The following is a 40,974-nucleotide window of genomic DNA, read 5'->3' on the forward strand; positions in this document are numbered from 1 at the left end:
TTTACCGTTGCATTTAGACCGACACCGTCTTTAATCGTAATAAGACCGGCAAGTTCAAATAGCAAAAGTGCACGGCCGCTGTTTGTTGGATCACTAGGCAATCCGATTTTAGCGCCGTTTTTTAGTTCGCTGATAGCCTTTACTTTAGATGAGTAAACACCCATAGGGAAGGTAACTGTGTCTGCTACTTTTACAAGATCCAAATTACGGTCTTTTACCATATGATCAAAGAAAGGTTCAGTTTGAAAACTGTTTATATCAATTTCTTTTTCAGCTAAAGCTACGTTTGGCATTACATAATCAGTGAATACTTTTAGTTCAATAGTCAATCCGTCTTTTTCGGCCAGTTCTTTAACTTTTTCAACAATCTGTTCGTGAGGACCTGCCGTTACGCCAACAACTAATTTACCATCGCTTAGTAAATCTGATCCTTCTGACTTATCCTTGCCGCCACAAGCCGCAAGAGCCCCTACTACTAAAACCAATAAACTAACTAACAACCACTTTTTCATATCAATTCTCCTATCCATCTCTGTTTTTTGTTGGTGCTTATGAATAATGTAGCTTTTCAATTTTCTGCATTGCAGTTAGCAAGCCTTCTTCAGTAATACTTCTATTCATAAAGTGAATAGACTCTTGAGGCAACAAAGCCTTTTTACTAATTCTTTTTAGCAGAACATGATCTTCGGGGTCAATTGCCAAGTTTGTTAAACTAATTGGCAATCCCCATTCAAGATAATAGCCCATTAGTTTTAGTAGTTCTTCTTCTTTTTCTTCTAAAGCCAATTGGACAAGTATTCCGTATGCAACGAGCTCCCCGTGTAGAAAGCTTTTTGCTTCCTTCGCTTCGGTAAGTCCGTTATGTATGGAGTGGGCGCCTGCTACTCGTCCCGCTTTCCCACCAAATCCTCCAACCATTCCGCCGGTCATGATGATGGCTTCAATAACGCTGACTAATTCATCGGAAACATTGCCTGTAGAAGCAGATTCTAGGGCGGCCTTACTATCTTTTAGTAGGACATCCCTACATATGGCTGCCGAGAATTGTGAAATTTTAAGCCAAACGGGAAATTCCTCATTTTTATAAAATGACTCGATTAACGCATCTGCCTCGTAAAACTTTGCCAAAGTATCTCCAATACCAGCTTTTAAATAGTGAATAGGCGATTTGGCAATGATCGAAGGTTCAATGAGCACAAGTGTATTAGCTAGAGGGAATTCTGTATAATGTGTAAAAGTTCCCTTGTCATCGTAAAACACACTAAGCGGGGTCCATGCTGCACAAGTGGAAGCAATGCTTGGGATTAAGATTGACTTAATTCCAGCTTTTACAGCTGAAGCCTTAGCGATATCTAAAGCTGTTCCACCTCCGATACCAATTACGGCATCTGCTGCGTTTAAAGATAATTGACTAGCAATACCTTCAACTGTATGTAAAGTACAATGTCCTTCGATAAATGTGAAATTAGCACTTGCTCTCTTTACAATCTCATCTGGCAAGTAAGGAAGTACAGCACTCCAAGCTTTTTTCCCTGCTACAATATGGAACTTTTGAATGCCTAGCTCCGATAAAAGAATTTCTAGATCCATTAGTACCTTTTCACCGATTCTGTAATGGCCAGGTGCTCCTTTAACGACTGACTGTGTAATATCACTCTCTCCCTTCTATATTGTTTACGTATCAACCAAATGAGAATAAAAAAAACCTCTCATCAAAGAGAGGATTGAATACACTTACGCTGCAAGTGTTTCTCTCATTTTTCAAAGTACTAAAGTACCTTGCTGGATTTGGCACCTTTCGTGTTTAGAAATTAAACGCGAATGGTTGCCGGGCATCGTAGGGCCAGTCCCTCTGCCGCTCTTAATAAGAGGCTTTTTATTAAATTAAGAATACTAGTAATAGTATATTCATTTGAAAGGATTGTCAATCACATTCTATTAAAAATTGTCGAAAGATGCTGAAATCGGCGTGTCGTATGAATAAAACAACAAGTAGCCTTCCCTTATAAACAATGCATGGCCTTATAGGCTTCATACCAGGGGACTGAATAGCCTTTTCCTTTGGCCAAGAAAATAGAAGTGGACGAGTATTCGGGGTCCGCTTCTTTGTTATAACCAATTTCCTCAATGACTTGCTCCTGGTTGTGACAGCGGTCATAGCCCCCAAATAACAAGCTAAGCGTCCCTTTGCCGTGAGTGAACGAAGCAAAGGCGGCGCTGTAATTCATAAAGGTAGCGACTGGAACGCGCCCTTTTACAATTACTTTTTCACCAATCGTTTCTGGTGCCTCAAAGCTACCATGTGCTTGTTGGATGTCCGACAGCACTCGTCCCATATGATCCAAATCGACTTTTATTTTGAAATCGTAATAGGGTTCAAGCAACGTATTGGAGGCTTGTTCTAGACCTTGTCGCAGAGCCCGGAAAGTGGCCTCTCTAAAGTCACCGCCAGACGTGTACTCGTTATGGCTTCGTCCGGTCAGTAACGTTACTTTGACATCTGTGAGGGCTGAGCCGGTTAATAAACCATGATGCTCTCGTTCGAATAAATGGCTGCGTACTACGTTTTGATGACCGATAAGTAAATCGTTTGCATGGCAAACGTTGTTAAACTGTATGCCACTACTTCTTTCAGCTGGTTCGATTAAAAGATGGACTTCCGCGTAATGCCTTAAAGGCTCAAAATGACCATAACCCGTTACGGTCGTTTCAATGGTTTCCTTATACAGTATTTTAGGTTCGCCGAAAGAGACTTGAATCGAAAACCGCTCGTTAACAATTTGTTGGAGTACTTCAAGCTGGATGACGCCCATAACATGGACATGAATTTCTTGAAAGTGTTCATCCCAGAAGACGCGCAAAGAAGGATCTTCCGCATCGAGCAGGTTAAAGCATCGAAGCACTTCTTTGACATGGATGGAAGCGTTGAAAATCACTTTCGACTTAAGGGTAGGAATCATGTCAAAGGCAGCTTTTTCTTTTAGTGCTCCAACACCGTCACCAATGGATGCTTGTGTTAATCCAGTAACGGCGAACAGTTCGCCGGCCTGAACATGGTCAATTGCTTTGAACTTATTACTGTTATAGATGCGAATCTGTGTCACTTTCTCCGTGTAATCACCATAGTTTACTTCGTCTCTGACACTTAGCGTACCGTTTAATGATTTAAGGAAAGTGACCCTGTTACCACTGTCATCATGGCGGATTTTATAGACCTGTGCGGAGAAATCACTGTCATCCTCGTAAGAAGTTGCTGTCAATACATCGAGTTTCTCGAAAAATGCCATGACACCGATATCCTTAAGTGCAGAACCACTGGATAGGGCGAAGACTTTATTGTCGCTAATCATTTCCTTTAATGTTGCAAGCCATAAGTCCTTGTCGTAACCTGATTCCATATAGGTTTCTAGCAGTTCTTCATCTCGTTCTGCGATAAATTCAATGAGTTCCTCATGCATGATACCTTCATTGAAAGAGGATGTAAGGTCACAGATGTCTTCCGATAGATTGGTGCGAATTTCATGGAGTACGCTTTCAATGTCTGTTCCTTCACGATCTGTTTTATTGATAAAAAAGAACGTAGGCATTTGATGTTTACGCAGCAGTTGCCAGACGGTTTCCGTGTGACCTTCCACGCCGTCGCTTGCGCTAATTATAATAATGGCATAGTCCATCACTTGAATGGCGCGTTCCATCTCAGGAGAAAAGTCGACGTGCCCAGGTGTGTCGATAATGTAGTAGGTGGATCCGTTATAAGAAATGGATGCCTGGTCTGCAAAAACCGTAATTCCTCTTTCTTTCTCGATTGTATGGCTATCGAGGAAGGCGTCTTTATGGTCCACGCGGCCTCTTTGTTTAATACTTTTTGTGTGATAAAGCAGTTGTTCAGAAAAAGTTGTTTTTCCTGCATCTACGTGCGCAAGTATGCCAATTGTTTTATACATGTCGTCGCTCCAGTCCATTTCTTGCTACTATCTTTAGTATAGCAAATCTGAATTGGGCGAATGACACTAAATTGATGGTATACTGTATAGACAAACTTAGTGTGAAGGAGGAATCAGATTATGAAATATTCAAGAACAAAAATGGAGAAGCTTGTGAAGAACGATCCGGAGCTGTCAAAACGTCTGAAACAGATAATGGGAGAACTTGACCTGGAGAAAAGTTTCGCGTTAAAAGCGTTGTATCATGCGGATGTAAAAGATGGTGGAAACCATCAAAGAAATTATCAGGAACTGTAAATACATTAAAAGCGTGGGAAGTCTATCATGACTGCCACGCTTTTTTTGATGTTTACTTTAGATTAATCTTCTGGTGAACCGATTACTTCGTGTTTGATTTCATCGAATGCTTTTTGGAGATTACGTGAATAAAGGCTTTTTTCCTCTTCATTTATAGTCGTTGTTTGTCCGATTTGTTCTTCATAATAGGACTGGGTTGAAGACAGTGATTGTGATTCGCTTATGATGAGGTTTGTCATTAAGACGTGTTTGAATGCGTCCAGATAATATTCTTTTGTTCCAAGTTTCATTGGCTAAAATCCCTTTCTTTTATGGAAATAAAAAAACATCTTCCTAGTAAAACGTCAGGAAGATGCTAGTATGCGTAAATTTGTATGGTCGCTTGTTGCCGTAACGAATGGTTCGTAAACAGAAGAACACTATTAAGTGCATAGTGAAAGAAGAGGTATTGAGTCCTCTTATGGTTCTTTCTGATTACGTTCTTTCGTACGGCGGCTTTTACAAGTAATTGCTCGATCATAGCCGCACTTAACACCTCCTATCCGCGTAGGGTATTGGTGTGTACTGAAATAGGCAGGTCTCCTGGCTCATGATCTTCACGTTCTTTTCCCTTCCCATTCGTAACGAACAGTGGATTTGAAAAGAGCACTCCCATTTACAGTTGCGGGACAGCGTCGGTTTTCCACCGAACTTCCCTTTTAAGCTTTTATACGAACGTAAAAAAGCACCTAATTTCTACACGTTATTCAGTTGTTCTTTTACTATAGCATAGATATAGGTGCCGTGAATGAGTTTGTAAATCTTGCGGGAATCAATTAAAACGCTAAGAAATGAAGGGTTCCAAGATTAGAAGCATAAAAAGTATAGACGAATAAATGGTATAGATAGTGAGAAGAGGAGGGAATTGGGCACCTGATGCTTGCGTAAAAAAGGGGAACTAGGAGACTTTGGCGAAAAGAACTTTAGAAAGACATTTGGGTGGAGGTCGTTCACCTAAGTGTTCACATAAAACGAGGTGCATATATGAAAGACCATGCGATTACAACTATTGTAGAGTGTATGGCGTCCAATGTTGATATGGGCATCATTCAGCAAATTCAAACGGAGCATCGTCTTAAGCTTGTTGAGTTTTGGGGAATCAAAGAAGGAGGTAATGTTTTAGAAATCGGTTGTGGTCAAGGCGATACGACGGCTGTGTTAGCATATATCGTCGGAGAAAAAGGATTTGTTCACGGGATAGATATTGCGTCTCCAGATTACGGTGCCCCGATAACAGTTGGTGATTCCGCCCGTTATTTAAAGCAGTCGAAGTTAGGAAAACAGCTTAAAATGGAGTTTAATGTTGACGTTTTAGCAGCGGAAATAGATTTTCCGGAAAATAGTTTTGACTATATTGTTTTCTCACATTGTTCCTGGTACTTAAAATCATTTGAGGAACTCGAGGGGATAGTAAAGAAGGTTAGAAAATGGGGCAAGACATTATGTTTTGCTGAGTGGGATTCAAGAATTCAAATGATTGAACAATACCCACATTTTCTGGCTGTGCTTATTCAATCGCAGTATGAGTGTTTCAAAGAAAGTAGTCTTTCGAATGTGCGTACACTGTTTACGCCAGCGGATGTTAAACGTGCCGTAGAAAACGTGGGCTGGACAATTACAAATGAACAATCTATTCATTCGACCCAACTACAAGATGCAAAATGGGAAATTGCTATGACGTTAGCCGATTACAAAGAGGAGATTATTAATCTTGTTGATTTGCCTGGAAAACTTAAATCACTTATCCAATCTGAAGTAATTTTGTTAGAAGAAGCACAAAAGAATCATGCGATTAAACCGTTGTCAACATACGTATTTATCGCAGAATAATGAGGTTGTGCGATTTTGATTTTTCCTTATTTTTCAACATACCTTAATTATACACTGTAAATAGGGAGTGAAGGGGGAATGGGTTGTGAAGAAGTACAGTAAAGAGGAGAACAGCTGGATTTTCTATGATTGGGCGAACTCTGCGTATTCGATTATTATTACGACAGCGGTGTTCCCGCTTTACTACAAGGCAGTTGCGACAGATGCAGGCGTGAGTATGTCAAATTCGACTGCCTATCTGGGGTATACGGTTGCGATTGCTACATTCATACTGGCGATGATTGGACCTCTTTTAGGAACGATTGCCGATTATGAAGGATTAAAGAAGAAGTTCTTTCAATTCTTTTTCCTTATGGGGACAGTCGCGACGCTTTCATTGGCATTCGTGCCAAACGGGAACTGGTTATGGTTATTAATCATTTACACCATAACCGCCGTCGGTTTTCATGGGGCGAATATATTTTACGATGCATTCTTAGTGGATGTTACGCCGGAAGAGCGGATGAACAAGATATCTGCACGGGGCTTTGGACTTGGGTATATCGGGAGCACGATTCCGTTCATCATCAGCATTGCTATCATTTTGTTGGCTGATAGAGGAGTTATTCCGCTCGCAACGTCTACTGCTAGTAGGATAGCCTTCGTAATTACAGCAATTTGGTGGTTCATGTTCACAATTCCGATGGTCAAAAATGTTCACCAGATCCATGGCATTAAGCGTGAACCAAATATGCTAGCAAGCAGTTTTAGACGTCTTGGCGGTACATTTAAAGAAATCCGTAAATACAGGACAGTGTTTTTATTTTTATTGGCTTATTTCTTTTATATAGACGGAGTTGGGACAATTATTTCAATGTCCACGGCTTACGGATCGGATTTAGGAATTAGTGCAACAAACCTTCTTATTATTTTGTTTGTCACACAGGTTGTGGCGGCACCTTTCGCGATTCTTTATGGTAAATTGGCGCAGAAGTTTACGGGGAAAAAGATGTTATACGTAGGAATTTGCGTCTATATCATTGTTTGTATTTATGCGTTTTTCATGAAAACAACGATGGACTTCTGGGTATTGGCGATGCTTGTTGCGACGTCGCAAGGCGGTATTCAAGCGCTAAGTCGTTCGTATTTTGCGAGGCTTGTACCAAAAGAAAAGTCGAATGAGTTTTTCGGCTTCTATAATATTTTCGGTAAATTTGCCTCGGTCATGGGACCTTTACTAGTAGGGGTGACTGCACAACTGACAGGAAGCTCCGCGTACGGGGTATTCAGCCTGGTTATTCTGTTCATTATCGGGATCATTATTCTCTCGCGGGTGCCTGAACCTGATGTGAAAACAACGACGACATGATAAAACCGAAAAGCGTTGCACACATTCTACAATGTGTGCAACGCTTTTCGGTTTATCCCAAATTAACGGGCAGTAGAACCCCCACTGATTGAAGATTAACTTTATCTCTCAATCAGCTTTTTCGATTTTATCTACTTGCAGAATCCTGAAACCGCCTTTTTCAAGTTTTTCGGTTAGTTTCTCGATTTCTGCATCCGTCTTGCCGCTTTCAAGTGTAATGACTACTCTTCGAGCGAGAACGGAACCATTATCGAGCGTGAACATACCTTCGATGTTTTCACCGCGTAACGTTTTCGTCAGTTTTTCAATCATACCTTTAGCTTCAGTTGAAGAAATTGTAAGATTGATTCCCCCCGTTTTTAATCCGAAGGCATCTTCCAACACACTTTCAACTTTATTATGCGTTAATATCCCAACGAGTTTCCCGCTTTCTACAACGCTTAAAAAAGGTAGTGACTTGATTTCGATGAGTGCACTTAAAAAAGATGAACGTTCTGTTATAAATGTATCTTGATGCTTCAGCAAATGGTCGATTTTAGAATTCTCATCCCCATTGTCTTCGTACAGATATTCGATCAAGTGAACTTTATAAATCATACCTTTGTAGAAGTCTTCATTGTCAACAACGGGAATACATCTATATCCACTCATTTTGATTTGATCCAGCACTTCTCTCACGGTTTGATTGGTATTCACTGTAGCAACTCCAAGTCGCTCTAAAAGCAGGTCTCTAATATGCATGCTTTTTCCCCCTCGTTATTTAGGTTACTATTATCACAATTTTTAGTTTATGATAGTATTTAGTATAATCAAGATATAAGTAGTTGTACAATCAATTATACAATAAGTCTCGTAAATCTCGATGTACATTGGCTCCAAAGGCGGTTATCAGTTTTTTTTGTATAAAGTCAGTATCTAGTATAATAGAAGGTACAACATAGGAATAAATTGTGAAATGAGCAAAAGGGGTCAAAAAATGGAGAACTTAAGTCTCGGTGCACTATTGGATGTTATTGGTGAAGTATTTTCGGATGAAATTTCTATAGCTGTGTCAAATACAGAAGAGTACCTTTATTATCGTCCCAGCAAGCGGGTTGATTTAAAAATTAGACCGGGCGATTCCGTGAAGGAAGGGACTATTGCGCAGAAGGCAATTTCCCAGAAACAAAAAATGTCGGAGTTCATCAACCGTGATGTGTTCGGTGTCGCTTATCATGGGATGGCTGTTCCATTTTATGATGGTGATGTATTGGAGGGCTGTGTAACTGCAATTTATCCAGCATATACAGACGGAAAATCTGTCGTTACCGTTAAGACGCATGATGGATGGATTCCTGTCCCGTTCACGGGCGTAAAATATGTCGAAGTGAAAGATCGAAAAACGTATGTAGTGGCAGAAGGGTTTTCTGGGACTCATAAAAACACGTTACAGGAATTTGAATATTTGTTGCCGCGCGAGTCGTTTGTAAGATGCCATCGTTCTTATATTGTCAATGTTCATCACGTCAAGGGGATTTATCCTGATACGCACTCGACTTTTGTTTTGGAAATGGACAATGGAACTAGAATTCCAGTCAGCCAATCGTATTCAAGTTACTTTCGTAAACTCTTAGGTTTTTAATTATGCTGCCTCAACCGAGTATATGCGTGCTTTACCCATTAATTCCTTGTCCAGCACCTAATTTCTCATTCATGTAAGTGCTTAAGTTAAAATTAACTAAAAGTTATGAATTGGGGCGTTTAGGATGGAAATTCATATGGGTCGGATTAAAAGTGTTCAATTGAGAGACGTCGTTGTCTCGCCAGAAGAGGCAGCGTCTTGGATTGAAGACGGTATGACACTAGGGTTAAGTGGATTTACACGTGCGGGTGACGCGAAGGCCGTTCCGCTAGCATTGGTGAAACGCGCGGAAACGGAAACGTTCAAAGTGAATGTATTTACGGGCGCATCGTTAGGGTCTGATATCGATCGCCTGTTTGCTGAAGCTAATATAGTAAATAAAAGATTACCATTCCAAGCCGATCCGACAATGCGGAAAAAGATTAATGACGGTGAACTTTTATTTGTGGATCACCATTTGTCGCATACAGCAGAACTTATTCGTGCGGAAGTCGTCGAGCCAATTGACTTCGCGATTTTGGAAGCGGTTTCAATCACGGAGGACGGAATGATGATTCCAACGACCTCTGTCGGCAACTCATTGACGTTCGCACAGCATGCAAAAGCAATCATTATTGAAATTAATATGGCGCAGTCTATGCAATTGGCAGGGCTGCATGATTTATACGATCCAGGCAAACAGGGTGAAAGGTCGCCAATCCAGTTAATGAAAGTAGATGACCGGATTGGCACGATTGGCATTCCTATTGACATGACAAAGGTGAAAGGAATCGTTTTCACGAATCAACTGGATTCTCCATCTACGATTGTAGCGCCGGATCAAGAAACGGAAATTATGGCAGAGCATTTATTAACGTTCCTTCGTACTGAGATTCAAGCGGGTCGGTTAACTAAAAATTTAGCACCGCTACAGTCAGGGATTGGATCGGTAGCGAATGCAGTTCTTCACGGAATGATCAATTCAGAGTTTAAGGATTTAGAAATATATTCAGAAGTACTACAGGACTCTGTGTTCGATTTGATCGATGCTGGAAAGGTTCGTTTTGCTTCATGTGCTTCAATTACATTATCTGAAGAGAAGATGGATCACGTCTTTAATAACTTTGAAAAGTATCGAGATAAGCTTATCATGCGTCCGCAGGAGATTTCGAATCATCCGGAAATTATCCGTCGTCTCGGCCTGATATCCATCAATACAGCGCTTGAACTCGATATCTACGGCAACGTCAATTCAACGCATGTTTCTGGTACGAAAATGATGAATGGCATCGGTGGCTCAGGCGACTTTGCCCGTAATGCACGTCTTGCTATTTTCGTTACGAAATCAGTGGCAAAAGGCGGCAATATTTCAAGCATCGTCCCGTTCGTTTCGCATGTTGACCATACAGAGCATGACGTTGATATCATTGTGACAGAGCAAGGCTATGCAGATTTACGCGGACTTGCTCCAAGGGAACGTGTTGAACTCATTATTGAACGTTGCGCGCACCCGATGTACCGCGAGCAACTTCGTGCATATTTCGAAGAGGCGCTTGAAAGAGGCGGGCAAACGCCACATGTCTTGGAAAAAGCATTCTCTTGGCATACGAATTTAGCGAAGAACGGAACGATGCGTGAGCATGTTGAAGAGTTGATTTATTAATGATTAGCAGGAAGGGTTGTCTCACAGGAGCAGCCCTTTTTTTAATGGGAAGAAGTGATGGGTGGTTATAAATTAAGGAGACCAACCACAAATGAGGAGCGACTAAATAGAAAAGTGTTACAGTAAAGATAGATGAAAGAATGGAGTTGGTTTCAATGAAAATTGCACTGTTTGGAGCAACAGGCCGTGTAGGCGAGGAAGTCCTGAAACTAGCACTAGCAGAAGGGTATGAGGTGACGGCGCTCGTCCGCTCACCAGAGAAGTTGGCACCACATGGCAGGTTAACTGTTATCCAAGGGGATGTCCGTGATGCTGATACGGTTACGCTTGCCATTGCTGGGATGGATGTTGTGTTCAGTGCACTCGGTACAGACAAGACGACAACATTGACTGAAGCGGTTCCACATATGATAAAAGCAATGAAAGATGCATGGATTAATCGAATAGTCACGATTGGGACAGCTGGGATCTTGCAAAGTAAGATTGATCCTCAAAAATTACGTTATGAAGCAGGAGATACAAATCGCCGGCTGACTTTTGCGGCAGAGGAGCACCATAAAGCGTATGACATGCTTCGTCAATCAGGGCTTGATTGGACAATTGTATGTCCTACTTATTTGCCGGATGGTGTTGCAGTGGGTAACTATAGAACCGAGCGCAACTTGTTACCAGAGGACGGCAAACAAATAGCCGTTGGTGACACAGCTTCTTTTGCTTATGGTGAACTACTGCAAGGTGACAACATAGGATTTCGCGTAGGAATTTCATATTAGTACACAGAGTAGTATTGTCGTTGGCAGCGCTGTTTTTGGGTGGGAAAAATAATTGAAAATATGAAATAAGTTTTAGCGTTGGCAGATTCATTGGTCCATCTAGCTGTAAATTTACAAGAACAAATTAAATTCCATAAAGCTCACCAATTTGCTGGGAAAAGCATCACTCTTTTTTAAGTGATGCTTTTTATTTTGGATAGAAAGTTACTTAGCTGTTTGTAGGAACTTATTGAACTGTAAAATATAAGGCGAAATAATGGGTAAGCCCTTTACTATCGAAAACGCTGAATTAAAATGAGCAGTCTTTTTTGTCGTCCTTGAACTATTGGCCACAATAGTCACAATGTTTCATGTGGAACAATTCTTTGTTAACTCCATAGTAATGGGCGGATCTCTCTTCCGATTGAACTTTTTACTTTATAATTAAGTTCCTAAAAATGGATGTAACGAAATGGGAGATCATCCGTCAACTTAGTTAGCAGCCAAAGTAACGGCTAGTTGAAAAGTTGAGGAGGAATTTTTTATGAAAAAAGTGCTTGGAATTTTCATATGTGCAATGGTTATTTTTACAATGGTGGGCTGTTCAGGATCGAATGACGGTAAAAAGGATGAAGTGGCTACGACTGAAGTTTCCGTTAAAGATATAATGGACAGTATTAAGGGACAAATTGTACAAGATATAAAAGATGCTGGATTCGACGAGGGACAGTCCGATGAGACAATTCTTCAAAGTTATATGGAGACGAATTTAGTAAATGCTAAAACCGACGATCCTATGACGCAAATATTTATGGAGAGAACAGATCTTGACAAAGATTTACTAGCAGAAGGTTTGATGTTCGGCGCTATGTTTAATACCAATTCGGATGAAATAATTGTCTTGAAAGCGAAGAATGAGAAGGACACAGAATCATTGAAAGCTTTCTTACAAAAAGAATTAGATGCACAAATACAAACATGGGAAAGGTATCTTCCTGATCAATATGAAAAAGTGAAAAACAATGTGTTAAAAACGAAGGGGAATTATGTTCTATATGCTACGTATGAAAATGTAGATGCAGTAGAAAAGATTTTTGATGAAAAAATAAAGTGATTTGAAAGGCGCTGAATAAGCGCCTTTCTACATAGCAAAAACGAAGGAGTGATCGCGTGGTATTTAGTAGCTTATTATTTCTGTTTTTCTTTTTACCAACTACGTTACTTCTTTATTTTTGCGGTTCAAGAAAGATGAAAAATAGCATACTCCTTATCGTTAGTCTCATTTTTTATGCGTGGGGAGAACCTATTTATATATTTCTAATGATTTTTTCGGCTATTACAGATTATTTTCATGGGTTATTTATTCAAAAACACAGGTTAACTGCTCCGATTAAAGCGAAAGTCGGATTACTTTCATCTATTATTATTAATTTAAGTTTGTTGTCTTTTTTCAAGTATGCAGATTTCCTTATTGAAAACATCAATAATTTATTCAACATGAATATAAATGCATTGGATCTCCCGTTACCGATTGGGTTATCATTTTACACATTTCAAACAATGTCGTATGCAATTGATGTGTATCGTGGACATGTGAAAGCACAACGAAATCCGCTGACGCTTGCGCTATATGTTTGTTTATTTCCACAGCTCATTGCGGGACCCATTGTACGATACGAAATTATTGAACATGAACTAAAAAACAGGCGTGTCACGCTCAACCAATTCTCAGAAGGTGTGAAAATATTTCTTATCGGTCTTGGTAAGAAGGTGTTGCTTGCCAATAACATCGGGTTTTTATGGAGTGAAATACAGCAACAAAGTCCTGCCGAATTATCTGTTCTGTCGGCCTGGATGGGGATTGCGGCGTTCGGGTTACAACTCTATTTCGATTTTAGCGGATATTCCGACATGTCAATTGGACTTGGGAAAATGTTTGGCTTTAATTTTCCGCAAAACTTCAATTATCCGTTTGTTTCCCGCAATGTTTCGGAGTTTTGGCGAAGATGGCATATGACGCTAGGTGCTTGGTTCCGAGACTATGTGTATATACCACTAGGCGGGAGTAGAAAGGGTAAATACAGGCTCTATCTCAACTTATTCATCGTTTGGGGCCTGACGGGATTATGGCATGGTGCTGCTTGGAACTTCGTGGCTTGGGGACTTTACTTCGGTGTACTGATTGCGATTGAAAAAGCAGGGTTACTAGTGTTTCTTGAAAAAATGCATCCGATTTTTCAACATATCTATGCGTTTGTAATTGTCATGATTAGTTGGGTACTATTCGTTTTTGAAGACCTTTCTATGAGCTTGACCTACTTGAAAATCATGTTTGGATTTTCGGGGCAAGTATTGGTGAACGAACGGTTTATGTACGATGCGTATACAAATGCTATCCTCTTTTTGTTAGCATTTCTTGGTTCGGTTCCAATTTGGAAAGTATTGAGGAATAAAATGACACGGAGGCATAAAGTGATTGACGAAATTTTAATTCCTGTATGTTGTTTACTTATTCTTGTCTTGTCGACCGCTTACTTAGCGGATGATTCATATAACCCATTTCTTTATTTTCGCTTCTAGGAGGTCACACATTGTCTATTCATAAAAAGTTTTTTGTAGGTGCATTTTTGTTATTCATTTATGGCATAGGATTGTTAAATGTGTTGGCTAGCGATCGTGCTTTTTCTGAAAGGGAAAACCGTCCTTTAGCTCAAATGCCTGAATGGACACTGTCTAATTTTTATTCTGGAAAGTTAACGGCGCGTTTAGATACTTATATGTCTGATCAGTTTTTGTGGAAAGATGGTTGGGTGAAGCTGAAGGCAATGTCAGAATGGGCTTCATTGAAACAAGAAAATAACGGAGTGTTCTTCGGAAAAGATGGATTCCTTATTGAACCATTTGAAAAACCCGGCGTTCAGTTTGATAAAAACATGGAATATATGAAAAGGTTTGCGGCAAATGCAAACGGTATTCAGTCGTATGTTTTACTTGCCCCAACTTCGATTGCACTTTATGAGGATAAACTGCCCCTTTTCGCTCAAACATCCAGCGAAAGAGATGCGTTTGAAACTGCGAAAGAAGTATTGGCTTCTGAAATGGAAGTAATTGATGTATATGATGCGCTCAAATCGCAAAGTAATGAACACATCTATTTTAAAACAGATCACCATTGGACGATGCGGGGTGCATATCTAGCTTACAAAGAGTCAGCGGAAATATTGGGAATAAAACCGTATAAAGAAGATGACTTTAATATTGAAACGGTAGCGGAAAACTTTTATGGAACACTTCATTCTAAAACGAATACGATTGGTGTTGAACCGGACAAGATTGACGTTTATTTACCTAAGTTTGAGACATCTCATACAGTGACCTATGAAGATGGGCGAAAATCTGAGTCATTATATGAATGGGATTATCTTAATAAGAAGGACAAGTATTCGTTGTTTTTGGATGGTAATCATGCGCTTGTGAAAATTGAAACAGGAGTCAGAAATGGCCGTAAGCTGGCGGTTGTCAAAGATTCCTATGCGCATGCATTTATTCCCTTTTTAACGAACCACTTTGAGGAAATACATGTACTAGATCTAAGGTATTATCATTCCGACTTCCTCATGTATTTGAATGAACAAAACATCTCTGAAGTATTGTTTTTATACAACGTTGCTAATTTTGCAAAGGACCCAAATGTAATTTGGCTTTCACAAAGTAAATGAAAGGAGTTACTTTACTCACTATGAGTGAAGAAACTCCTTTTTGATATACGTGAACTCAATGATCAAAGTTCATTATCTTCATTATCGTAAAAAGAGTACGAATATATTTTGGCTGGCGGCGGTAAGATAGTAGTGATGTTTGCAAATGGATTACAAAAAATACGGTTGCGCCATTTACTATCGCAAGCCTGAAGGACAAGTCTATATAACAGGTGAACACTACCGTAATTGCGAAAAAGAGTAGAAACGATTGTGAAATAAACGGCGGGGAGGAGATAGTGGGTTGAAAAAGAGGCGTCTTAAAAAGTTACTAATTGCGCTTACAGTGATAATAACAATCGTGATCCTGTCGATTGGAATGAAACAAAAAGATAGCAACGAGGTCACGCCGGACGAGGTCATAGTGCCTGTCACTAAAATCGATGAACCTGAAACACGTCTTATTGACTCTAATGCACTGCCTGAAATCGACAAAATCTTGAATGATCCAAGGCTAAAAGGTGCGACGACTGGAATTAGCATTCGGAACGCATCGACCGGTGAAATCGTTTATTCCAACCTTGGCGATACGCGGGTTCACCCTGCATCCGTAATGAAAATGCTCACAGGCGCAGCAGCACTTGAAACACTAGGAGAAGACTATACATTCAAAACAGAAATGTTCATGGATGGGCGGATTGAAAACGGCGTGCTTCATGGCAATCTCTATTTAAGAGGCAGAGGCGATCCGACGCTGACAAAAAATGATTTAAAAGCATTTGCCTCCGAATTAAAAGGGATGGGAGTCAAATTTGTCGCTGGAAATATATACGGCGATGACACTTGGTATGACAACATTAGGCTTTCTCAAGACTTGAATTGGTCTGATGAACTTTACTATACTGGTTCCCAAATATCGGCACTAACCCTGTCTCCGAATGATGACTATGATGCGGGAACGGTGATTGTCGAGGTGACTCCAGCTACTAAATCAGGACAAGCAGGGAAAGTTGAAATGGCGCCAGCAAATACGTTTATGACAATCGTCAACAAGACGCAAACTGTTTCTAATAAAGGTAAGAAAAGTATTGCTGCTGAACGACAGCACGGTTCGAATACCATTATTGTTACTGGGACGATACCAACTGGCGCAAAAAAGACACGCACGTGGGTCTCTGTTTGGGAACCTACGAACTACACGGCAAGTATATTTAAGAAAGCCGTTGAACAACAAGGCGTTGCATTTTCTACAACACCGAAAGTTGGAAGCAAAAAAGTTCCTAAAGGAGCCACTTTAGTAACATCAAAACAATCGATGCCGTTAAAAGAGCTATTCATCCCCTTTATGAAACTAAGCAATAACGGACATGCTGAAGTGCTTGTCAAAGAGATGGGGCGTGCGATTGGCGGCGAAGGCAGCTGGGATAAAGGACTGGCCGTCATGGAAAGTGCGCTTGCAGATATGGAAATGGATACAAAAAATATGTTACTTCGAGACGGATCTGGTATGTCGCATAAAAACCTCGTCACAGCGAATGAAGTGACAAAATTGCTTTACGTAGCACAAACAAAGTCTTGGTATCCTACATTTCTTAATGCGCTTCCCGTAGCAGGGAATGAAGATCGATTAATTGGGGGTACATTGCGCTATCGCATGAAAGGAACTGCGGCAGCGGGTAATGTCCAAGCAAAGACAGGAGCATTGAACGGGGTTACTGCGTTGTCGGGATATGTCACAACGAAAGATGGCGAGTTGCTAATATTTTCTATCATGGTTAACAATTACTTAAGCGACAAAACTGTTGAAGTACTGGACACAATTGCTATCACGTTAGCAAATTATCAAAAATAAAAGCTGTTCCCTACCGTGAAGTCCGGGTAAGGAACAGCTTTTTTCTTTTAACGCTTCGGCTCATAATTCAGCATCTTGAACATTTCCGACAGTTCTTCTTCAGTTAAGTCACGCCATTGTCCGTTAGGCAAATTACCGAGATGGATGTTCATAATGCGCGTCCGCTGCAACTTACGAACGTTGTAACCAAGCGCGGAACACATGCGACGAATTTGGCGGTTCAATCCCTGCGTCAATGTCATGTTGAATGTACGTGGTCCAATTTGTTTTACTTTGCATGGTTTCGTCACCGTATCTAAAATCGGGACGCCGGACTCCATTTGTCTGATAAATTCCTTCGTGATTGGTTGATCGACATTGACGATATATTCTTTTTCGTGGCCATTTTCTTCACGCAAGATTTCATTGACGATATCGCCGTCATTTGTCAGAAGAAGAAGCCCATCTGAATCTTTGTCGAGCCGGCCGATATGGAAAACACGTAGCGGATGGTTTACGAAGTCGACGACATTTCCTTTAATATGGCGTTCTGTCGTGCTTGTAATACCAACGGGTTTGTTGAGCATAAGATAGACGAGTTGCTCTTCTGTCTTCACTAATTTTCCGTCGGCATGGACTTCGTCTCCATCTTTAACTTTACTGCCGAGTTCGGCAAGTTGCCCGTTAATTGTAATGCGTCCATCTTCTATCCATTTATCCGCACCGCGCCGGGAAACAATCCCCGCTTCGCTTAAATATTTATTGATTCTCATGTATGTCATCCTATCTAAGAAAGTTCTTTCTTCTATTGTAGCGCGTCTGTGGAAAATGTTCAAAAACATGGAGTTGACATTAGAACGATGGAGTTGGTATTAGAAGTGCGAAGTTTACATTAAAAACGTCGAGTTGCAATTAAAACCCGGAAATTGCAATCAAGCAAAAGAAGACGCCTCCATTTCAAGTCTGGTATGAATGAAACAGAAAAGATTGACAACTAGCTTACCTTGTAATACGATGGGATTAACATTTTTTAAGAGACGGGCAGAAGATACCGAGAGCGGTGTCGCCCACGACAGACGAGTTGAGAAGAGCATAGCTGAGAAATTGATGAATAAGAATAGTAGCACAGGAGCGCGATTGTAGAGAGTCAGTGGGTGGTGAAAACTGATTCGCGGCCGGTGTGAATGGACTTATGAGAGTCTATTTGAATCGTTTTTCAAGTAGGACGTGAGATCCCACGTTACGGGATGTGTCCTATGGGCACGCTAAGTGGAAGCAGCAATGCTTCAATTAGAGGTGGCAACGCGGTAAATTCCGTCCTCTGCAATCGGGCTCCTATGTCCTTTTGCAGGGGACTTTTTTTATACCCAAAAAAAGGAGAGCTGAGCAGAGATGAGTAAAGAACAGACGAGTTTACGGACGACAATGAAGAAGTTAAATGGGGATTCATTAACGCCAATATTGATTTTTAGAAAAATGCAGGGAAAAAGAAAGTTTTTATTAGAAAGTTCATCGAAGCGCGAGGGATCTGGGCGCTACTCTTTCCTTGGGATGGATCCATTGAAATCGTACAGCGGACGCGATGGAAAGCTTGAAGAACATGTTTATGCTACGGGCAAGAAATATGTACACGAGGGCAATTTGTTTGTGCTGTTAAAACGATTGATGCCACGAATTACGGATGATATCGATTTTCCTTTCACAGGTGGAGCGGTCGGTTACGTTGGCTACGGAGCAGGTTCCGACAGTGTGACGCGTTGCCATGACGACATGGGATTCCCAGATGTTAATTTCAATATTTATGAAACTATTATTGTTTTTGACCATGTGTTGAATGAAGTGACGTTGCTGCATACGGAAATTAATCCGGAACAAAGCGCTACTGATTTGGATGCACTAGCTGAAAGCATGTTATCCGGACCGGAAAAAGAAGAGGCGGCTTTTGCGCTATCAGATTATAGCTGTTCTGTCACACAACAACAATTTGAAGAGTTGGTACGCGTTGCAAAAGGGTATATCGAGCAAGGTGAAGTTGAGCAGGTCGTACTGTCTAGACGCTTAGTAGCGGACTTTAACGGCGATCCGTTTTCATTATACCGAAAGCTAAGAAAGCGTAATCCTTCACCTTATATGTATTATATGGAATTCGATGATCACGTCGTTTTAGGGACGTCTCCAGAAAGTATCGTAAGTGTATCGAATGGCAAAGTAATGACGAACCCAATTGCAGGAACACGCAGACGTGGTGTAGATAAAGCAGAAGATCTGGCACTTGAAAAAGAGTTGCTGGCGGACCCAAAAGAACTTGCGGAACACGATATGCTAGTTGAGCTTGGACGGAATGATCTGCAGAAAGTATGCCTTCCAGGTTCGGTGAATGTCACAAGTTATATGGAAGTCGTCCGTTACCAGCATGTAATGCATATTGTATCGGAAGCAGAGGGAACATTGTCGCCAGTGCTACATTCATTGGACGCGTTAACGGCATGCCTTCCGGCGGGTACGGTAACAGGTACACCGAAAAAACGTGCAATGGAATTGATTGATGAATTGGAGAAAATGGACCGAGGTATTTACGGCGGGGCAATTGGTTATATCGGTTTCAACGGCAATATGGATTTTGCGTTGACAATTCGCACGATGGTTGTGAAAGGCGGTAAAGCGTATGTGCAGGCAGGGGCAGGAATTGTGCAAGCGTCAGATCCAACAGCGGAATTTATGGAAACAGCCAATAAAGCTAAGTCCTTGTTGGAAGTCGTGAACTAAATCGATAATGAATTGATTGTGAGAAAGAGCCTAGCGGAGCAGAGGAGAGATTGAGATGAGAAGTTTTGTCAGAAGAGTAGAGATGGGCGAGCATTTGATGTATGAAGAAATGGTGGAAGCTTCTAAGCTGATGTTTACTGAACAAACGGAATCGCAGGACGTAGCCGATTTCCTTGTGGCATTGTCACGAAAAGGGGAAACGGCACATGAGGTTGGAGCACTTGCTTCGGTTATGAAATCGTTCGCGCTTCGAGTAAATGTACCACGGGAAACATTTATGGATAACTGCGGAACGGGCGGAGACGGCTCAAATACGTTCAACATTAGTACGGCATCCGCATTCGTTTTGGCGGGCGCTGGCGCTTCTATCGCTAAGCATGGCAATCGAAAAATTTCGAGTGCCGCGGGAAGCTCCGATGTATTGGAAGAACTCGGCATTCATACGGATTTCAGCTTAGATGAAACAATTGAACTTCTTAAGCAGGAAGGGATCACCTTCTTATATGCACCAAACGTTCATCCGAAAATGAAGCAAATTGGTGCTATCCGACAGCAAATTGGCAAGCCAACCATCTTCAATCTCGTGGGACCTCTGACAAATCCAATACCTTTGAAAACACAGTTCACAGGCATTAACAGGCCGGACTTCACGATGGAATATGCATCCGTCTTGCGCATGCTTGGCAGAGAACGGGCAATTGTCGTATCGGGAGCGGGGGGAATGGATGAAGCGTCACTTGCGGGACAAAATGCATTTGTGCTTCTTGATAAAGGCGATTTGATCCCGTTTTCACTGACAGCGGATGACGTGGGACTTACCTTTGCACCGATTTCAGCTATACGTGGAGGCGACGCGAAGGAAAATGCAGCAACCATTCGAGCGATTTTCAATGGACGACGCGGTCCTCATTTCGATACGGTCGTTTTCAACGCAGGCATCGGATTATTCGCGAATGGGCAAGCAGGGACGATCCAAGAAGGTGTCAAACAGGCGACAGACAGTATATTATCTGGCAAAGCGTTGCAAAAGCTAGATGCAGTCGTAGCATTCAGTTCGAAAATCGGTGTAAAGGTGGTGGCGAGATGACGATTCTAGACGAGATATTACATGAGAAACGGCGTGAAGTGCTGAGCATGTTGGCAGAGCAGGATGTGTTACAAGAAGTTCGTCCGTCGCGTCCGTCTTTATTCAACAAGTTATATAAAACAGAGCATTTGCAAGTCATTGCAGAAATGAAGCGTGCATCTCCCTCGAAGGGACTTATCGCGGAAGGTGCTGATCCTGTCGCACAAGCGATTTCTTACTACAACGCAGGCGCAGCGTGCATTTCAGTATTGACGGATAGTCATTTTTTCAAGGGCTCTTTCGAAGACTTAGCGGCTGTCGCAGATAATGTTCCGATTCCGTTGCTGTGCAAGGACTTTATCATCCATCCTGTACAGATTGACCGTGCGAAAAGTGCTGGTGCATCTGTCATTCTACTGATTGTTGCCGCTCTTACTGATGACGAACTAAGCAATCTCCATGCCTATGCATTGGCATCTGGAATGGAAGTGCTTGTGGAAGTACATGACGGATTGGAGCTGAAACGTGCGATTGCTATCGATGCAAAACTGATAGGTGTTAATAATCGAGATCTCCGTACATTTAAAGTGGATTTAAAGAGAACCGAAGAGATTGCAATCCTGTTTCCGTTTGATGAAGAACGTGTCCTCATTAGCGAAAGTGGTATCTGGGAATCGGAAGATGCGTTATTCGTTGCAGATGCCGGTGCGAGTGCAGTTCTTGTCGGCGAATCATTGATGCGAAGCGGTGCAGTTTCTGCAGCCATCCATTCACTTCAAGTCTCGTTAGCTAGAGTAGTCCGATGACGAAGGTCAAAATTTGTGGATTAATGGAACCACAACACGTGAAAACAGCAGTCGAAGCTGGAGTAGATGCAATCGGCTTTGTCTTTGCTCCAAGCAGGCGGCAAGTGACAATCGCCGAAGCACAAGAGTTAGCGAAGGATATTCCACCTGGCGTGCTGAAAATCGGAGTATTTGTAGATGCATCACGAGATGAAATTGAGCAAACTTACCGTGAAGTACCGCTAGACTTTGTTCAATTTCATGGCGATGAAAGTTCAGATTTCATCAAAAAAGTCGGACTTCCTTCCATTAAAGTGTTATCAGTTTACAGTGATGAAGATGCAAAGCAATCCGCACACTATGAAACAGACTACTTTTTGTTCGATACACCTGGAACGGACTTTAAAGGTGGTAGCGGAATGACCTTCGATTGGCAACTAATGAAAGACGTTGGTGTACAATCGGACAAAGTCATTCTGGCGGGCGGACTGAACGCGAATAATGTTGCACAAGCAATCAGGACGGTACATCCATATATGGTGGACGTTTCAAGCGGAGTAGAACGTATGGGAAGAAAAGATGGCAATTTGATTCGCGCATTCATTAAGGCAGTCAAAGATGAGGAGAGATAAGCGATGGTAAAAGAATTGGATGCAACTCAAACGATGCGGGCAGGGCGATATGGAAGATTTGGTGGACAGTTTGTTCCTGAAACATTAATGACAGCACTTATCGAACTAGAGGCTGCTTATGATGATGCAATTGCAGATCCTACTTTCACAGACAAAGTAAGTTATTACTTAAAAGATTTTGTCGGACGGGAGACACCGCTGTACTTTGCGGAAAGACTTACAAAAGAAGCGGGCGGTGCGAAGATTTATCTCAAACGAGAAGATTTAAATCATACGGGCGCACATAAAATCAATAATACGGTTGGGCAGGCACTTCTAGCGATGCGTATGGGTAAAAAGAAAATTGTTGCGGAAACCGGAGCGGGTCAGCATGGAGTAGCAACGGCAACGGTATGCGCCTTATTTAATCTTGAATGCGTTATTTACATGGGGAAAGAAGATATTCGTAGGCAAGAATTAAATGTTTTCCGCATGGAGTTACTCGGAGCAAAAGTCGTTTCGGTTGATAAAGGATCAGGCACACTGAAGGATGCCGTCAATGAGGCGCTTCGCTACTGGGTCGCGAATGTGGAAGACACGCATTACATATTAGGTTCAGCCCTCGGTCCGCATCCGTTCCCGAGAATTGTCCGTGATTTCCAACGTGTTATCGGTGTGGAAACGAGACGACAAATTGTGGAGAAAGAAGGGCGTCTGCCAGATGCAATTGTTGCGTGCATCGGAGGAGGGAGCAATGCAATCGGTATGTTCCACCCATTTATTGAAGATGAAGACGTTGCATTGTATGGCGTTGAAGCGGCGGGAAGCGGTATTGAAACAGGACTTCATGCGGCTGCAATTACGGATGGCAAAGAAGGTGTTCTGCACGGGGCGTATATGTATGTGTTACAAGATGATGATGGATTTATCCAGGAAGCGCACTCCATTTCAGCGGGTCTTGATTATCCCGCCGTCGGTCCGGAACATTGCCATTTACATGATATTGGACGTGTAGCGTACACATCTGTTACGGATGCAGGTGCATTGGAAGGATTGCAGTTATTGGCGAGAGTAGAAGGAATCATCCCCGCACTTGAAAGTGCACATGCGGTTCACTATGCAGTCGAACTGGCAGGTACGATGGGTGAGGAAGAAATTCTTGTCATTTGTCTTTCTGGACGTGGCGATAAAGATGTCCAAACGGTACGCGATGCTTTAGGAGGTGGCTTGAATGACTAAGCAAGACTTAACTAACGCGATTACTGATTGTGTAAGACTAGGCGATAAAGCATTTGTGCCCTATATAATGGCGGGCGACGGTGGGCTAGAAACAATAAAGGGAAATATTGTATTTCTCCAACAAGCAGGCGTGACAGCAATCGAACTGGGCATTCCTTTTTCAGATCCAGTTGCAGACGGTCCGGTGATAGAGGAGGCGGGAGAACGGGCACTTGCTAAAGGAGTAACACTTCGTAAGGTATTGAAGGAACTCACTTTATTTAAGGATGAAGTCACCGTTCCGCTTGTAATCATGACTTATTTGAATCCGATTTTAAGCTACGGCATTGATCAATTTGCGAAGGATTGTCAGGACAGCGGAATCAGCGGACTGATTGTGCCTGACTTGCCACACGAAGAAAATGGGCTATTGCGGAGTTCCCTTGAAAAATCCGAGATTGCACTCATTCCATTAGTTTCGCTAACGAGCCCGCCGGAGCGGATTAAGAAAATAACAGCGGCAGCTGAAGGTTTTGTGTACGCAGTAACGGTAAATGGTATTACAGGAGTGCGTGATGGATTTGGCGATGATCTAGCTGCCCATTTGGAGCAGTTGAAAGCGGTGAGTCCAGTCCCTGTATTAGCTGGGTTTGGTATTTCAACACCTGAACAGGTCCAGTCAATTGGTGCGCTTGCAGACGGGGTCATTGTAGGCAGTGCGATTGTTGCTGCTTTTCATAGAAATGATTTAACAGCGATCGAGGCGTTAGTAAAAATATCGAAGAAAGAAATATATAGCTAAAAAACACGTCTGTTGATTAACTAGAAAGTAACTTGATCACACATTGGGTGCTACGTGTATAGTTGCATTTTGATTGCTTTGGAATTGAACGACTTCTATACGATTACCGGGGATGTCTGGATGCGTAGGGATGCGACAAAGTCGCATCCCTACGCATCTTTCTCGGTAATCGTATGGTGGTCCTTCATCCGCCGCACTCCAAATGTATACGTACACGAAGTGCATATAGAGCTTTTTGGGACGAAAGAATTGCATGCTTCTTACCTGGAGAAAAGCCGCCAAAGATGCAATTTTGGCGGCTGAAACTTTCTATAGGTTTTTTTTTACTAATAAAGAAGTGTCACTTTCTAGTAGGCGTAACATGATTAGATGCATATTCTTTGCTAAAAGTAAGCAAGGAACACATTGTACAGCATGCAAGAGTGCCCGAAATTGTATCTTCGGGCACTTACAATCTCTATAGAAAGTCATCTACTCTTTTCTTCCAAAACAACTGCATTTTTCATTTGAATAGTGTAGGAACGCGACAGGCAACTATTCACAACAGGATTACAGAGAAGGGTGTGGCTAGAAGTGACGAAGTCACTTCTAGCCACACTGGGCCCCCTCAGTAAATCTGTCATGAATAGTTAGCTGAAAGCGAGCCGGAAATACTCCAGTGAAAATGGATCTTTCCATGCCCTACTCACAAGTATTTTATGCAAATAAATCCTTAATCAAAAGACGTGTATAAGAAACGCCCCCCATTACGCGAAATAATACGCGAAGAGGGGCGTTTCTTATACAGTTTGGTCGTTATGTCGTATAGTTCAAGGATAGGGTCGTCTAGCTTCTGCTTTTACTCAGCTACTACTTCCGACATCCTTTTTTCGGTTACCCATACAGTCCCAAAATCAATCAATGGTTTCATCGGAACAATTTTACAAAGGGCTTGCCCTAACTTGCCATCGAGGGCAATACCGGGGTTCATTTCCTCGAATGCGGTACCCAATTCGGGGAAAATATCCGAATCGACATCGGCCATATTAAAAGTTGCCCAAATTCGTTCACCGTTTTGCATGATGGCTGCTCCTTGTGGGGAAACTGTACATTCAGGAGCCAGGTATTCGGATAGATGAAGGGCTGTGCACGATTCATAACTGACGCCAATCATAATGATTTTCACATCCGCATTCACCATTTTTCCGAGTGGGGAATTAGGTCCGAATGAATCCTCAAGCGGGTGTTCACTCATCCAGTCATCTGCGTGTAGCCCCCATGCCATAAACGAATGGGCGGGGTGAGGACTTCGAATTGTTTCGGGGTGGCGATGAAAGCATTCAGCAATTTTCCCCATTCCACGCAGATGGGTTAAGTTCGGGTCGTAAGCGGGAATAGATTGACGTATAGGTTCATGCCACTCTTCTGGAACAGGGGGAAGCATCCAGTAAGACGGTTCCGAATTGTCGCCGGACTGTGCGGGCATGATGATTGTGCCGTTTGGCGTCACCGAATCCATAAGCGCTTCGACGACGGCTTGTTCACCACCTGCAATCCACCCCATCGATTTGAGGGATGCATGGACAATGAGATGATCGCCCGATTTAACGCCAAGTGAGCTAAGTTGCTCTTTTAGCGTCTTTTTAGATTGGAATGAATGGGTATTGAGAATTGTTTCAAATTCGGTCATGTGGATCACTCGATTCTATAGATATTTCAAAAAGCATAGCAAGCAGTAAAGGTTTTGCCAAGTTTTATGAAACCTTTCTTGCGGACAAGCGTACATATATAAAAGGAGATGTGTTCAATGGATGCGAATGTGATTAGACAGGAAGTCGAAACGACATATGAAAAAGTGAAATCGTTGGCAGGTTGGACGGTGGATAAAAACGTCGTGCTGACAATTACATCGTATTATGTCACATCTGAAAGAGAATTTGATGCGCAAAGTTTGAGCCGAGTAATGGATGCACTGAAAAGTAAATCAAGTTGGCTTTCGCCTTTACGCGGCAATCTACTTCCGATGATGGCTGCATTTTTAGATCAGCCCGGAGCGGATATTGACAAAGAAGTGAATCGTTTATTCGCGAAGCAACAAGTCCTAAAGGGGATAGGCTTCCGTAATACAATCCATTCGTATTTGGCTGCGCTTCTGCTGACCAATGATACAGAGCTCTATGAAAATGAAGCTCGCCAAGCCAAAAAGCTGTATGATGCGATTAAGAAGCAGCATTTTTTCCTGACGTCTGACGATGATTACGCATATGCGGTATTGCTGGGGAAAAGAGGCGCCGATCCAATTGAGCACGCCAAGTCGATGCGTGCGTATTACGACGCACTGCGGACTGAGGGATTCCGTTCGGGAAATGAACTACAATGGCTGTCACAAGTAATGACTTACATACAAATCAAGTTTGACCCGAATCTCGTAACCAGGGCTGCCGAAGTATTAACTCATTTTAAACGTAATACGAAAGTACGGCCTGTGCATTACCCGATGATTGGATTTCTTACCGTATTTGGAATAGACGATACGGAATTGCAGAATATTGTCGAACTGACGCATTCATTGGAGGAATCCAAACCTTTTAAATGGAATCGTGAAATGGCGTTGTCTATAGCGATTGGGTATATTATGCATAAGTTGACTGAAAGTGCAGAAGCAGCAAGTGTTAGTCTTGCGACGTCCGTGGAATTAATTATACAAGCGCAACAAGCGGTGATGGCTGCAACGATTGCTGCGATGGTTGCGTCTACCTCAGCAAATTCATCCAATAATTGATTGTGATTCGCTTAATTTCCATTCAGTTTAGATAGGCTTTTGCGTCACGGGAACAGTTGGATTCAGAAACGTGATTTTAACTCCGTGTATCTTGTAAAGGAGCCGATAGCGCTTAAAATGACTAGGATGAAAATATCCTGTCAAATACATAAAAAGATTTCATTCCAAATCGGAAATGGAATCTTTTTTGCGTTTTATAAATATAATATAAAAATATTATTCTTGAAAAGTTAAAAGTATTTCGGTTAAGGAAATGCTTTCAAATCAACGTTTGTAACCTAAATGTAACCTAATTGTCACATCGAAAGTGTTTTATGTATTTCATATCTTGTAAAAATAGTGTTGTCATCCATAAATTTGTATAGTATATTGGTGCAAGTGAATCAATATCAGAAAATTTACTATTAATAGTTTGGGAGTTTAAGTATTGTAAGGAGGAAATTTTCTTGGGGAACCCGGTATTGGAAATTAAAAATCTCCGCACATCGTTTCGAATAAAAGACAACTACTATGCCGCAGTCGATGATGTATCATTGACTGTTGAAAAAAATGAACTGCTAGCCATAGTAGGCGAATCGGGTTGCGGGAAGAGTGCATTTGCTTTTTCGATAATGGGTCTGCATAGTCAAGCTAAAGTGGAGGGGGATATTTACTTCAAGGGTCAGAATATAGCAAATATCTCTACGGCTAAGCTAAATGAATTGCGTGGGAATAAAATGGGGATGATTTTTCAAGACTCGCTTTCCGCATTGAATCCATTAATGACTATTGGCGATCAAATTGATGAGATTATTTATATCCATAACAGTAAGTTACCGAAAAAGGAACGGAAAGAGAGAGTCATTGATTTGCTGAATAAGGTTGGAATTGTCGATCCAGCATTTACTCACGATCAATTTCCCCATGAATTATCAGGTGGGATGAGGCAGCGGGTAGTGATTGCGATGGCGATTGCCAATGAACCGGAGCTATTGATTGCTGACGAGCCAACGACTGCTCTGGATGTGACCATTCAATCTCAAATACTTGATTTAATAAAAAAGCTCAAAGAAGAGATTCACGCGGGGATTATTTTGATTACCCATGATTTGGCAGTTGTTGCTGAAATGGCGGATCGCGTTGCTGTCATGTACGCAGGTCAAATTGTTGAGATAGCGGATGTCTATACATTATTCGAAAACCCCTTGCATCCTTATACGAGGTCGTTGCTGAACTCAGTTCCGAATTCAAATGAAGTGCAATCTGAACTTCATGTCATTGAAGGGATTGTACCGTCCTTGCAGAATTTGTTGCGTGAAGGCTGTCGATTCAGTCCAAGAATACCTTGGATTGATGAGTCAGCGCATGAAAAAAACCCAGTATTGCATGAAGTAAGTCCAGGTCACTTCGTACGTTGTACCTGCTACCAACAGTTTAGCTTCCCTGAAAAAAGCAAGGAGGATCAATACCATGGCGTTTCTTGAAGTAGAAGATTTAAAAGTCCATTTTCCAATTCAAGGCGGCGTATTTGGTAGGACTGTTGACCATGTAAGAGCAGTGGATGGTGTCTCGTTTTCGATTGAAAAAGGGAAGACATATGGGCTTGTTGGTGAATCTGGATCCGGAAAAACAACAACTGGACGCGCAATTATTGGTTTAAACAAAATAGCTGCAGGAAAAGTTATTTTTGACGGACAGGACATTACAGATTTGCGCCGCTCGAAAATGGGTGCACGCAGGGATATACAGATGATCTTTCAAGATCCCTATTCCACGTTGAATCCCAAAAAACGAGTGCTTGATATTGTATCTGAGCCACTTCGTAATTACGAAAACCTTTCAAGGAGCGAAGAAAAGAAGCGGGTCGGGGAACTATTAGAGCTCGTCGGTTTAAGCCCAGAAAGTATACATAAATACCCGCACGAATTTTCAGGTGGACAACGACAACGGATTGGGATTGCTAGGGCAATTGCTTTAAAACCGAAGTTGATTATTGCTGATGAACCTGTTTCAGCACTTGATGTTTCCGTTCAAGCACAGGTCTTGAATTTTATGCAGGAGATTCAAAAAGAGTTGGGTCTTACTTATCTCTTTATCAGCCATGATCTTGGAATTATCAAGCATATGTGTGATCGAATTGGGATTATGTATAAAGGGCGTTATGTTGAGGAAGGAACTCCGGAAGATATCTTTAAGAATCCACAGCATATTTATTCAAAACGGTTGGTTGCTGCAATTCCTGATATTGACCCTAGAAAACGTGAACAACAGGTACAATTCCGTCAAGCAGTAAAAGTAGAGTATGAGCAGTCATACAGCGATTATTTCGATGACTTGGGCTTGGCATATAAATTACAGCCTGTATCGGACACACATTTAGTGGCTTTGCCTGGGAAAGGGTGAATGGTATGTGGAAATTCACTGTACGTCGAATTGGAATAATGATTCCGCAAATTGCATTACTAAGTCTTTTAATATTTATCATGGCAAAAATGATGCCTGGTGATGCGTTAAGTGGTTTGATCGATCCGAGTATTGATCCAGCTACGATAGAGGCAATGAGAAAGAAACTAGGCTTGGATAATCCTTGGCATATTCAATACATGGATTGGATTAAAGGGGTGGCTCAGGGCGATTTTGGACAATCCTTCCGCTTTAAGATGCCGGTCACCGAATTAATTTCTCAACGACTAGTTAATACGTTTTGGCTGTCACTAGTTACGTTAATCTTGACTTATTTAATCGCGATTCCCCTAGGCATTACAAGTGGACGGTATAACGATTCATGGGCTGACCGATTAATAACAGGTTACACGTACGTAGGGTTCGCGGCTCCATTATTTATCTTTGCACTTGTAATGCTTTGGATCTTTGGTTTTCATTTTGGTTGGTTCCCTACCAGTGGTAGTGTAACGCCAGGGCTAAGCCCAGGTTCGTTCGAATATGTACTAAGTAAAATAAATCATTTGTTGCTCCCTTCATTATCAATGGCCCTTATCGCAACAGTTTCGACTGTTCAGTATTTACGAAGTGAGATTATTGATACAAAACAGAAGGAATTTGTAGTGACAGCACGGGCGAAGGGTGCATCGGAGTCAAGGGTTTATAACCGCCATATTTTAAGAAATTCATTGTTGCCGATTGCCGCATTTTTTGGTTATGAAATTACGGGGTTAATCGGAGGAACCATTTTTATTGAAAACATCTTTGGGTACCCAGGAATGGGTCAGTTGTTTATAGAATCGATTTCACTACGTGATTTTAGTGTGGTGACATCAGTTGTTCTAATATTTGGGATTGCTTCGATCTTAGGTGCATTGATTTCAGATATTATATTAAGTATTGTTGACCCACGTATTCGTATAAAATAAGAACTCGATAGACTTTGAGGTGGTTAAGGTTGGAAATGAAAAATGTCCATTTACCCGACAATACGCAGGATGCTGACAGAAGTCCATCCGGCTGGATTATTATCTGGCGTGAACTTGTTCGAGATAAACTAGCTTTTATATCATTAGTTTTTCTTACACTCATTATGGTATTTGTATACGGCGTTTCCCTGTTTTTAGATCAGAAAGAAATTGTGACAGTGGACTTGTTTTCTATCCACAAAGCCCCGTCTAAAGAATTTTGGTTAGGTACAGATTATGGTGGACGAGATGTTTTTGGACAACTGATTATCGGGACGCGGAATTCACTTTCAATTGGGATTCTTGTAACAGTAATGACGGGCGTCATTGGAATTACGGTTGGCTTGATTTCAGGCTATTATGGCGGAAAGATTGATAATATAGTCATGCGGATTGTTGACTTTTTCATGATTTTACCATTCCTGATGATTGTCATTGTGTTTGTATCAGTTTCACCTAAATATACCATTTTGACATTCTCCTTAATCATGACGGCTTTTTTATGGATGGGAAAAGCACGATTAATCCGATCGAAAGCGTTGCAAGAAAGAGAACTAGATTATGTGCAAGCTTCAAAAACGCTGGGCTCACCGAATATAAAAATAATGTTTACACAGGTGTTACCGAATTTAAGTTCAATCATTATCGTTTCGATGACATTGAGCTTAGCTGCAAACATTGGTTTGGAATCTGGGCTATCCTTTTTAGGCTTTGGTTTTCCAGAAAGTACGCCAAGCCTCGGGACACTTGTCAGTTATGCAAGAAACCCACAAACTTTGGAGTATCGATGGTGGATCTGGTTACCTGCATCACTACTAATACTAGTGCTGATGTTGAGTATAAATAATGTCGGTCAAGCGTTAAAACGTGCGACAGACGCAAGACAAAGAAGAGGATAAGAAGGGGGAGAGATTTATATGTTAGGAAAGAAAAGTGTAAGTAAAGCTTTATTCGCATTGATGCTTGTTCTAGTACTTGCGTTAGCGGCTTGTAATAAGGCGGAAGAAGCGAAACCAGCAGATACTGGAACTAAGAAAGAAGAGGACAAGAAAGAAGAGGTCAAGAAAGAGGAAGTCGTAGATGACGGCCTTTATTCAATCGATGACTTTAGTAATCTTAAAACCAATGAAGGTGAAGCAATCGAAGGAGGTTCATTCACATATGGACTTGTTTCAGATACTGCTTTTGAAGGAACGTTGAACTTTAACTTCTATTCAGGCGCACCTGATGCTGATGTTCTTGAGTGGTTCGACGAAGGCTTGTTGACATGGGATTCAAGTTTTGTCTATACAAATGACGGTGCTGCAACATATGAAGCATCTGAAGATGGAAGAACATTCACGTTCACGATTCGTGACAATGTAAATTGGCATGATGGCACACCAGTTACAGCTGAAGACTGGTTATTTGCACATGAAGTCCTTGGCCATGCTGACTATGATGGTCCGCGTGCTGGAGACGTTCTTAACATTGTAGGTATGGAAGATTTCCAAGCAGGTAAAACAAAATCAATTTCTGGTATTGAAGTAGTAAGTGATAAAGTATTGAAAATCACTTATCTTGAAGCAACACCATCACTTATCACAGGTGGAATCTGGACATACCCACTTGCTAAGCATATCTTTGGCGATATGCCTGTTAAAGATATCTCATCTTCTCCAGAAGTACGTCAGAAACCAATTGGTTTTGGTCCATTTAAAGTTGACACAATCGTACCTGGTGAGTCAGTAACGTACACTAAAAACGAAGATTACTGGCGCGGGGCACCAAAGCTGGACACAGTTACTTTAAAAGTAATCAATCCAAACGTCGTTGTTCAATCACTTGAAAAAGGTGACGTGGACACAGTAAGTGCTTTCCCAGTAAATCAGTTCCCAGATAACGCTAATATGTCAAACGTTGAATTCTTAGGTGCTGTAGATCGTGCATATTCGTATGTTGGCTTTAAACTTGGAACTTGGGATAGCGAAAAGAAAGTAGTAAAACCAAATCCAAATGCGAAGATGGCAGATGTCAATTTGCGTAAAGCTATGTGGCATGCGGTTGATAATAATACGGTAGGTGAGAAGTTCTATCATGGCCTACGTTGGTCTGCAACAACATTGATTCCACCATCACACCCGGAATATCATGATGCAACAAATCCTGGTACACCTTATGACCCTGAAGTAGCAAAACAGTTGCTTGAAGAAGCTGGATTTAAAGACGTTGATGGTGATGGTATCCGTGAAGACAAAGAAGGAAAACCATTGGTTATCAATTATGCTGCTATGTCCGGCGATGACATCGCTGAACCTTTGGCACAATACTATATTCAAGCATGGGAAGCTGTTGGCTTGAAAGTAGAACTATTAGATGGTCGCTTACAAGAGTTTAATACTTTTTATGAAGGCGTTGGACAAAAAGGAAATGACAATCCTGACATTGATATTTATGCAGCTGCTTGGGGCGTAGGTATCGACGTGGATCCTAGTGGATTATACGCTAAAAACGTATTATACAACTTCGCTCGTTGGGAAAATGCAGACAATGAGCGCCTGTTAGCTGAAGGTATCTCTGAAGAAGCATTCGACGTTGAGAAGCGTAAAGAAATTTACAACGAGTGGCAACAACTGATGACAGATGAAGTTCCTGTATTCCCAACATTGTATCGTTCGGTATTGGTTCCAGTTAACAACCGTGTACAAAACTATGCAATCGGTGATGGAACAGGTGTATATTTAAGTGATATCGCAGTAACACAAGATAAGCCTATGTCTGCGAAAAAGTAAGGTAAGATTTATAGTAAAAGCTTGTAGAGGAAAAGAGTCATTTTTCTTCTGCAAGTTTTTTTTATTGTCAAGAAGTGCTGTAAGGATCCTATAAATAGGCCTGTAAACAAGAAAGCATGTTTGAATAGCGGAATATGATAAGCTTATTAAGAATATTAGAAATAGGCGTATCAGCTTCTTAATGAAAGGAAGTTATTTATATGAAAATAAGGCCACAACGCCTCCAACAAGGGGACACAATTGGTATCATCGCACCTTCGAGCCCGCCGAATCAGGAGAACTTAGAGCGCTCACTTGCATTTCTTGAACAGCTGGGATTGAAATGGAAGTTTGGCAAGCATGTTAAGAACGTCCATGGTTATCTCGCGGGGACGGACGATGAACGACTTCAAGACTTACATGATATGTTCGCAGATCCTACGATTAAAGGAATCATCTGCGCGGGCGGAGGATACGGTTCGGCTCGCTTTACGGATAAAATCGATTTGCAGCTTATGAAAGAGAATCCGAAGGTCTTTTGGGGTTTCAGTGATATCACGTACCTGCATACGGCGATGGGCCTGTATTCCAATCTTGTCACGTTCCATGGTCCGATGCTAGCGTCGTGTGTTGGGAAAGACACGTTCCATGAATTGTCTGCAAAAATGTTCCAACAGTTATTTGAGCCAATGGAACTTCATTACACAGAAGCCATTTCACCTCTTGAAACGATTACAGCTGGTGTTGCGCAAGGTGAACTTGTTGGTGGGAATCTGTCGCTACTTGCTAGTGGAATTGGTACCAAGTTTGAAGTGGATACAAAAGGAAAGCTTCTATTCATAGAAGATGTTGGCGAAGAACCATACAAAGTTGATGGTCTTCTCAATCAATTGCGTATGGCGGGTAAGCTAAAAGAGGCAGCAGGAATTGTCATCGGCGATTTCTCAGATGCGGAACCCAAAAAACGAAAAGAAACACTAACACTTGACGAAGTATTCGCAGATTACATGTCTAATTTAGGGATACCAGTTGTAAAAGGATTTAAAATAGGTCATTGTCAGCCACACTTTGCTATACCACTTGGCGTCGGCGCAAAGCTCGATGCGGATAACAAGACACTAACGATATTACCTGGCGTGGAGTAAAACTAGGTATGAAAGCGATTTACGCAAACTAATCACTTGGAGATATGCCGCTGAATCTAGGCGGCATTTTGTGTTTGAGCGACAATACTTTTGGGTAACATATATGAGAGCGCAGAAAATGATGAAATTGAAGATACAAGTGTTTTTTTGATAGTTAAAAGTAAAAATTATGTTAGAGTTGTGAAAAAGTAATTTCATTTACCTATGCTTGTTTAAGTCGTTAAGTTGTAAAATAATCCATAACGCATTATAATTGTTTAGTCATCGACATTCTTCGACACATTCCGCAAAAGCTCGATCTAGTCGGGCACCAATCCACTGGACAGTAGTCCGAAATGGCATATTCATGCAAACTAAGTCAAAAAAAGTAATGAGAACGCTAATTCAATTAATTTTCTGAATCGTCTAAGGTTTGGTTTTTTTATTAACTAAAAAAAGAGGTGCTTTGAATTGAAATTATCACCGGTTGAACAGGAAAAGTTGCTATTGCACGTTGCAGGAGAACTAGCAATTAAACGTAAAGAACGCGGAGTTAAGTTAAATTATCCGGAATCTATTGCACTAATTTGTCACTATATTATGGAAGGGGCGCGTGATGGCAAGACTGTTGCGCAACTGATGAGCGAAGGAAAAAAAGTGCTTACGGTTGAGGATGTAATGGAAGGCGTCGGCGATATGATCAGTGACGTGCAGATAGAATGTACATTCCCAGATGGAACAAAACTTGTGACGGTCCACCGTCCAATTCAATAATAGGAGGCTTTAACAATGATTCCAGGAGAAATTAGAACAGCTGAAGGCATGATTGAAATAAATGCTGGACGCCCGGTGAAAACAGTACGTGTTGCAAATACTGGTGACCGTCCCATACAAGTCGGATCTCATTTCCACTTTATTGAAGTTAATAAATATCTTGAATTCGACCGTGAACAGGCAGTTGGCATGCATTTGAATATCCCATCTGGCACGGCTGTACGCTTTGAACCAGGCGAAGAGAAGGAAGTCGAATTGGTTGAATTCGGTGGAAAACGTCATGTGTTCGGGCTGAATAATTTGACGGAAGGTTCGACGCACCATAAGGACGAAATTATGGATAAAGCAGCTGAAGCCGGATTTAAAGGAGCTGAGGATAAATGAAAGTAACACATGAACAATATGCGAAAATGTTTGGTCCGACAGTAGGCGATAAAGTACGTCTTGCTGATACCGATCTTTGGATTGAAATTGAAAAAGACTATACATCATATGGTGATGAAGGTGTTTTCGGCGGAGGAAAATCCCTTCGTGTGTCGATGGGCCAAAACGGTAAAAACATTCGTGAAGAAGGTGTTCTCGATACGGTTATCACAAACGTTATGATTATTGACCATACAGGTATTGTAAAAGCAGATATTGGTATTAAAGATGGCCGTATTATAGGAGTCGGAAAAGCAGGAAATCCGCTTACCATGGATGGTGTAGATCAGGATATGATTATCGGTGTAGGAACGGAAGTCTATGCAGGTGAAGGACTCATCGCAACAGCAGGTGCTGTCGACACGCATATTCACTTCATTAGTCCACAGCAAGTTGAAACTGCACTTAACGCTGGTACGACTACATTCATCGGTGGTGGAACAGGTCCGGCCGCGGGTTCAAAAGCGACGAGTTTGACGGCTGGCGAGTGGCATCTTCACCGTATGTTACAAGCGGTTGAAGACTTACCAATCAACGTTGGGTTACTTGGAAAAGGGAGCGCATCTACGACGGAACCAATTATTGAACAAGTCCGTGCTGGTGCAATCGGTATGAAAATACACGAAGACTGGGGTGCTACTCCAGATGCCCTGAATCAGAGTCTTATCGTTGCAGATGAATTCGATATCCAAGTCGCACTTCACTCCGATACGCTCAATGAAGCGGGTTTTGTTGAAAATACAATTGAGGCGATTGATGGTCGTGTCATCCATATTTTCCATACAGAAGGAGCGGGCGGCGGACATGCGCCAGACCAACTGAAATTGGCTGCATATCCAAATATCTTGCCTGCATCGACGAATCCGACAAAACCATTTACAACAAATACAATTGACGAACATTTGGACATGCTTATGGTATGTCACCATTTGAAACACGATGTACCTGAAGACGTGGCGTTCGCAGATTCACGTATCCGTCCTGAAACAATTGCGGCCGAAGATATTATGCAGGATCTAGGAATTCTAAGTATAATGTCATCCGATTCACAAGCGATGGGGCGTGTTGGTGAAGTGACAATGCGTACATTCCAAACGGCAAATAAAATGAAAATGCAACGCGGCGCACTTCCACAAGATGAAGGAAAAGACAACGATAACTTCCGTGTAAAACGTTACATTTCAAAATTAAATATTAACCCGGCGATTGCACACGGAATCAGCCATGAAGTAGGTTCACTCGAAGAAGGGAAACTAGCGGATATTATCCTTTGGGAGCCTGCATTTTTCGGCGTGAAAGCGGAAGTCGTTATTAAAGGTGGAATTGCTGTTTACGCAATGACTGGCGATCCAAACGCGTCTATCCCAACGCCGCAACCGATGATGGGACGCCGTATGTACGGTTTCCACGGTCAAGCACCTCAACACGCGGCAATGACATTCCTTCCTAAAATTGCAGTAGAAGAAGGCCTTCCTGAAAAACTGGGCCTTAAGAAAATGATTGGTACTGTTAAAAATTGTCGTAACATTGGCAAAGCAGATATGAAACATAACAGTGAGACACCAGAAATTGACGTCAATCCCGAAACATATGAGGTGAAAATTGACGGCGTACTTGCTACGTGTGAACCGGTTAGTGTTCTCCCGATGGCACAACGTTATTTCCTATTTTAATTACTAAATATATCTAAGGGGGAAGGTAGAAATGGTTGTAAAAGATACTTTACAACCATTTCAACTTCGACCTACTGGACATGTCGATAAAGGAGAGTGCTAAATGCTTATAACAAAAGTCATTGGTAATATCGGAACGGAAGAAGAAATTGCCGGTAAAAAGACAGAGTGGATTGAACTTGACTGGGAAGAGTTAAGTAAACGCATTCTACGCAAAGAAACAGATCAAGGTACAGATGTCGCGATATCACTTGAACAACAAGATGACGACCATGATCACGACGATCACGGCCATGACCATGACCACGACGAACATGATGATCACGACCATCACCATCACGAACATCAGACGTTACAATATGGCGATCTTCTATTTGAAGACGACGTACGCCGTATCGCTGTTCGCACGAAAATGGAGCCGGTTATGGTAATTAGCCCGAAAAACATGACGGAAATGGGTAAAACAGCTTTCGAACTTGGTAACCGTCACACGCCGGCATTGATTGAGGAAAATGAAGTCATCGTGCGTGCAGACCATACGTTGAATAAATTGCTAGATGAAGTGGGTGTTGCATATGAAACAACTGAAAGACGATTCAAACAACCATTCAAATACCGCGGACACTCTCACTGATCTTGCCCTTTTACGGTTAATTCAAATTCATGATTCGGCGTTTCCGATTGGTTCTTTTACACAGACGTATGGTATGGAAACGTATATTCAGGAAGATGTGATCCGGACGAAAGAGGATTTGGTCGCTTATTGTACATCGTTTCTATTTCAAAACCTGGTGCGTGGGGATGCGATTTTAATTCAAGAAGCGTATGCTGCTGCTCAGGAACAGGATATCGAACGACTTCTCTATTTGGAGCAATTATGCGGAGCAATCAAGCTTGCGAAGGAATCACGTGAGGCGAGTGTGAAACTTGGTAGACAGTTCATTAAAACGGTGTCTCCACTCGGAACGGATGGTTTCCTTACTGACTGGAAAGCACGCATTGATTCGAAAGAGATTAAAGGACATTACGCCATACTCTATGGTATTTACAGTGCGACGACAGGCGTCAGTGCGCATCATGCGGTTATGACGTATTTGTTCGCATCGCTTAACGGACTCGTCCAAAATGCAGTCCGTGCTGTGCCATTCGGCCAAACTACCGGTGTCCAAGCAACGTATGAATTGATTGGACAGGTGACGGAAGCAGCTAAATTAGTAGCTACTTTGACAGAGACTGACATTAGTAATAACGCGCTAGGTATTGAACTTGCTTCTATGAAGCACGAGTATTTGTTCTCAAGATTGTTTATTTCATGATGGATTGAAAGGAGTTTTTTTAATGAAACCAGTACGTATTGGCATCGGTGGACCCGTTGGATCGGGCAAAACATCGCTCGTTGATCAACTAACACGCTCGATGCACAAAGAATATAATGTAGCGGTCATAACGAACGATATTTACACGCGTGAAGACGCTCAGTTTTTAATAAATAGTGGTGTACTTGAAGCGGATCGCATTTTAGGCGTTGAAACGGGAGGGTGCCCACATACGGCAATCCGTGAAGATGCTTCGATGAATTTCGCAGCAATTGATGAACTGAAAAGTCGCTTTACGGACCTTGATATTATTTTCGTAGAAAGCGGTGGTGACAACTTGTCCGCTACATTTAGTCCGGAACTTGTTGACGGTTATATTTATGTCATCGACGTTGCAGAAGGCCAAGATATTCCAAGAAAAGGCGGACCCGCTTTGACGCGTTCCGATCTTTTATTGATCAATAAAACGGATCTTGCTCCATACGTTGGCGTTGATCTTGAATTAATGGATAGCGACGCAAAAAAAATGCGTAACGGACGTCCGTACATTTTCACAGATGTAAGAACACAAAAAAATGTTGACCAAGTTGTTGCTTGGATCAAGCACAATATGCTATTAGAGGGTGCGGAATCCGCTGGTTCAAATGCTTAAACCGTCCCGCACCATCCATCACGGAAAACTAGACTTGGAGTTTGAACCAAGAAGAGGCTACACGCGAATGCCTCATGTTTTCCAGCAACCTCCATTGAAGGCAAGTCGTGAACTGTACGAAGGGAAAGACCCGACAGCGACCGTTTACATAATGGAGTCCTCTGGGGGCATGGTCGCCGGGGATCGGAATGACATTACAGTGAAACTTGCTCCTAATAGCAGTGTAAGGTTGGTTCAGCAGTCCGCTTTGAAAATCTATCCATCACATACAGGAGACACTTGTGTGCAGACCATTAATGTCGAGCTCGGAGAACAGGCACGTCTCGAATGGATGCCGGAAGTAATTATTCCATTTGTAGATGCGAAGTTCAGGGCCGACACGACACTTCGAATCGCCAGCGATGCAACTATATTATGGGGTGAAATCGTTGCTCCCGGCCGTGAAAAGCGCGGCGAGATATTTAATTATCAATCATTTCATACGAATTTCAAGATATTTGTCGAGGACGAATTAATTGCTTTTGACTCTTTGCATTTCTCACCGAAAGAAGCTGCACTTAGCGATATCGGTGTACTGGAAGACGCCATGTATATCGGTTCAATCTGGCTCGTATCACCCAAAGCCGTCGATGTCGACGTGCGCGCAATACAAGAGACATTGCGGGTCGATGCTGGCTTGAAGTCTGGTATGACACGGCTTGAAGGAAATGCAATTCATTGCAGATGGCTTGCGGTTGATCAGTGGACGATGCAGGAAGATATGAAGCGTGTATACGCATTGTTGGCAGCAAACGTTTAAGAGGACACTTCGATAAGGGGGTGTCCTCTTTTGGTTATGGTTTTTTCGGTGAGTGTTGTTAAGTTTGCTTGTGACGTTTCGAAGTTTCGAGAGAGTGTTGTTAAGTTTGCTTGTGACGTTTTGAAGTTTTGCGAGAGTGTTGTTAAGTTTGTTAGCGGCGTTTTGAAGTTTTGAGAGAGTGTTGTTAAGTTTGCTTATGATGTTTCGAAGTTTCGAGAGAGTGTTGTTAAGTTTGCTTGTGACGTTTCGAAGTTTCGAGATAGAGTTGTTAAGTTACGGTTTTCATTCCAAAAAGAAAAATTTACGGTCACTGTGCCTAGGAATGGGTATACTTACTATAGAGTTCTACATTGAAAAGGGGATAACCATATGCCAGAAAAAAAACCAATGGGCCAATCACGCACAATCCAGACGAAACTAGTATTGCCGCCCGATACCAATCATCTGCAGACAATTTTCGGGGGGAAAGTCCTCGCATATATAGATGAAATCGCTGATATTGCAGCTATGAAACATTCAAAGAAAGCGGTTGTTACTGCTTCAATCGATTCGGTCGACTTTGTATCGTCGGCGCGTGTCGGGGATGTGCTTGAACTTGAAGCAATCGTCACGTCAACAGGCCGTACATCGATGGAAGTGTTCGTATCGGTCCATTCGATGAACTTGCTTACAGGTGAAACAAAACTAACAACCGAATCCTTCCTAACGATGGTTGCTATGGACGAGAATAACAAACCAACCCCTGTACCGGGTATTTACCCGGAAACAGAAGTTGAAAAGAGTCTGTTTGAAACAGCTCCTGCACGTCGTGAACATCGGAAATTGCGGAGTGAGATGAAACATTAATTATTGGATGTGGAAAAGTTTAAAAGGTGGGCCCCTGTTTATAGGAGGTTCACCTTTTGTGTTGGGTACAATTAAGTTAAATAGTAGTTTTTTGTAGTGAGGAAGTATTTGAACCCCCATAACGCACTTACAAGTTCACTCCGTTTTGAATGAAGCTAGGACGATCACCTTTTTCAACCTTTCTAAAGTTATTAAATGCTAAAGTCATTACGTTGTT

At 41.9% G+C, this 40,974-nt stretch carries 38 protein-coding genes, 2 riboswitches and 1 other annotated feature (1 of these 41 cut by a window edge); of the genes, 31 read left to right on the forward strand and 7 right to left on the reverse strand.

From position 1 onward, the window contains the following. The 3 genes from H2672_RS12790 to H2672_RS12800 all read right to left on the reverse strand — a co-directional run. Nucleotides 1–512: the 5' portion of a MetQ/NlpA family ABC transporter substrate-binding protein gene (locus tag H2672_RS12790; RefSeq protein ID WP_186671956.1), read on the reverse strand. 307 nt of this gene lie to the left of the window's left edge; only the first 512 of its 819 coding nucleotides appear in the window; its start codon is at nt 510–512; its stop codon lies beyond the left edge, outside the window. A 37-nt stretch (nt 513–549) separates the two neighbouring features. Continuing rightward, nucleotides 550–1,650, reverse strand: a complete 1,101-nt coding sequence (locus H2672_RS12795; protein ID WP_186672047.1) for an iron-containing alcohol dehydrogenase family protein — start codon at nt 1,648–1,650, stop codon at nt 550–552. Nucleotides 1,651–1,751: 101 nt separating this feature from the next. Then, nucleotides 1,752–1,871, reverse strand: a riboswitch (SAM riboswitch). 132 nt (nt 1,872–2,003) lie between these two features. After that, entirely contained in the window at nt 2,004–3,944 is a 1,941-nt protein-coding gene (locus H2672_RS12800) for a GTP-binding protein (RefSeq protein WP_186671958.1), read from the reverse strand. A gap of 120 nt (nt 3,945–4,064) precedes the next feature. Between H2672_RS12800 and H2672_RS12805 the strand changes: the two genes are divergently transcribed. Then, complete coding sequence (locus H2672_RS12805; RefSeq protein ID WP_186671960.1) at nt 4,065–4,241, forward strand: hypothetical protein; 177 nt, start codon at nt 4,065–4,067, stop codon at nt 4,239–4,241. 62 nt (nt 4,242–4,303) lie between these two features. Here the strand turns inward: H2672_RS12805 and H2672_RS12810 are convergent, their stop codons facing one another. Further along, on the reverse strand, nt 4,304–4,531 hold the full coding sequence (locus tag H2672_RS12810) for a hypothetical protein (protein ID WP_186671963.1): 228 nt from the start codon (nt 4,529–4,531) through the stop codon (nt 4,304–4,306). Nucleotides 4,532–4,796: 265 nt separating this feature from the next. Continuing rightward, nucleotides 4,797–4,988: riboswitch (cobalamin riboswitch) on the reverse strand. A 231-nt stretch (nt 4,989–5,219) separates the two neighbouring features. Here H2672_RS12810 and H2672_RS12815 point away from each other — a divergent pair. Together H2672_RS12815 and H2672_RS12820 are read left to right on the forward strand one after the other, a co-directional pair. After that, a complete protein-coding gene (locus H2672_RS12815) occupies nt 5,220–6,110 on the forward strand; it encodes a class I SAM-dependent methyltransferase (RefSeq protein ID WP_370569647.1) in 891 nt (296 codons plus the stop codon). 85 nt (nt 6,111–6,195) lie between these two features. Further along, the gene (locus tag H2672_RS12820; protein ID WP_186671967.1) at nt 6,196–7,458 is read left to right on the forward strand and encodes an MFS transporter; all 1,263 of its coding nucleotides are present in this window, start codon (nt 6,196–6,198) and stop codon (nt 7,456–7,458) included. 108 nt (nt 7,459–7,566) lie between these two features. On the opposite strand, the gene H2672_RS12825 is transcribed toward H2672_RS12820, so the two are convergent. Continuing rightward, nucleotides 7,567–8,199, reverse strand: coding sequence for a CBS domain-containing protein (locus H2672_RS12825; RefSeq protein WP_186671970.1), 633 nt, complete (start codon nt 8,197–8,199; stop codon nt 7,567–7,569). Nucleotides 8,200–8,434: 235 nt separating this feature from the next. Between H2672_RS12825 and H2672_RS12830 the strand changes: the two genes are divergently transcribed. The 7 genes from H2672_RS12830 (at nt 8,435) to dacB (ending at nt 17,023) form a co-directional block, all read left to right on the forward strand. Continuing rightward, nucleotides 8,435–9,079 (forward strand): LytTR family DNA-binding domain-containing protein, encoded by a 645-nt coding sequence (locus H2672_RS12830; RefSeq protein WP_186671972.1) that lies wholly within the window; start codon nt 8,435–8,437, stop codon nt 9,077–9,079. Nucleotides 9,080–9,203: 124 nt separating this feature from the next. After that, on the forward strand, nt 9,204–10,721 hold the full coding sequence (locus H2672_RS12835) for a succinyl-CoA:acetate CoA-transferase ScpC (protein WP_186671974.1): 1,518 nt from the start codon (nt 9,204–9,206) through the stop codon (nt 10,719–10,721). 155 nt (nt 10,722–10,876) lie between these two features. Continuing rightward, nucleotides 10,877–11,494: an NAD(P)-dependent oxidoreductase gene (locus H2672_RS12840; RefSeq protein ID WP_186671976.1), complete on the forward strand. Its 618-nt coding sequence runs from the start codon at nt 10,877–10,879 to the stop codon at nt 11,492–11,494. Between the two features lie 523 nt (nt 11,495–12,017). Then, complete coding sequence (locus H2672_RS12845) at nt 12,018–12,587, forward strand: DUF4358 domain-containing protein (RefSeq protein WP_186671978.1); 570 nt, start codon at nt 12,018–12,020, stop codon at nt 12,585–12,587. A gap of 56 nt (nt 12,588–12,643) precedes the next feature. Next, nucleotides 12,644–14,053 carry an MBOAT family O-acyltransferase gene (locus tag H2672_RS12850; RefSeq protein ID WP_186671980.1) on the forward strand — a complete coding sequence of 470 codons (1,410 nt, stop codon included), beginning with the start codon at nt 12,644–12,646 and terminating at the stop codon, nt 14,051–14,053. 11 nt (nt 14,054–14,064) lie between these two features. Beyond that, a complete protein-coding gene (locus tag H2672_RS12855) occupies nt 14,065–15,192 on the forward strand; it encodes a DHHW family protein (RefSeq protein WP_186671982.1) in 1,128 nt (375 codons plus the stop codon). Nucleotides 15,193–15,475: 283 nt separating this feature from the next. Continuing rightward, on the forward strand, nt 15,476–17,023 hold the full coding sequence (gene dacB, locus H2672_RS12860) for a D-alanyl-D-alanine carboxypeptidase/D-alanyl-D-alanine endopeptidase (RefSeq protein WP_186671984.1): 1,548 nt from the start codon (nt 15,476–15,478) through the stop codon (nt 17,021–17,023). A 47-nt stretch (nt 17,024–17,070) separates the two neighbouring features. On the opposite strand, the gene rluF is transcribed toward dacB, so the two are convergent. Then, nucleotides 17,071–17,775, reverse strand: coding sequence for a 23S rRNA pseudouridine(2604) synthase RluF (gene rluF, locus H2672_RS12865; RefSeq protein WP_186671987.1), 705 nt, complete (start codon nt 17,773–17,775; stop codon nt 17,071–17,073). Between the two features lie 325 nt (nt 17,776–18,100). Next, nucleotides 18,101–18,327, forward strand: a binding site (T-box leader). A 67-nt stretch (nt 18,328–18,394) separates the two neighbouring features. Here rluF and H2672_RS12870 point away from each other — a divergent pair. The 6 genes from H2672_RS12870 to trpA are packed head-to-tail and all read left to right on the forward strand — an operon-like array spanning nt 18,395 to nt 24,250. Next, nucleotides 18,395–19,768 carry an anthranilate synthase component I family protein gene (locus H2672_RS12870; RefSeq protein ID WP_186671989.1) on the forward strand — a complete coding sequence of 458 codons (1,374 nt, stop codon included), beginning with the start codon at nt 18,395–18,397 and terminating at the stop codon, nt 19,766–19,768. 55 nt (nt 19,769–19,823) lie between these two features. Next, nucleotides 19,824–20,855 (forward strand): anthranilate phosphoribosyltransferase, encoded by a 1,032-nt coding sequence (trpD, locus tag H2672_RS12875; RefSeq protein WP_186671991.1) that lies wholly within the window; start codon nt 19,824–19,826, stop codon nt 20,853–20,855. Next, entirely contained in the window at nt 20,852–21,640 is a 789-nt protein-coding gene (gene trpC, locus H2672_RS12880) for an indole-3-glycerol phosphate synthase TrpC (RefSeq protein WP_186671994.1), read from the forward strand. The genes trpD and trpC overlap by 4 nt, the downstream gene beginning before the upstream one ends. Next, nucleotides 21,637–22,251 (forward strand): phosphoribosylanthranilate isomerase, encoded by a 615-nt coding sequence (locus H2672_RS12885; protein ID WP_186671996.1) that lies wholly within the window; start codon nt 21,637–21,639, stop codon nt 22,249–22,251. Before trpC ends, H2672_RS12885 begins: the two co-directional genes overlap by 4 nt. Nucleotides 22,252–22,254: 3 nt before the next feature. After that, complete coding sequence (gene trpB, locus H2672_RS12890) at nt 22,255–23,469, forward strand: tryptophan synthase subunit beta (RefSeq protein WP_186671999.1); 1,215 nt, start codon at nt 22,255–22,257, stop codon at nt 23,467–23,469. Continuing rightward, nucleotides 23,462–24,250: a tryptophan synthase subunit alpha gene (gene trpA / locus H2672_RS12895; protein ID WP_186672001.1), complete on the forward strand. Its 789-nt coding sequence runs from the start codon at nt 23,462–23,464 to the stop codon at nt 24,248–24,250. Before trpB ends, trpA begins: the two co-directional genes overlap by 8 nt. An 838-nt stretch (nt 24,251–25,088) precedes the next feature. Here trpA and H2672_RS12900 read toward each other — a convergent pair. Further along, complete coding sequence (locus tag H2672_RS12900) at nt 25,089–25,919, reverse strand: AAC(3) family N-acetyltransferase (protein ID WP_186672003.1); 831 nt, start codon at nt 25,917–25,919, stop codon at nt 25,089–25,091. Nucleotides 25,920–26,036: 117 nt separating this feature from the next. Between H2672_RS12900 and H2672_RS12905 the strand changes: the two genes are divergently transcribed. The 15 genes from H2672_RS12905 to H2672_RS12975 all read left to right on the forward strand — a co-directional run bounded on the left by H2672_RS12905 (nt 26,037) and on the right by H2672_RS12975 (nt 40,757). Further along, on the forward strand, nt 26,037–27,011 hold the full coding sequence (locus tag H2672_RS12905) for a DUF4003 family protein (RefSeq protein WP_186672005.1): 975 nt from the start codon (nt 26,037–26,039) through the stop codon (nt 27,009–27,011). A gap of 446 nt (nt 27,012–27,457) precedes the next feature. Further along, a complete protein-coding gene (locus tag H2672_RS12910; RefSeq protein ID WP_186672007.1) occupies nt 27,458–28,474 on the forward strand; it encodes an ABC transporter ATP-binding protein in 1,017 nt (338 codons plus the stop codon). Then, entirely contained in the window at nt 28,461–29,393 is a 933-nt protein-coding gene (locus H2672_RS12915; RefSeq protein ID WP_186672009.1) for an ABC transporter ATP-binding protein, read from the forward strand. Before H2672_RS12910 ends, H2672_RS12915 begins: the two co-directional genes overlap by 14 nt. Before the next feature lie 5 nt (nt 29,394–29,398). Then, the gene (gene opp4B / locus H2672_RS12920) at nt 29,399–30,361 is read left to right on the forward strand and encodes an oligopeptide ABC transporter permease (RefSeq protein WP_186672012.1); all 963 of its coding nucleotides are present in this window, start codon (nt 29,399–29,401) and stop codon (nt 30,359–30,361) included. A gap of 35 nt (nt 30,362–30,396) precedes the next feature. Then, the gene (locus tag H2672_RS12925) at nt 30,397–31,299 is read left to right on the forward strand and encodes an ABC transporter permease (protein ID WP_186672049.1); all 903 of its coding nucleotides are present in this window, start codon (nt 30,397–30,399) and stop codon (nt 31,297–31,299) included. An 18-nt stretch (nt 31,300–31,317) separates the two neighbouring features. Beyond that, nucleotides 31,318–33,171 (forward strand): oligopeptide ABC transporter substrate-binding protein, encoded by a 1,854-nt coding sequence (gene opp4A / locus H2672_RS12930; protein WP_186672014.1) that lies wholly within the window; start codon nt 31,318–31,320, stop codon nt 33,169–33,171. 200 nt (nt 33,172–33,371) lie between these two features. Beyond that, nucleotides 33,372–34,295, forward strand: a complete 924-nt coding sequence (locus tag H2672_RS12935; RefSeq protein ID WP_186672016.1) for a S66 peptidase family protein — start codon at nt 33,372–33,374, stop codon at nt 34,293–34,295. Nucleotides 34,296–34,745: 450 nt separating this feature from the next. Next, a complete protein-coding gene (gene ureA, locus H2672_RS12940; RefSeq protein ID WP_186672018.1) occupies nt 34,746–35,048 on the forward strand; it encodes an urease subunit gamma in 303 nt (100 codons plus the stop codon). 15 nt (nt 35,049–35,063) lie between these two features. After that, nucleotides 35,064–35,432 carry an urease subunit beta gene (locus H2672_RS12945; protein ID WP_186672025.1) on the forward strand — a complete coding sequence of 123 codons (369 nt, stop codon included), beginning with the start codon at nt 35,064–35,066 and terminating at the stop codon, nt 35,430–35,432. Further along, entirely contained in the window at nt 35,429–37,144 is a 1,716-nt protein-coding gene (ureC, locus tag H2672_RS12950; RefSeq protein WP_186672027.1) for an urease subunit alpha, read from the forward strand. The genes H2672_RS12945 and ureC overlap by 4 nt, the downstream gene beginning before the upstream one ends. A 103-nt stretch (nt 37,145–37,247) precedes the next feature. Then, complete coding sequence (locus H2672_RS12955; RefSeq protein WP_186672029.1) at nt 37,248–37,778, forward strand: urease accessory protein UreE; 531 nt, start codon at nt 37,248–37,250, stop codon at nt 37,776–37,778. After that, nucleotides 37,720–38,460: an urease accessory protein UreF gene (locus H2672_RS12960; RefSeq protein ID WP_255485812.1), complete on the forward strand. Its 741-nt coding sequence runs from the start codon at nt 37,720–37,722 to the stop codon at nt 38,458–38,460. The genes H2672_RS12955 and H2672_RS12960 overlap by 59 nt, the downstream gene beginning before the upstream one ends. 22 nt (nt 38,461–38,482) lie before the next feature. After that, entirely contained in the window at nt 38,483–39,112 is a 630-nt protein-coding gene (gene ureG / locus H2672_RS12965) for an urease accessory protein UreG (RefSeq protein WP_186672031.1), read from the forward strand. Between the two features lie 67 nt (nt 39,113–39,179). Further along, nucleotides 39,180–39,911 carry an urease accessory protein UreD gene (locus tag H2672_RS12970; protein ID WP_255485813.1) on the forward strand — a complete coding sequence of 244 codons (732 nt, stop codon included), beginning with the start codon at nt 39,180–39,182 and terminating at the stop codon, nt 39,909–39,911. Nucleotides 39,912–40,280: 369 nt separating this feature from the next. Next, nucleotides 40,281–40,757 (forward strand): acyl-CoA thioesterase, encoded by a 477-nt coding sequence (locus H2672_RS12975; RefSeq protein ID WP_186672033.1) that lies wholly within the window; start codon nt 40,281–40,283, stop codon nt 40,755–40,757. Nucleotides 40,758–40,974 lie beyond the last annotated feature (217 nt).

The organism is Sporosarcina sp. BP05 (genome assembly GCF_014282005.1).
In the GTDB taxonomy this organism is placed as follows: domain Bacteria; phylum Bacillota; class Bacilli; order Bacillales_A; family Planococcaceae; genus Sporosarcina.

Coding starts and splice junctions, on each gene's coding strand:
- H2672_RS12800 (WP_186671958.1), bottom strand. CDS start 3,944: ATGTATAAAACAATTGGCATACTTGCGCACGTAGATGCAGGAAAAACA.
- H2672_RS12835 (WP_186671974.1), top strand. CDS start 9,204: ATGGAAATTCATATGGGTCGGATTAAAAGTGTTCAATTGAGAGACGTC.
- opp4B (WP_186672012.1), top strand. CDS start 29,399: ATGTGGAAATTCACTGTACGTCGAATTGGAATAATGATTCCGCAAATT.
- trpC (WP_186671994.1), top strand. CDS start 20,852: ATGACGATTCTAGACGAGATATTACATGAGAAACGGCGTGAAGTGCTG.
- opp4A (WP_186672014.1), top strand. CDS start 31,318: ATGTTAGGAAAGAAAAGTGTAAGTAAAGCTTTATTCGCATTGATGCTT.
- H2672_RS12925 (WP_186672049.1), top strand. CDS start 30,397: ATGAAAAATGTCCATTTACCCGACAATACGCAGGATGCTGACAGAAGT.
- trpD (WP_186671991.1), top strand. CDS start 19,824: ATGAGAAGTTTTGTCAGAAGAGTAGAGATGGGCGAGCATTTGATGTAT.
- H2672_RS12805 (WP_186671960.1), top strand. CDS start 4,065: ATGAAATATTCAAGAACAAAAATGGAGAAGCTTGTGAAGAACGATCCG.
- H2672_RS12840 (WP_186671976.1), top strand. CDS start 10,877: ATGAAAATTGCACTGTTTGGAGCAACAGGCCGTGTAGGCGAGGAAGTC.
- H2672_RS12870 (WP_186671989.1), top strand. CDS start 18,395: ATGAGTAAAGAACAGACGAGTTTACGGACGACAATGAAGAAGTTAAAT.
- trpA (WP_186672001.1), top strand. CDS start 23,462: ATGACTAAGCAAGACTTAACTAACGCGATTACTGATTGTGTAAGACTA.
- rluF (WP_186671987.1), bottom strand. CDS start 17,775: ATGAGAATCAATAAATATTTAAGCGAAGCGGGGATTGTTTCCCGGCGC.
- ureC (WP_186672027.1), top strand. CDS start 35,429: ATGAAAGTAACACATGAACAATATGCGAAAATGTTTGGTCCGACAGTA.
- H2672_RS12935 (WP_186672016.1), top strand. CDS start 33,372: ATGAAAATAAGGCCACAACGCCTCCAACAAGGGGACACAATTGGTATC.
- H2672_RS12845 (WP_186671978.1), top strand. CDS start 12,018: ATGAAAAAAGTGCTTGGAATTTTCATATGTGCAATGGTTATTTTTACA.
- trpB (WP_186671999.1), top strand. CDS start 22,255: ATGGTAAAAGAATTGGATGCAACTCAAACGATGCGGGCAGGGCGATAT.
- ureG (WP_186672031.1), top strand. CDS start 38,483: ATGAAACCAGTACGTATTGGCATCGGTGGACCCGTTGGATCGGGCAAA.
- H2672_RS12825 (WP_186671970.1), bottom strand. CDS start 8,199: ATGCATATTAGAGACCTGCTTTTAGAGCGACTTGGAGTTGCTACAGTG.
- H2672_RS12970 (WP_255485813.1), top strand. CDS start 39,180: ATGCCTCATGTTTTCCAGCAACCTCCATTGAAGGCAAGTCGTGAACTG.
- H2672_RS12975 (WP_186672033.1), top strand. CDS start 40,281: ATGCCAGAAAAAAAACCAATGGGCCAATCACGCACAATCCAGACGAAA.
- H2672_RS12900 (WP_186672003.1), bottom strand. CDS start 25,919: ATGACCGAATTTGAAACAATTCTCAATACCCATTCATTCCAATCTAAA.
- H2672_RS12960 (WP_255485812.1), top strand. CDS start 37,720: ATGAAACAACTGAAAGACGATTCAAACAACCATTCAAATACCGCGGAC.
- H2672_RS12945 (WP_186672025.1), top strand. CDS start 35,064: ATGATTCCAGGAGAAATTAGAACAGCTGAAGGCATGATTGAAATAAAT.
- H2672_RS12915 (WP_186672009.1), top strand. CDS start 28,461: ATGGCGTTTCTTGAAGTAGAAGATTTAAAAGTCCATTTTCCAATTCAA.
- H2672_RS12830 (WP_186671972.1), top strand. CDS start 8,435: ATGGAGAACTTAAGTCTCGGTGCACTATTGGATGTTATTGGTGAAGTA.
- H2672_RS12810 (WP_186671963.1), bottom strand. CDS start 4,531: ATGAAACTTGGAACAAAAGAATATTATCTGGACGCATTCAAACACGTC.
- H2672_RS12885 (WP_186671996.1), top strand. CDS start 21,637: ATGACGAAGGTCAAAATTTGTGGATTAATGGAACCACAACACGTGAAA.
- H2672_RS12905 (WP_186672005.1), top strand. CDS start 26,037: ATGGATGCGAATGTGATTAGACAGGAAGTCGAAACGACATATGAAAAA.
- H2672_RS12955 (WP_186672029.1), top strand. CDS start 37,248: ATGCTTATAACAAAAGTCATTGGTAATATCGGAACGGAAGAAGAAATT.